Source organism: Pseudoalteromonas sp. SG43-7, from assembly GCF_014164295.1.
GTDB lineage: Bacteria > Pseudomonadota > Gammaproteobacteria > Enterobacterales > Alteromonadaceae > Pseudoalteromonas > Pseudoalteromonas rhizosphaerae.
In genome coordinates this window covers 1-50,979 of record NZ_JACJEY010000031.1, presented here as the reverse complement: position 1 = coordinate 50,979, position 50,979 = coordinate 1, and the positions used below count along the sequence as shown (strand labels likewise).

At 40.3% G+C, this 50,979-nt stretch carries 50 protein-coding genes; 24 read left to right on the top strand and 26 right to left on the bottom strand.

Annotation, left to right across the window (positions count from 1 at the left end; translation table 11 throughout):
* On the bottom strand, positions 1-1,494 hold a 1,494-nt coding region (locus H5200_RS14655; RefSeq protein ID WP_404936381.1), incomplete at its 3' end, for a VolA/Pla-1 family phospholipase.
* A gap of 250 nt (positions 1,495-1,744) precedes the next feature.
* Between H5200_RS14655 and H5200_RS14650 the strand changes: the two genes are divergently transcribed.
* Positions 1,745-2,491, top strand: a complete 747-nt coding sequence (locus tag H5200_RS14650) for a YciK family oxidoreductase (RefSeq protein ID WP_182734863.1) — start codon at positions 1,745-1,747, stop codon at positions 2,489-2,491.
* A gap of 221 nt (positions 2,492-2,712) precedes the next feature.
* Here the strand turns inward: H5200_RS14650 and rluB are convergent, their stop codons facing one another.
* The 3 genes from rluB to H5200_RS14635 form a co-directional block, all read right to left on the bottom strand.
* A complete protein-coding gene (rluB, locus tag H5200_RS14645; RefSeq protein ID WP_145233749.1) occupies positions 2,713-3,582 on the bottom strand; it encodes a 23S rRNA pseudouridine(2605) synthase RluB in 870 nt (289 codons plus the stop codon).
* Positions 3,579-4,169 carry an SMC-Scp complex subunit ScpB gene (scpB, locus tag H5200_RS14640; RefSeq protein WP_149981032.1) on the bottom strand — a complete coding sequence of 197 codons (591 nt, stop codon included), beginning with the start codon at positions 4,167-4,169 and terminating at the stop codon, positions 3,579-3,581. Before scpB ends, rluB begins: the two co-directional genes overlap by 4 nt.
* Positions 4,170-4,338: 169 nt before the next feature.
* On the bottom strand, positions 4,339-4,770 hold the full coding sequence (locus tag H5200_RS14635; protein ID WP_145233745.1) for an exonuclease III: 432 nt from the start codon (positions 4,768-4,770) through the stop codon (positions 4,339-4,341).
* Between the two features lie 247 nt (positions 4,771-5,017).
* On the opposite strand from H5200_RS14635, the gene xthA reads away from it, so the two are divergent.
* Genes xthA through rlmA form a run of 3 tightly spaced genes read left to right on the top strand, consistent with a single transcriptional unit; the run spans position 5,018 to position 7,310 of the window.
* Positions 5,018-5,824, top strand: coding sequence for an exodeoxyribonuclease III (gene xthA / locus H5200_RS14630; protein WP_182734793.1), 807 nt, complete (start codon positions 5,018-5,020; stop codon positions 5,822-5,824).
* A gap of 29 nt (positions 5,825-5,853) precedes the next feature.
* Positions 5,854-6,501, top strand: a complete 648-nt coding sequence (locus tag H5200_RS14625; protein WP_182717920.1) for an energy-coupling factor ABC transporter permease — start codon at positions 5,854-5,856, stop codon at positions 6,499-6,501.
* Positions 6,498-7,310 carry a 23S rRNA (guanine(745)-N(1))-methyltransferase gene (gene rlmA, locus H5200_RS14620; protein WP_182739238.1) on the top strand — a complete coding sequence of 271 codons (813 nt, stop codon included), beginning with the start codon at positions 6,498-6,500 and terminating at the stop codon, positions 7,308-7,310. Before H5200_RS14625 ends, rlmA begins: the two co-directional genes overlap by 4 nt.
* On the opposite strand, the gene yfbV is transcribed toward rlmA, so the two are convergent.
* Positions 7,291-7,737 (bottom strand): terminus macrodomain insulation protein YfbV, encoded by a 447-nt coding sequence (yfbV, locus tag H5200_RS14615; protein WP_182761728.1) that lies wholly within the window; start codon positions 7,735-7,737, stop codon positions 7,291-7,293. The two genes, rlmA and yfbV, sit on opposite strands and share 20 nt — an antisense overlap.
* A 318-nt stretch (positions 7,738-8,055) precedes the next feature.
* On the opposite strand from yfbV, the gene H5200_RS14610 reads away from it, so the two are divergent.
* The 7 genes from H5200_RS14610 to H5200_RS14580 all read left to right on the top strand — a co-directional run bounded on the left by H5200_RS14610 (position 8,056) and on the right by H5200_RS14580 (position 14,715).
* Positions 8,056-9,267: an acetate kinase gene (locus H5200_RS14610; RefSeq protein WP_182739237.1), complete on the top strand. Its 1,212-nt coding sequence runs from the start codon at positions 8,056-8,058 to the stop codon at positions 9,265-9,267.
* A 2-nt stretch (positions 9,268-9,269) separates the two neighbouring features.
* Positions 9,270-11,420: a phosphate acetyltransferase gene (pta, locus tag H5200_RS14605; RefSeq protein ID WP_182717895.1), complete on the top strand. Its 2,151-nt coding sequence runs from the start codon at positions 9,270-9,272 to the stop codon at positions 11,418-11,420.
* Between the two features lie 224 nt (positions 11,421-11,644).
* Positions 11,645-12,043 carry an ACT domain-containing protein gene (locus tag H5200_RS14600; protein WP_145233734.1) on the top strand — a complete coding sequence of 133 codons (399 nt, stop codon included), beginning with the start codon at positions 11,645-11,647 and terminating at the stop codon, positions 12,041-12,043.
* Complete coding sequence (locus H5200_RS14595; protein WP_145233732.1) at positions 12,043-12,537, top strand: PTS glucose transporter subunit IIA; 495 nt, start codon at positions 12,043-12,045, stop codon at positions 12,535-12,537. The genes H5200_RS14600 and H5200_RS14595 overlap by 1 nt, the downstream gene beginning before the upstream one ends.
* A 5-nt stretch (positions 12,538-12,542) precedes the next feature.
* The gene (locus H5200_RS14590) at positions 12,543-12,890 is read left to right on the top strand and encodes an ArsC family reductase (RefSeq protein WP_182739236.1); all 348 of its coding nucleotides are present in this window, start codon (positions 12,543-12,545) and stop codon (positions 12,888-12,890) included.
* On the top strand, positions 12,887-14,017 hold the full coding sequence (gene dapE, locus H5200_RS14585; protein WP_145233727.1) for a succinyl-diaminopimelate desuccinylase: 1,131 nt from the start codon (positions 12,887-12,889) through the stop codon (positions 14,015-14,017). Before H5200_RS14590 ends, dapE begins: the two co-directional genes overlap by 4 nt.
* Positions 14,014-14,715: a M15 family metallopeptidase gene (locus H5200_RS14580; RefSeq protein WP_182717898.1), complete on the top strand. Its 702-nt coding sequence runs from the start codon at positions 14,014-14,016 to the stop codon at positions 14,713-14,715. Before dapE ends, H5200_RS14580 begins: the two co-directional genes overlap by 4 nt.
* On the opposite strand, the gene H5200_RS14575 is transcribed toward H5200_RS14580, so the two are convergent.
* Entirely contained in the window at positions 14,696-15,577 is an 882-nt protein-coding gene (locus H5200_RS14575) for a DMT family transporter (RefSeq protein ID WP_182739235.1), read from the bottom strand. The genes H5200_RS14580 and H5200_RS14575 overlap by 20 nt on opposite strands.
* Before the next feature lie 340 nt (positions 15,578-15,917).
* On the opposite strand from H5200_RS14575, the gene H5200_RS14570 reads away from it, so the two are divergent.
* The 4 genes from H5200_RS14570 to H5200_RS14555 are packed head-to-tail and all read left to right on the top strand — an operon-like array spanning position 15,918 to position 18,851.
* Entirely contained in the window at positions 15,918-17,282 is a 1,365-nt protein-coding gene (locus tag H5200_RS14570; protein ID WP_182761727.1) for a tetratricopeptide repeat protein, read from the top strand.
* A gap of 8 nt (positions 17,283-17,290) precedes the next feature.
* Positions 17,291-17,716 (top strand): YcfL family protein, encoded by a 426-nt coding sequence (locus tag H5200_RS14565; RefSeq protein ID WP_145233718.1) that lies wholly within the window; start codon positions 17,291-17,293, stop codon positions 17,714-17,716.
* Between the two features lie 11 nt (positions 17,717-17,727).
* The gene (lpoB, locus tag H5200_RS14560; protein WP_182761726.1) at positions 17,728-18,363 is read left to right on the top strand and encodes a penicillin-binding protein activator LpoB; all 636 of its coding nucleotides are present in this window, start codon (positions 17,728-17,730) and stop codon (positions 18,361-18,363) included.
* 20 nt (positions 18,364-18,383) lie between these two features.
* Positions 18,384-18,851, top strand: coding sequence for a glycine zipper 2TM domain-containing protein (locus H5200_RS14555; protein ID WP_149981188.1), 468 nt, complete (start codon positions 18,384-18,386; stop codon positions 18,849-18,851).
* Positions 18,852-18,922: 71 nt separating this feature from the next.
* Here H5200_RS14555 and H5200_RS14550 read toward each other — a convergent pair whose 3' ends face one another.
* Positions 18,923-20,140: a pyridoxal phosphate-dependent aminotransferase gene (locus H5200_RS14550; RefSeq protein ID WP_145233714.1), complete on the bottom strand. Its 1,218-nt coding sequence runs from the start codon at positions 20,138-20,140 to the stop codon at positions 18,923-18,925.
* A gap of 106 nt (positions 20,141-20,246) precedes the next feature.
* Positions 20,247-20,591 (bottom strand): Hpt domain-containing protein, encoded by a 345-nt coding sequence (locus tag H5200_RS14545; RefSeq protein WP_145233710.1) that lies wholly within the window; start codon positions 20,589-20,591, stop codon positions 20,247-20,249.
* Between the two features lie 150 nt (positions 20,592-20,741).
* Between H5200_RS14545 and H5200_RS14540 the strand changes: the two genes are divergently transcribed.
* Together H5200_RS14540 and H5200_RS14535 are read left to right on the top strand one after the other, a co-directional pair.
* Positions 20,742-21,347 carry a tRNA-uridine aminocarboxypropyltransferase gene (locus H5200_RS14540; protein WP_182739233.1) on the top strand — a complete coding sequence of 202 codons (606 nt, stop codon included), beginning with the start codon at positions 20,742-20,744 and terminating at the stop codon, positions 21,345-21,347.
* On the top strand, positions 21,344-22,123 hold the full coding sequence (locus H5200_RS14535; protein ID WP_182717904.1) for a CLCA_X family protein: 780 nt from the start codon (positions 21,344-21,346) through the stop codon (positions 22,121-22,123). The genes H5200_RS14540 and H5200_RS14535 overlap by 4 nt, the downstream gene beginning before the upstream one ends.
* Here the strand turns inward: H5200_RS14535 and H5200_RS24365 are convergent.
* The 3 genes from H5200_RS24365 to apbC form a co-directional block, all read right to left on the bottom strand.
* On the bottom strand, positions 22,074-24,593 hold the full coding sequence (locus H5200_RS24365; RefSeq protein ID WP_182761725.1) for a bifunctional diguanylate cyclase/phosphodiesterase: 2,520 nt from the start codon (positions 24,591-24,593) through the stop codon (positions 22,074-22,076). The two genes, H5200_RS14535 and H5200_RS24365, sit on opposite strands and share 50 nt — an antisense overlap.
* Before the next feature lie 217 nt (positions 24,594-24,810).
* The gene (gene dcd, locus H5200_RS14525) at positions 24,811-25,398 is read right to left on the bottom strand and encodes a dCTP deaminase (protein ID WP_145233702.1); all 588 of its coding nucleotides are present in this window, start codon (positions 25,396-25,398) and stop codon (positions 24,811-24,813) included.
* Positions 25,399-25,401: 3 nt separating this feature from the next.
* Positions 25,402-26,481: an iron-sulfur cluster carrier protein ApbC gene (apbC, locus tag H5200_RS14520; RefSeq protein WP_182761724.1), complete on the bottom strand. Its 1,080-nt coding sequence runs from the start codon at positions 26,479-26,481 to the stop codon at positions 25,402-25,404.
* Between the two features lie 176 nt (positions 26,482-26,657).
* Between apbC and metG the strand changes: the two genes are divergently transcribed.
* Positions 26,658-28,682 carry a methionine--tRNA ligase gene (gene metG, locus H5200_RS14515; RefSeq protein WP_149981018.1) on the top strand — a complete coding sequence of 675 codons (2,025 nt, stop codon included), beginning with the start codon at positions 26,658-26,660 and terminating at the stop codon, positions 28,680-28,682.
* 133 nt (positions 28,683-28,815) lie between these two features.
* Here metG and H5200_RS14510 read toward each other — a convergent pair whose 3' ends face one another.
* From H5200_RS14510 to lepB, 3 genes are all read right to left on the bottom strand, one after another.
* Positions 28,816-29,205, bottom strand: a complete 390-nt coding sequence (locus tag H5200_RS14510) for a hypothetical protein (RefSeq protein WP_182761723.1) — start codon at positions 29,203-29,205, stop codon at positions 28,816-28,818.
* 115 nt (positions 29,206-29,320) lie between these two features.
* Positions 29,321-29,749 (bottom strand): hypothetical protein, encoded by a 429-nt coding sequence (locus H5200_RS14505; RefSeq protein ID WP_182717908.1) that lies wholly within the window; start codon positions 29,747-29,749, stop codon positions 29,321-29,323.
* Positions 29,750-30,096: 347 nt separating this feature from the next.
* Complete coding sequence (gene lepB / locus H5200_RS14500) at positions 30,097-30,747, bottom strand: signal peptidase I (RefSeq protein WP_182717909.1); 651 nt, start codon at positions 30,745-30,747, stop codon at positions 30,097-30,099.
* Between the two features lie 163 nt (positions 30,748-30,910).
* On the opposite strand from lepB, the gene H5200_RS14495 reads away from it, so the two are divergent.
* Positions 30,911-31,636, top strand: a complete 726-nt coding sequence (locus H5200_RS14495; protein ID WP_257325865.1) for a flagellar brake protein — start codon at positions 30,911-30,913, stop codon at positions 31,634-31,636.
* 54 nt (positions 31,637-31,690) lie between these two features.
* Here the strand turns inward: H5200_RS14495 and H5200_RS14490 are convergent, their stop codons facing one another.
* The 4 genes from H5200_RS14490 to aceK all read right to left on the bottom strand — a co-directional run bounded on the left by H5200_RS14490 (position 31,691) and on the right by aceK (position 35,254).
* The gene (locus tag H5200_RS14490; protein ID WP_149981015.1) at positions 31,691-31,945 is read right to left on the bottom strand and encodes a DUF2999 family protein; all 255 of its coding nucleotides are present in this window, start codon (positions 31,943-31,945) and stop codon (positions 31,691-31,693) included.
* A 62-nt stretch (positions 31,946-32,007) separates the two neighbouring features.
* Positions 32,008-32,970 (bottom strand): zinc-binding dehydrogenase, encoded by a 963-nt coding sequence (locus H5200_RS14485; RefSeq protein ID WP_182717911.1) that lies wholly within the window; start codon positions 32,968-32,970, stop codon positions 32,008-32,010.
* Positions 32,971-32,991: 21 nt separating this feature from the next.
* Positions 32,992-33,384, bottom strand: coding sequence for a hypothetical protein (locus tag H5200_RS14480; RefSeq protein WP_182717912.1), 393 nt, complete (start codon positions 33,382-33,384; stop codon positions 32,992-32,994).
* Between the two features lie 82 nt (positions 33,385-33,466).
* Positions 33,467-35,254 (bottom strand): bifunctional isocitrate dehydrogenase kinase/phosphatase, encoded by a 1,788-nt coding sequence (aceK, locus tag H5200_RS14475; RefSeq protein ID WP_182761722.1) that lies wholly within the window; start codon positions 35,252-35,254, stop codon positions 33,467-33,469.
* Between the two features lie 104 nt (positions 35,255-35,358).
* On the opposite strand from aceK, the gene H5200_RS14470 reads away from it, so the two are divergent.
* Together H5200_RS14470 and H5200_RS14465 are read left to right on the top strand one after the other, a co-directional pair.
* Entirely contained in the window at positions 35,359-36,306 is a 948-nt protein-coding gene (locus H5200_RS14470) for a LysR family transcriptional regulator (protein ID WP_145233680.1), read from the top strand.
* Positions 36,307-36,455: 149 nt separating this feature from the next.
* Positions 36,456-36,905: a hypothetical protein gene (locus H5200_RS14465; protein WP_149981184.1), complete on the top strand. Its 450-nt coding sequence runs from the start codon at positions 36,456-36,458 to the stop codon at positions 36,903-36,905.
* A 1-nt stretch (position 36,906) separates the two neighbouring features.
* On the opposite strand, the gene icd is transcribed toward H5200_RS14465, so the two are convergent.
* Positions 36,907-38,166 (bottom strand): NADP-dependent isocitrate dehydrogenase, encoded by a 1,260-nt coding sequence (gene icd / locus H5200_RS14460; protein ID WP_182761721.1) that lies wholly within the window; start codon positions 38,164-38,166, stop codon positions 36,907-36,909.
* A gap of 167 nt (positions 38,167-38,333) precedes the next feature.
* Between icd and H5200_RS14455 the strand changes: the two genes are divergently transcribed.
* Positions 38,334-39,146 carry a hypothetical protein gene (locus H5200_RS14455; RefSeq protein ID WP_182761720.1) on the top strand — a complete coding sequence of 271 codons (813 nt, stop codon included), beginning with the start codon at positions 38,334-38,336 and terminating at the stop codon, positions 39,144-39,146.
* Here the strand turns inward: H5200_RS14455 and H5200_RS14450 are convergent.
* The 5 genes from H5200_RS14450 to H5200_RS14430 form a co-directional block, all read right to left on the bottom strand.
* Positions 39,135-41,837: a 7TM diverse intracellular signaling domain-containing protein gene (locus H5200_RS14450; RefSeq protein ID WP_149981010.1), complete on the bottom strand. Its 2,703-nt coding sequence runs from the start codon at positions 41,835-41,837 to the stop codon at positions 39,135-39,137. The genes H5200_RS14455 and H5200_RS14450 overlap by 12 nt on opposite strands.
* Before the next feature lie 30 nt (positions 41,838-41,867).
* Positions 41,868-44,138, bottom strand: a complete 2,271-nt coding sequence (locus tag H5200_RS14445) for a TonB-dependent receptor (protein ID WP_182761719.1) — start codon at positions 44,136-44,138, stop codon at positions 41,868-41,870.
* Positions 44,139-44,244: 106 nt separating this feature from the next.
* Positions 44,245-46,491 carry an NAD(P)-binding protein gene (locus H5200_RS14440; RefSeq protein ID WP_182717917.1) on the bottom strand — a complete coding sequence of 749 codons (2,247 nt, stop codon included), beginning with the start codon at positions 46,489-46,491 and terminating at the stop codon, positions 44,245-44,247.
* Between the two features lie 9 nt (positions 46,492-46,500).
* On the bottom strand, positions 46,501-47,457 hold the full coding sequence (locus H5200_RS14435) for an acetoacetate decarboxylase family protein (RefSeq protein WP_182717918.1): 957 nt from the start codon (positions 47,455-47,457) through the stop codon (positions 46,501-46,503).
* Between the two features lie 68 nt (positions 47,458-47,525).
* Positions 47,526-48,077 carry a dienelactone hydrolase family protein gene (locus tag H5200_RS14430; protein ID WP_149981006.1) on the bottom strand — a complete coding sequence of 184 codons (552 nt, stop codon included), beginning with the start codon at positions 48,075-48,077 and terminating at the stop codon, positions 47,526-47,528.
* 449 nt (positions 48,078-48,526) lie between these two features.
* On the opposite strand from H5200_RS14430, the gene H5200_RS14425 reads away from it, so the two are divergent.
* Together H5200_RS14425 and H5200_RS14420 are read left to right on the top strand one after the other, a co-directional pair.
* Positions 48,527-48,670: a hypothetical protein gene (locus H5200_RS14425; RefSeq protein WP_182717921.1), complete on the top strand. Its 144-nt coding sequence runs from the start codon at positions 48,527-48,529 to the stop codon at positions 48,668-48,670.
* 126 nt (positions 48,671-48,796) lie between these two features.
* On the top strand, positions 48,797-49,684 hold the full coding sequence (locus H5200_RS14420; protein ID WP_182717919.1) for a TIGR02285 family protein: 888 nt from the start codon (positions 48,797-48,799) through the stop codon (positions 49,682-49,684).
* 19 nt (positions 49,685-49,703) lie between these two features.
* On the opposite strand, the gene H5200_RS14415 is transcribed toward H5200_RS14420, so the two are convergent.
* Positions 49,704-50,282: a YceI family protein gene (locus tag H5200_RS14415; RefSeq protein WP_145233661.1), complete on the bottom strand. Its 579-nt coding sequence runs from the start codon at positions 50,280-50,282 to the stop codon at positions 49,704-49,706.
* Positions 50,283-50,285: 3 nt separating this feature from the next.
* A complete protein-coding gene (locus H5200_RS14410) occupies positions 50,286-50,840 on the bottom strand; it encodes a cytochrome b (protein ID WP_149981004.1) in 555 nt (184 codons plus the stop codon).
* Positions 50,841-50,979 lie beyond the last annotated feature (139 nt).

Here is a 50,979-nt window from a genome sequence, read left to right as displayed (position 1 = left end):
ACCATCGTCATCCACGTCAATGCCACGCTCACCATGCACAGGGTGATCTATGGCAACCGTTGCAAAACCTTGAATCGCTAAACTAGCCGTTAACGCCAGCATGTGCTCTTTTTTTGAAGTAATGCCATGTTGCATAATAACAACAGGCCAACCACCCGCTGGCATTTCAAGTGCCGGCATACCAGTTTGTGTCCTGATAGCGTTTATCACAGGCAGAATAGGTTTTGTTATCTGTACAGGCACTTCTTGCAGGCTTTGCATTTTAGGGAGCGGGTTATATTTCGTTAAGTGACGAGTAATGTCAATTTTTGGGTAATCGTGTAGCTTTCCTTCACTTAAACCTTGGCAGAGCTGCTCATATGGACCAATACCAAACATTGTTGGATCAATTTCATCTTCTTTTCCTGCGTCGCGCAGTGCTTGATCCGCTGCTTGCTGATTAAGTACGGCAACAGGGCTTGAACACATGCCTTGCCAGTATGTATCAGCCAACTTTGAAATTTCTTTCCCTTCTGGTTGAGATAAATACATAGCCAGTGTCACACTGCCTCTTTGGTACTGCACCCCATTAAATGCTGGTGACACATTAGTTATGTCAGGATCACTAAGAAGCACTTCAGCTACTGTCAGCATATCCTGCTCTGGTATTTGTACCTGTGGTTTTGGCAAAGCTGGATTTTGTAAGCTCGCTGCTAGCAATTTTTTAATAGTACCAAGCACTGGACCTACAGATTGAATGGTCATCGCTGCTGAATATATAATCTCATCTTTAGTGATCGTGCCGCCTGAAATAAGTACATTTTCATAGCTATTTACCACGCCCTGCAGCGCGAGTTGCGATTCAGTTACTAATGGGGCTTCCTGTTTTACTAATCCGTAGGTTGAAGATGGCTGGATTGAACGCCCTAATGAGTCTTTAAGCTCAGTCGTCAGCACATTAATATACGAGCTGCCAGCTTTAAACGGTTTTAATGGAATAATAGCAACCGCATTGCCACTTGCTTTAGTGATGAAATCAACGCCAAAGGTTAATTCACCTAATAATTTACATCCTGCTCCAGCGGGTACCGCTGCGCAATCTGCATCTGTTAAACTAGCGCCCATAACAACTTCAAAAATACGCACAGCTCCCGGCGCACCAGCCGAACTTTCATCAAGGCTCACATTCGCAGGAAAGGTAAGATCTACTTTATAGGGAACTTGGCTAGACCAGCCATCAAGTGCACCTAGTGCCAGTGACGGGTTAGCATAGGCGCTTCTTGGCACTGATGCACCATTAGCACTCAACTCACCGGGAATATTTATAGTGCCATCTTTTGTACCACTCATTAATAAATCATTTGGTACTGAAATAACCCCATTTGCGGGATCAAACTTCACTGTAGCTGATGGAATAACTGGTGGTGTATCATTTTTAACATCTTCTAACGTTTCACCGCCGCCGCAACCAGCTAGAGCAGCTGTAATTGCAAGTGAGAGTAGCATTTTTTTCATATTGTTTGCTCCGCACGTAATCTTTTTTTTATGTGTGTTGATAAATAAGTGTAGCTAATTTTGTTACTAATTCTTTTAAGTTTTCGCGTAATATTTAGTTAAAATAATGTAATTAGGTTATTAATAAGACATTAGACCAGTTAAAGTTAACGTAAAGTTTCAAATTTCGCCACCTTATTTTGCAATAAATTCGATAACTTGGTGTTTTGCTATGTTAAAATCAATCAAATTGATTTTTTGGACCTTTATTATGCAAACCTATAAAGCGGCTGATAATGCCCTACAAGACAAAGTGATCTTAGTAACTGGTGCAGGTGACGGCATTGGCCGAGTGGCTGCAATAACTTATGCCAAACATGGCGCAACGGTTATATTATTGGGTAAAACCACCAGCAAACTGGAAGCGGTATACGATGAAATCATTGCCGTTGGCGGGCCAAAACCTGCGATTGTACCGATGGATTTAAAAGGTGCAAGCAAACAAAACTTTCGTGATTTAGGCGCTACCATTGAACAGCAATTTGGTAAACTAGATGGCTTGCTCAATAATGCAGGAATAATTGGCTCACTGGGTCCACTTGAGCATTTTTGTTCATCAACGTTTGATAACATCATGAAAGTGAATGTTACCGCTCAAGCGATGATCACAAAATATATGTTTCCAGTTTTACGTAAATCTCCAAGTGCTTCAATTATTTTCACCTCTTCTGGGGTTGGTCGCCAAGGCCGTGAGTTTTGGGGCGCGTATGCCATTTCAAAATTTGCAGTTGAAGGAATGATGCAAACATGGGCATGTGAAGTAGGTAAAACGAATATCCGGATAAATTGTATTAATCCCGGCGCCACCCACACAGCTATGCGTGCCAGTGTCTATCCAGGCGAAGATCGCGATAAACTAGCCTGCCCTGAAGACTTAATGCCAACTTATTTATACTTAATGAGTGATGATTCAAAAGACGTCAATGGTCAATCATTAGACGCGCAAACAAAAAAATAATACCAGTCGTGTTAAGTTACTGACCATTTATAGCGACAGATAAATACAGTGATAACAAGGCAGGAATTTTGACATGTATTGCTCTACATAAAAAATCCCTAACGCAATTAGCACTTTATTTAGCCTGCTAGAATGGTTAAATATTTAAGTCGATTGGTATAAACCAAGTACTAAACATAAAAAAGCCGCTAATTAGCGGCTTTTTTAATGCAAGGCAGATATTAACGGCGTTTAGTTTGTTTAACGCGATTATTATGTTTTTTGACTGCTTTACGAATTTGATTAATTTTAGCGCGTTTATCTTTGCGTTTTTCAGGCATAACAGATAATTTTGTTTGCGTTTCACGGCCAAGCTTAACTGTTTTACGTAAGTAATTTACAGTCTCTAAATCTAGCTCAGCCCAACCACCTTGTGGTAGACGTTTATCGAGCTCTAACTTACCATAACGAATACGAATAAGACGAGAAACCTCAACGTCTTGAGACTGCCATAAACGACGAACTTCACGGTTACGCCCTTCTGTCAGCGTTACATTATACCAGCGGTTAATACCTTCGCCGCCCAGTGGTTTAATAGTAAGAAATTTTGCCATACCATCTTCAAGCTCAACCCCTTTGGTTAAATTTTTGATAGTTTCTGCTGTTACTTCACCAAATACACGTGCTGAATATTCACGCTCTACTTCGTAACTTGGGTGCATTAAGCGGTTAGCAAGCTCACCATCATTGGTGAACAACATTAAACCTGCGGTATTTATATCTAAACGACCAACAGCAATCCAACGTTCACCATCAACGCGCGGCAGGCGGTCAAATACTGTTCTACGTCCTTCAGGATCTTTACGTGTACATAACTCACCTTCAGGTTTGTTATACATAACAACGCGACAGATACGTTCAGCTTTTTCTTCAATTTTTACCGTATGGCCATCAACACGGATCTGGTCGGTTTCTTCAACACGATCACCCAGCTTTGCTACTTTACCATTAACACTGACACGATTTGCATCAATGTATTTTTCCATCTCACGTCGCGAACCTACGCCCGCTCTTGCTAAGACTTTTTGTAACTTTTCACCTTGTATACTCATTCGGATAGTTCTCTCACAGAAGGATCACTCAATAACTGGTCAATTTTACTTTGCTGCTGTTTTGGCAGTGGCGGTAAGTTATCTAAACCTGTTAACGAAAAATAATCTAAAAATTGTTTGGTTGTGGCATATAAAGCGGGCCTACCTGGCACCTCTTTATGACCAACAACATGTATCCACTCACGCTCGAGCAGACTTTTAATAATAGTTGAGCCTACGGTCACTCCACGTACTTGCTCTATCTCGCCCCGAGTTATCGGCTGACGATAAGCAATAAGCGAAAGAGTTTCTAATAGTGCACGGGAATATTTAGGCGCCCGTTCTTGCCAAAGGTTATTTAACCAAGGGGCTAAGCTGGCACACGCCTGAAATCTAAATCCACTACCGACTTCAACTAAGCGAATACCACGGGTTTGATAATGAATTTGGATCTGTTCAATCGCGAGGTTAATACGTGTCATAGACACACTTAACTCAGTTAATACGGTGTCTTTTAAATGCCGTTTACTGACTGGTTTTCCCGCAACAAAAATCGCCGCTTCAATGATCTCAACAAGCTGCTCATCACTGATTCGTTTCGTAGCCATTTTCGTAGCAGATTTTGTCACCATAGGCACCAAGACGTTGCGGTATATTCAGCGCGCTATTATGCCAGATCAATGCAAAGGTTGGAAAAGTTATTCTATAAAAATGTAAAATAGCAGCGATTAAAGCGCTGCTATTTTAGATAAACGAGCTAGTGCGTTACATTTTTAATCAAATTGTCGCACCTTGATATCGTTTCACAAACTCAGTAACCACTTCACCATTACAGATCAATGAGTTTAAGTTTGCTATTTTTTCTTTCACTGGAGCCAAACCTTGCTTCAAGGCAGTAATACATAGCTGTGTTTCTGCCTGTGAGTTTTTAGCAAACACTTCAATTACTTTTTCTTGGCGAACTTTATCATCCACTTTTTTTGCAATATCACGAATATCATCACCATTACACAAAATACTTTTTGAATAACGTGATAAATACACCCCGTGCTGGGCTGCAACTTTGCGTGCTGCAGTAAATCCTTCGTTAGCACTGATTGAGCATAATTTAGATTCAATTTTATGATCAGCATTATAATAATGTGCTGCACTGGCAGTCTCAGAGAAAGCAGTCGCTGCGACGAATAATGCTAATAATTGTAGTTTCATGATTTACCTTTAAGTGGAGTTATATTGTGAGCAATTTTTGCGCATTATATAGACCGAAGTTTACAAATCAACCGAATTATTTATTTAATTTTTTATTTAAAAAAGCGTTAACAATGTTTAATCAAAATTCATACTTTGTTCAACAATTGAGCGGCTTATTATTATAAATAAGCGCATGTACCATACGCTAATTGATGGTAGAATTTGCCATAATCTGCAAAAGATAACTCTAATTAAAGGTCAAGCCATGAAAGTAATTTCATTTAACATTAACGGGCTGAGAGCTCGTCTGCACCAATTACAAGCAATCATAGATAAACATCAGCCTGATATAATCGGCTTACAAGAAATAAAAGTACATGATGAAGCTTTCCCACTCGAAGATGTTCAAAATATGGGTTACCACGTTTATTTTCATGGTCAAAAAGCACATTATGGCGTAGCTATGTTATGCAAAACTGAACCTAAGTCTGTGGTTAAAGGATTCGCAACCGATACTGATGAATCACAAAAGCGCATGATCAGCGTCACTGTTAGCCAAGAAAATGGCCGTGATCTAACCGTAATGAATGGCTATTTTCCACAAGGCGATAACATTACTCATGAAACAAAATTTCCGTATAAGCGACAGTTCTACCGTGATCTAATGACTCACTTACAAAGCCACCACAGTAACGACGAGGATGTCATTGTCATGGGCGACATCAATATTTCTCCTACTGATCTTGATATTGGCATTGGTGAGGTTAATCGCAAGCGTTGGTTAAAAACTGGCAAATGTTCATTCCAGCCTGAAGAACGTCAATGGCTTGCAACCTTGCTAGATTGGGGCTTTACAGACACCTTCCGTGAACTTCACCCAGACACAAGCGAACAGTACTCTTGGTTTGATTATCGCTCTCGAGGCTTTGATGATAATCGTGGTCTACGCATTGACGTTATCCTAGCGACTCCAACTTTGGCTGCTCGTTGTATTGAAGCGGGAATTGACTATGAATTACGTGGTATTGAAAAGCCATCAGATCATGCGCCAATATGGTCAACCTTTAGTTAACGCTAATGGATAAGCTAACGACAATCCCGATAATAAGCATTGAACTTCAGGCAATTGCTTGGCTTGTTATCGGCAGTGTTTTTTGGTCGAGTGTCAATAAATCACACTACCAACATTTAATAACCACGCCAGCCCGTCAAACAGGCCTATTTGTCTGTGCGTTAGCATTTGCCTTATTGTGGCGAATTAAAGCCGGCATATTACCCGGTCTTGAACTGCATATTTTAGGTGTAACTGCCATAACGCTTATTTTAGGCTGGCGCTTTGCATTATTGAGCGCCACCCTAGCAAGTCTGCTATTAACGGCTTTCAACCAAATAAGCATTGCGCAATTACCTATCCACTTATTGTTAACCGCTTACTTACCCATTTTAGTCAGTTATGGGGTATTTATACTGTGTTATAACCTATTACCACGGCATTTTTTCATTTACATTTTTGTATGTACTTTTATTTGCGCCGCTTTCATCGCCTGCTTTAAGATTATCACCATTAGCTTATTTTATTATTTAACCGGCAATTACAATTGGTTTGAATTAAGTGAAAACTATCTCTATTTATGTGTCATTATTTGCTTTCCTGAAGCGATGTTAAACGGCATGGCCATTACCCTATTGATCACCTATCGCCCACATTGGGTAAAAACATTTTATGATAAGGATTACCTAGATCCATGAGTCTCGATTACCAATGCCCGCTCTGCCAACAATCGCTTGAGTTACATGCCAAAGTGCTAAAATGTATTAACAACCATAGCTTTGATACTGCAAAAGAAGGCTATGTGAATTTATTACCTGTGCAACAAAAGAACTCTAAGCAACCTGGCGATAATCTTGACATGGTACAAGCAAGGCGTGCTTTTTTAACCACTGGGCACTACCAGTTTTTACAACATGCCGTTGCACAGCGAGTTGCTCTGCAAGCACCACAACAGGTAATTGATTTAGGGTGCGGGGAAGGTTTTTATACTCATGCGATTGCCAATGCATGTACTGCACACGTTTATGGCGTCGATATATCAAAATCAGCGGTTAAATATGCTGCAAAGCGATACAGTAATTGTAATTTTAGCGTTGCATCAATCAGCCAAGCTCCATTTAATGATGGCTCAGCAGATGTATTAGTGAGTATTTTTGCCCCATTATTTGATGCTGAATTGGCTCGATTAGCAAAACCAGACGCTATATTGGTAGTTGCAAGCCCTGGCCCTTGGCATTTAAAAGAACTCAAGCACTATATTTACCGAGACGTCAATGCGCATACACCGATTGCTGCGCCTGTAGGGTTTGAGCTTATAGAGCAAACATTATTAGAACAACAGATAAGCTTGCCATTTAAAGATGTGAAGAACTTGATCACCATGACTCCCTTTGCTTGGAAGTTTCGTCCTGAACATTGGCAACAACTAGAACAACAAGGTGAGCAAGTCGTCACCCTGTCATTTTATGTTAGTCAATTTAAACGTGTTACAGATTCTCTCGGGTAAACGCGCGGTCCATTTTATCAAACATATCATTGAGTAAATGGGCCAACTCTGCATAACGTGGTTTATCTTTAGGGACATGCCCTTGGTAGCCATTGGCTACCATTTTTGTATGAAGCTCTTTATACCAATACTCCATCGCAGGCTCAAGTACAGTATCTGCACGCTTGCCTAACCACAGCAATCCCTGTAGCGGTAGAGATAAAAAAAACAACGCGATAGCGACTGCTTGAGGTAAAAAACTGCTGCCTAAATAATTAATTTGCATAAATAAAGTGAGCATTGCCAAAATCGGCATTACTGTAATTGCCAGCTCGGTGGCTTTGATCACTCTAAACTCCGTGAATAGAGGCGCTAATTCTTTACGCATAGGCCATTTTTTTGCATATTCACGACCAGTTTGGACTTGTGACATCACACTTTTTTGCATCATGACTCCTAGGTGTCGCTGGTATATTTATTAATGTTACCGCAATGAGTGTATCATATTCACGGTAACATTCCTGTGTAAAATCCCTTCCACCTTTTTCGTCCAAAACGTGTTTTTGATCATGGTTTAAACTTACCTTAAAACAATTAATGAGTTAAAATAAGCGCACGTTAAGTCAACTAGACTTTAGTATAGTCATTACAGATATCCATAGCAATTTATCGACCAATGACTCTTTTACTTTAATCACTATGCTCGAGTACTTGGTTATATAACAACTAAGCTTAATGCGCAATTGTCAAAAAATGGGATCCTGTTATGTCTTCGCAATCATCACCTCAACATGTTCTTGTACTGAACTGTGGAAGTTCGAGTTTAAAATTCGCTATTTTAGATGCCACCACATCTGAAGAAATCATTTCAGGTCTTGCTGAACGCCTAGGCTCATCGTCGCCATCTGTGAAATACAAGTACCTTGGCAAAAAACAACTGATTGAACTTGCGCCTAATCAAGCTCACAGTGCAGCAATCGATACCTTAGTTAGCCTTATCAACGAACACCATTTAGCTGAAAACCTTATTGCAGTAGGTCATCGCGTGGTTCACGGCGGCGAGCACTTTACTAAATCGGTACTGATTGACGACGATGTAATTAAAGGAATCACTCAAGCCGCTACGCTTGCGCCATTACATGGGCACGCTAATTTATTAGGCATTGCTGCGGCGCAAGCATCATTCAAGGGACTACCGCAAGTAGCAGTGTTTGATACCGCGTTTCATCAAACCATGGGCAATGTTGCCTATTTATATGCCCTCCCTTATAAACTTTATACTGATTATGGTGTTAGACGTTACGGCTTTCATGGTACCAGCCATTATTATGTTTCAGGTCAAACAGCAGTCCTTTTAAACCAGCCTATTGAGCAAAGTAATTTTATCAGCGCTCACTTAGGTAATGGCTGCTCTGTGTGTGCTATTAAAAATGGCAAAAGTGTTGATACCAGCATGGGCTTAACTCCACTAGAAGGCTTAATGATGGGCACCCGCAGCGGAGATATTGATCCTGGTTTATTTAACTTTTTAACCACCCAACTTAACTACGATGCACAACAAATTGATGACTTATTAAACCAACAAAGTGGCTTACTGGGTATCAGTGAACTTTCTAATGACTGTCGTACAATAGAAGAAGCTGCTGTTGCCGGAAATGAAAAAGCCATTTTAGCATTGGAGATGTTTTGTTATCGTTTAGCAAAACAAATAGCCGCATTTATGGTGCCATTGCAACGCCTTGATGCGTTAATTTTTACCGGTGGTATTGGGGAAAACTCCGATATTATTCGTGATAAAGTAATAACACAGCTGAGCTATCTTGGCCTTGATTGCGACAGTGCAGCTAACCTTGCAGCCCGATTTGGCACACAAGGTGTTATCAGCAGTAATAATGCAAAAACAAAAGCAGTAGTAATGCCAACAAATGAAGAGTGGATCATTGCTCTTGATGCCGCCTCAATTGCACAGGAGTTATAATTATGGCACGTCGAATTATGCTAGTACCTATCTCTACTGGGGTTGGTTTAACATCGGTCTCAGTCGGGTTAGTGCGTGCATTAGAACAAAAAGCGGTCAAAGTTAATTTTTTCAAGCCCATAGCCCAGCCTCGCTCAGGTGAAACGGGCCCTGAAAAATCAACACAAATTGTCACCCAAGGTTCGCCTATTACACCACCTACTCCCTTTGCACTAAATTATGCAGAGCAAATGATCGGGGATGGTAAAGGTGATGATTTACTTGAAGAAATTGTTGAGCGCTTTGAAAATGCCATAGGCAACGATGTGGTCGCAATTATCGAAGGTATGGTCCCTACTCGCCGCCAACCTTATGCAGGTAGAGTAAACCGCGAAATAGCACAAACTCTCGGCGCTGACATTGTGTTTGTGCTCACTCCTGGTAATGACAGTAACGATCAAATTGAAGACCGCCTAGAAATTGCAGCCGGGTATTATGGCAGTGTTGACCATGCCCGCGTATTAGGCTGTATTTTTAATAAAGTAAATGCACCACTGGATGATGAAGGCAGAGCACGCGCCGATCTCGTGGAAGCACATAAACCCGACGAGCTTGACAATGAGCTCAATCGCTTAGCATCTTTACCTATTTTTAGAAAACATCCGTTTATGTTACTTGGCTCGATCCCATGGGATTTTGAGCTGGTTGCGCCGCGCGTTAAAGATTTATGTTCGTATTTAAAAGCTGACGTGATCAACGAAGGTGATATGGCTCATCGTCGTCTTCGCCGCGTAACATTTTGTGCCAGAACAGTGTCAAATATCTTAAATCATTTCACCCCAGGCGCACTGCTGGTGACCCCAGGCGATCGTTCAGATGTGTTAGTTGCGGCCTGTTTATCAGCCATGAATGGCACTAAATTAGGAGCTATCTTATTAACTGGTGGTTTTAAACCTGAGCCACGGATCATGACCTTGTGCGAACAAGCGATGGCCACCGGCCTGCCAATCCTCAGTACAGATGCTGACACCTGGCGTACTTCATTGCTACTGCATAACTTTAATATGGAAGTACCGTGCGATGACGTACAACGAATTGATAAAGTAAAGCATCATAATGCCAGCCATATTGATTCTGACTGGTTAGATACGCTTGCTAAAAGTGTCGGCAAAACTCGTAAAATGTCACCTCCAGCATTTCGTTATTTACTCACGGATAAAGCCCGCCAAGCGGCAAAAACTATAGTGTTACCTGAAGGCAATGAGCCTCGCACAATAAAAGCCGCCGCTATTTGCGGTCAACGTGGTATTGCGAAGACCATTCTATTGGGCGATCGAGAAGAAATTGAACGTATCGCTATACAACAAGGTGTTGAGCTAAACGAAAATGTAACCATTATCGAACCTCATGATGTGATCAACGACTATGTTGCGCCTATGGTTGAAATTCGTAAAAGCAAAGGCCTGACTGAAGTGGTTGCCCTTGAACAGCTCCAAGACAACGTTGTGCTTGGCACTATGATGTTAGAGCGTGGTCAAGTTGATGGTCTGGTTTCGGGTGCAGTAAATACAACTGCCAACACCATTCGTCCGCCGCTGCAATTAATAAAAACCGCACCAGGGTCATCATTAGTCTCGTCGGTGTTTTTTATGTTGCTGCCTGATCAAGTACTGGTATACGGAGATTGTGCTATTAATCCTGATCCAACCGCTGAGCAATTAGCCGATATTGCCATTCAATCCGCAGACTCAGCCGCCGCATTTGGTATTGAGCCACGAGTAGCGATGATAAGCTACAGCACCGGCACATCAGGCACTGGGGCTGATGTAGAAAAAGTCCGTCTGGCAACAAAGTTAGCGCAACAAAAGCGCCCTGATCTGATCATCGATGGTCCATTACAATATGATGCAGCGATTATGGAAAATGTCGCACTTAAAAAAGCACCAAATAGTCCAGTGGCTGGTAAAGCGACGGTGTTTATATTTCCAGACTTAAATACCGGGAATACCACTTATAAAGCGGTGCAACGAAGTGCTGATTTGATAAGTATCGGCCCAATGTTGCAAGGTATGCGCAAACCCGTCAATGACTTAAGCCGCGGTGCTTTGGTTGATGATATTGTCTATACCATTGCGCTTACTGCCATTCAAGCGGCACAAGCCGAAAATATTTAATACCATGGGTAAAGTGATTGCGTGGTGATCACTTTACCCTGAGCATTTCTTTAGCTAATAATAATTATAAATAAAATAAATAACTTAGCGTTGTTATACCTCCCTATTCCCAACCTTATCCACAGAAATTGTGGACAACATTGCTCTTTTATTTAAGTAAGATAATCTATACTATTGATCAGTATACACAGATGGGAAGTCTCACAATTAAAAAAGGGGTAGCAATGTCTAAGCAAACGTTACAACTGCATAGTACGGCCTTTACCATTCATAGCCTTGATGTTGATAGCGAGATCCCCGCTGCTTTATTCAAACAATCAATGTTTATTATCGCCAAAACCAACGATGAGTTATCTATTGTTTGCCCTAGCCAGTTCGCCATTGAAAGCCTTGATGCTGAGCACGATTGGCGCGCGTTAGAAGTGATCGGTCCACTTGGTTTTTCATTAACCGGAATAATGGCAAATATTTCTGGAGTTTTAGCCAGAGCAAATATCTCTATTTTTGCTATTTCAACCTACGACACCGATTACGTTTTAGTAAAACAACAGCGTATTAAAGATGCCATCAGCGCGTTAAAAAAAGATGGCTATCAGTTCCTCAATGAGCCCAAATTAACATAATGAAATACACGGATATTAGTTATTTACCACAACGTCAGTTAGCGGCTAACAGCATTGCAATTTGTAGCCCTTTTAGTGGTAAAGTTGCCCCATTAAGCGAGCACCCAGAACCCTTCTTTAGCTACGGCACACTTGGCCCAGGGATTATGGTTGCCCTGAGCAATCATAAAATATTAGCGCCCTTTGATGGTACATTAATGCAAGTAAAAAATGCCGGTACTGAATTTATTTTACAAGCCAACAATGGCTTAAAAGTACTTCTAAATTTATATTTAGACCAACAGCAACACATTAAACACACTCATATAGCCCAACTCAACGGCAGTAAAATAACCAAAGGGCAACGGCTCGCTTATTTTGATCTTAGAGATCTCAATAGCCCCTTACTTGCCAGCCTTATTTTACTTAACGGGCATCAACTTAAACCAATACATTATTCTTTATCTCAGGTTACAGCTGGGGTAGATACTCTTTTAACACTAACTAAGAAGTAATTAATATGACGACTCTTTACGGCATTAGTAACTGCGACACTATAAAAAAAGCCAAAAAATATTTAACCGATAACAACATTGACTTTAATTTTCATGATTACCGTAAAGACGGCATAAGCCTTGATATGATCACTGAGTTTGCAACGCACATCGACTGGCAAGATCTGGTCAATAAACGTGGCACAACCTATCGCCAATTATCAGATGAGCAAAAACAGAACCTTGATAAAGACACTGCCTTGACAATTTTGGTAGCACAACCGGCAATGATCAAGCGCCCAGTGCTTATTCACAACAACAGCTATCATTTAGGTTTTAAATCAGCGCAATACGATGAGATTTTTGCATCATGAATCATCCCGTCATCGAACTTGCGCAAGCCTTAATACAGCGTCGCTCAGTCACCCCCGAAGATGCAGATTGCCAAACTATAATGAATGAGCGATTGGCACAGCTTGGTTTTAATATTGAATCACTGTTTTTTACTGACACCCAAAATACATGGGCGCGAAAAGGCGACAGTTCACCGCACTTTTGCTTTGCAGGTCACACTGATGTAGTACCAACTGGACCAGAAAAGAACTGGCAGCACCCGCCTTTCTCTGGCTTTCTAGCCGATGGCATGTTGCATGGCCGTGGTGCGGCTGATATGAAAGGCTCTTTAGCTGCCATGGTGGTAGCAACCGAGCGATTTGTAACTAAACACCCCGATCATAAAGGCTCAATTTCTTTTTTAATTACCTCTGATGAAGAAGGCCCTTTTATCAACGGCACCACGCGAGTAATCGATACGCTGGAGGCCCGAGGTGAAAAAATAGATATGTGTTTGGTTGGCGAGCCTTCATCGCGTGATGTACTGGGTGATGTCGTTAAAAATGGCCGCCGAGGCTCACTGACTGGCTTTTTAACTGTTAAAGGCATACAAGGTCATGTGGCTTATCCGCAACTTGCTCTAAACCCGATTCATATTGCAGCGCCAATGCTTGCCCAGTTGAGTCAAACGGTATGGGACAACGGCAATGAATTTTTCCCTGCTACTAGTTTTCAGATTTCAAATATTAATGGCGGTACGGGAGCTGGCAATGTGATCCCAGGCGAGCTTGAAGTGCAATTTAATTTTCGCTTTAGTACCGAAGTAACTCATCAGCAACTCCAGCAACGAGTTAACGACATTCTGGCTGAATATGATTTTGCATACGAGCTGAGTTGGATTGTTAACGGTCAGCCATTTATCACCGAAGGCGGCCCGCTTATTGATGCGACGGTTGCAGCCATCAAATCAATAACTGGCTTAAATACCGCACTTGAAACCACTGGCGGTACTTCAGATGGACGTTTTATAGCACAAACCGGCGCTAAGGTTATTGAACTTGGACCACGTAACGACACCATTCATAAAGTGAATGAGTGCGTTAATTGTGATGATCTCATTGCACTTGCTGATATTTACGAGCAAATTCTAGAGCAACTTTTAACATGATCCCTGCTAAGCTCACATCGCAACAGTTGGCTGAGTGTGCCTGTGGTAAAGACGAGCTACTGCTTGTTGATTATCAAGCTCATAAACTGCATAAAGACATTATTGATGACTTTATGCAGTTGCAAAATGCAGCTCGCGATGCAGGCTTTGCACTGACTATTGCATCAAGCTTTCGTAACTTTGAACGTCAAGCATTGATTTGGAATGCTAAATTTAATGGTCATCGACCTGTGCTCAATAAGCAGCAACAGCCAGTTGATTTAGCCTCCATGACAGACATTGAAAAATGCCATGCCATTATGCTTTATTCAGCCCTACCGGGAAGCAGTCGCCATCACTTTGGTACTGATCTGGATATTTTTGACAAAGCCAGTGTTTCTGATGACTATCAGCTGCAGTTAGAGCCGCACGAATACCAAGACAATGGCCCTTTTGCAGCGCTGACCAAGTGGCTTGATAGTCATATAGAAAAGTATGGCTTTTATCGCCCTTATCAACATGATTTAGGCGGCGTTGCGCCTGAACCTTGGCATATTAGCCACATAGTGCAATCTGACATTTTACTACAACATCAGAGTTTAACCGTATTAGCTGATACTATAAATAACAGTCAGCTTGCCGGCAAAGCTGCTATTTTGGCGAATTTGCCGCAACTGTATCAGCGTTACGTGCTCAATGTCAGCCCTGCGGTTGTTTAGCCAGTAAAAAAACCAGCACAGCGCCAAGAATAACTGCGCTGGCAATAACAAACTGAATGCTTAGTTCTTCCGCTAAAAATAACATCCCTGCCAGTGCAGCTATCACTGGCACACAAAGCTGAACCACTGCGGCTTGACTGCTTTTTAATAAGGGTACGGCAACATACCAAACACTATAGCCAATACCCGACGCAAGAGCACCAGATGCACATGCAAGCACGATCCCCTGCCAACTGATCCCCGATAAATAACCAAAACCCACGATCAACAATATCGGTAATGCAAATAAACTACGCACAAAATTAAACGTTGTGGTTTTCAGTGGGGATAGGCACACTTTTCCGCGAATACTGTATATCCCCCACGCAATACCGCTAATAGTCATTAATAATGCAGGGCTCATTGACGGCATCGTTGCCGATGGCAGCATTAAATACACAAAACCAAGGACAGCGATAATAAATGCACACCACTGTACAGTTGTGAGTCGCTCCTTGTTGAAAATCCCCCAGCCAATCATAGTCAATTGAACAGCAGAAAATAAAATCAACGCGCCAGTTCCAGTGTCCAATTCTACATAGGCAATTGAAAAACATAACGCATAAACCAGTAAGCTAACACTGCTGCGCCAACTACCACGTTCATGCTCTGCATTATTAAGATTGTTATCTTCCCTAGCTAAAGACTCTGTTGGTACTGCTTGTATAAGGAAAATAAATCCTAAACACAATGCGCCACTGAATAGCCGCAAAGCTGTGAAATTCCATGGATCAATGTAATTTTGTGCTAATGCCATACGACATAAAAGAGAATTAGCTGCAAATGCCACTAGGGCGAGTACCGTAAACAATGTTGCTTTCAAAGTGATCCTTAGTTTTAATCTTGCTAAGCATTAAACCCTATGAGGTGAGTTATTCTATCGTTTAGTAGTCGGCAACCACTCGATCCATTAATTAATCAACATAATAAGAAAATCAGCTACCTGTTTGCCTGAAGTATCTATTTATACAGGATTGCCATAATAGCGCAAAGCTTACCTATTGTTTTGATCATTCGAATGTATCGTGCAACAACTCAGTGACCAATGATCGCGTAACTATTTCTTATAAACACGGTGATTGCTACGCTTTTTTACATTGTTTAACATCTTCTCTGGATTAGATTATGCTAATCTGTATTAACGCTTATAAAAGGAGTGCCATGTGCAACGCAGTGTTATTTTTGGCTTTTGTGTCATGCTAAGTGGATGCAGCACCATTGGGTTTAGTGATCTGTTTTCAGATTACGCTACCCAAATGACGCCTGTACGCCAAGCTATTAAGACCAACAATATCGACCAAGCCCAACAGCTTTTGCCGACTAATGGGCAGTCACATAGTAACTACTTGCTCAATCAATTAGAGCAGGCCCGTTTAAGCAATTTAAATAATCAAAATGAGGCTGCAAGACCACAGTACGAAGCGGTATATCAGCAAATGGAAATAAAACGCCAAGCAGCAAAAATACAAGTAAGCGCAGGGCTTGAACAAAGTAACGCCCTTTTAACCAATGATTCAGTCATTAGCTATACGCCAGCGGCTTATGAAATGAGTATGCTGCACAGTTACCAAGCACTTAATTATATATATCAACATAATATCGAAGGCGCATTAGTCGAAGTTCGCCGTGCAAATAAAGTACAAACAGATGCGTTAACGGCTAATCAAGACGACATAGACGCTAGCGTAAAAGCAGCACAAAAACATTACCCAAGTATGGATGAGGTGATCAAAAACGTAAAAAATGGCTATCAAAATGCGTTTACATTTTATCTGTCAGGTTTGCTCTATCAAAGTAATAAGCAATACGATGATGCATATATAGATTATAAAAAGGCATTAGAGATCAACCCTGAAAACACCTATTTGCAGCAGGTTGTGCTGCAATTAGCAAAACAGCAAGGGTTTGATCAAGATTTTTCCGAGTATAAAAAACGCTTTGCTGAATTACCAAAACAAGTCGCCAACAGCGGTGACGTTGTGGTCTTGATCGAACAAGGTTTAGTGCCAGAAAAAGATGAATTTGTGTTGCGTCTGCCTATTTATACATCCGGTGGTGATGCCCGTTTTTATAGCTTAGCGATGCCCGTTTATAAAGATAGAGCTTATATACCAGCGGTTAGTGATATTAGTATCGGAACACAGATTTTACCTTTGAGTCCATTGGTAAGAATAGAAGCGTTAGCGGCTAAAACACTTGAAGAGCAAACACCTGCAAGAGTATCGAGGCAAATCCTGCGGTTAGTCGCTAAAGAAAAAGTACGGGCAGAGCTGGCTAGAAGTGGCGGCGATGTGGGTAATATACTCGCTAATCTATACAACCTAGCCTCTGAGCAAGCAGATACCCGCAGTTGGTTAACTTTACCTAATCAAATAAGTGTTGCGCGCACCCAGTTAACAGCAGGAGACCATGTTTTAAAACTTGCCAATCAGAAAGACATAAACTTTACGGTTAGTAAGCAAGGGTTAACCTTGATTTATCTAACCTCTATTAACAACTATTTTAATTCCCATGTAGTGCAACTTTAGGAGCTATCATGAAATATTTAGTGCCATTATTAACGGTCTGTCTACTTGCTGCCTGTACCAGTAGACCGACTACATCAGGTATAAGTGTTGAACAAGCTTCAGCGCAATACCAACAACAGCTAAAAGTCGATAATCCTGCACTAGGTAAAAAGCTGGCCATTAGTGATGTAAAAACTCGCCAAACGAATCAATTAACTGATGTTGTTGTCACACTTTCGAGTCAGTATAAAAAATCACAATATTTACAGTATCAATTTACCTGGTATGACGGCGATGGTTTTGTGATCAAAGGCAATCATTCTCCTTGGCAATCATTGACTTTATTTGGTTTTGCTAACGTGCAACTGCCAGGCCTTGCACCTACATCTGATGCGGTTACATTTTCATTAGCGGTACGCGAAGTATCGACACAAGCACAAGAATTTAAAGATTAAAGGACACCATTATGAATACAGTAAACACAACTAAAAAACCAACGCTTAAAACAATCTCGGGTTTTGCGTTGTTAGGTTTGAGTGCGCTTGCCCTCAGTGGCTGTGCCAATAAAGCCGTAGTCAGCTACGGAGACGCACAAGCTGTAGAAACAACTGATATTAACTTCGGTTCAACTGACTTACAAAAAGTCGCCAGCCAAATGACGGATTCACTGCTGGCATCACCTGTGGTCGGCACATTAACAGCTAATACTCGACCAATCGTATTTGTTGAACGTATAAAAAACAAAACCAGTGAACACATTGATACTGAATCAATTACCGATTCAATTTCAACACAATTATTGCGCAGTGGTAAATTTCGTTTTGTTGATATGGGCCGCGTAGAAGCCGCTCGAGAACAATTGAGCTTTCAAAATGATGATGCCCTAGTAGACCCAACTAAAGCTATTGCATTTGGCCAACAAGTTGGCGCGCAGTATATGCTTTATGGCAACCTGTCGAGCATCGTAAAATCGAATGCCGATAAAGCCGACGTATACTATAAATTCACAATGCGCTTAATGGATTTAAAAAGTGGCTTAGTAGAATGGGCGGACGAAACAGAAATTCGTAAAACCCGCGAAAAATCATCCTTTGGCTGGTAATTCAGCTGAGGAGGTAAATGATGAATAAACTCATACTTGGGCTGTGTACAGCCCTGCTCATCAGTAATCCAAGCTTTGCCGCATACGAACGCAATAAAGCCGTTCCTGTCCAGCAAGTACTATTTGGCAGTGTTCAATCTGTACGTAATATTACCGAGCAAGAACTTGTTCAAGACAAAAATAGTGGCTGGAAAACCTTTGGCGGTGCATTACTTGGTGGCGTTATTGGTAACCAATTTGGCGGCGGCAGTGGTCGCACCGCAGCGACTATTCTAGGCTCGGTCATCGGTGGCAGTGTGGCGAACAACAGGCAACAAAGCAGCCATTATAATCAATACCACTTAGTCGAGTTAATGATCAAAGTTGAAAACGGTGAACAATTTATGGTGGTACAAGACAAAGACAATCAAATGATATTTAGAACTGGCGACAGCGTGCGCTTAGTGTATTTATCAGATAATACAGTCCGCGTTGATAAAGCCTATTAAGCTATTACATTAAACTAAAAAGCGAGCAGTATTAATGCTCGCTTTTTAGTATTTATAACTTTATTACTACGTTAACTTTGTCTGTAATCGCTAAAAAAGCGTTGCATCTTACTCATCGCAGTCGTTAAATCATCTTTGTTAGGTAAAAATACCAATCTGAAATGATCTGGATTTGGCCAGTTAAATGCTCTTCCGTGAACCAGTAAGATCTTTTCTGCTTTGAGTAAATCTAAAATCATTTTTTCATCATTTTTGATATTAAAACGCTCAGTATCTACTTTGGCAAATGCGTACAATGCTCCTTTTGGTTTTGCACACGAAATACCTTCTATCGCATTTAAACCACGCCATGCAATATCACGTTGTTCGTATAAACGCCCACCGGGATTTATTAAATCATCAATCGACTGTACGCCACCTAATGCTTGCTGGATCGCATATTGTGCCGGCACATTGGCACATAAACGCATAGAGGCTAAAATATCTAAACCTTTACGTAAATCATCCATCAATGCAGTACGGCCACTTAATACCATCCAGCCCATACGCAAACCCGCTGCGCGATAGGTTTTTGCTAAGCCATTAAAAGTAATTATCGGCACATCATCACACAGTGCACCAATGGAGCTGTGCGTGATCCCATCGTATAAAATCTTCTCATAGATTTCATCACTCAATAACAATAATTTATGTTCACGTGCAATATCAATTAACTGCTGTAAAAGTGCGTCGTCGTATACTGCACCCGTCGGATTATTAGGGTTGATCAGCACTAATGCTTTAGTTTTTGACGTGATTTTACTGCGAATATCAGCAATATCAGGGAACCAATCTTGCTCTTCATCACATAGGTAATGGACTGGATTACCACCCGCAAGTTTGACTGAAGCGGTCCACAATGGATAATCAGGTGCTGGGATCAACACCTCATCATCATTATTCAGCAAAGCTTGGGTCGTCATTTGAATTAATTCACTGACCCCATTACCAATATAAATATTATCGACGTCTAGGTTATATAAACCACGTTGTTGGTAGTGCTGATAAATAGCCACACGGGCTGAGTAGAGGCCTTTGGAGTCACAATAACCTTGGGCTGAATACAAGTTACGAATAATATCGCGGTGCATATCTTCAGGCATATCAAACCCAAATGCCGCAGGATTACCAATATTCAATTTTAAAACTTTTTGGCCTTCATCTTCCATTTTGCGAGCCTGAACTAACACCGGCCCACGAATGTCATAACAAACGCCTTGTAATTTATGACTCTTTTTAATTTCTGACATTTTTACCTCTACTAGTGGAACAGCTAGATTAACCTAGTAGAGGGGCTAAATACCAGTGGATTTAATACCTCAAAACTGAAATAAATTCACGTCTGGGTATAGCTAACTAACGGCTTTGTAACCAATCAGTTAACTTAGCGGCTGATCCGGCAACTTGGTTGTCAAGCTGCTGAGCTGCCGCAAGCGCCTGAGAAACATCATTATTATTTAAACTTTGTTCAATTTCTCTGGCCACCTGAGATAGACTGCTGGCACCAAACTGCGCGGCATTTGATTTTAAACTATGAGCATGGCGACTTGCGACTTGGATATCACTATGTATTGTAGCCAATACTTCAGAGCCTAATCGTTCAAATTCAGCACAACAAAAAGTCAGCGTATCGCTAAATTGCTCGCCTAATAACGATTCCATACTTTCCAATGCGCTTTCATCAATGACTATTGTATTCATTATTCATCCTTTTGTATTTAGCAACACTAAACCAGTAACTTATACTATTTTTATACTTTATCGTTCTATAGAAAAAAAACCAACTAATTGTCTCATTAAGCGTATAATTAGCGGGTTTTTCAACTTATTGCTACTAAACAAGATTCTTTTATGTCCCGTTCTTTGTGTGTTAATTGTAAATTTAGTCTACAAACGTGTCTTTGTGAAGATTTGTCGGTACTGGAAAATAAACTCAAAGTTATAATTTTGCAGCATCCTAGCGAAGTAAAGATCACTAAAAACACCGCCCGTTTACTCACATTGTGCCTAACGCAATACGACATCATGGTAGGAGAAACGCAGGCTGATTTTGCACAACTAAACACACTACCCGTTGCCACAACTGCATTACTCTACCCTGATGATAATGCCATCTTACTGGATGATGAAAGTACCGCAGCACCACAATTTAAAAGCCGGTTAAGTCATCTAATTGTAATCGATGGCACCTGGAAAAAAGCATTTAAGATCATGCAACTTACCCCAGCCCTTGCGGCTTTTAAAAAGGTCAGCTTTACGACGATCCCACAAAACCGATATCGTATTCGCAAAGCTCCCCGTGCAGATAGCCTCTCCACATTAGAAGCGGTTGCACATAGTTTAGCCTTGATTGAACATATTAACCCTGAGCCTTTATATCAGGCACTGGAAGCGCTCAACAGCAAACAAACCCAGTTTATGCCTGAGCATGTTAAAGCGCGTTATCAAGCCAAATGAGTGCCAGCAATCGCTTAAAGCGCGGGTTTTACCGCCAAGGACCGGATTACCGATTTGATGACCAAGTTGACTTTAGTGATATCCGCGATACATTTGGTTTTCGTACTATGGTGGTGGGTAAATGGGTCACCAAAGAAGAACGCTTTATTAGTGCTAATTTAATTTACGACGCACTAGCCGATTTAGCGCAAATACTGCAAGTGCCGCCAAAGACCATTGGTCTGAGGGGGAAACTCAATTTTGCTTTTGGCCATGGCGGGCAACAACACGTCCAAGCACATTATAATAGCCGTACTCGTACCCTTGCGCTGGCAAAAAATGCAGGCGGTGGCGCGCTGGCGCATGAATGGTTTCATGCGTTTGATCATCACATAACTAAACACATATTTCCCCAGCATTCGCCACAGCATTTTGCCTCTAAACTTTGGCTGGAGCACACGATTGGGCAAAGTCACCCACTAAACTTAGCATTAAATAAGTTTTACCAAGGGGTATTTCTAGAACCAACCGGTCAACACGCTAATCAGTATGTATTAGATTGTATAGAATTTGATAAACGCCATCAGCAGTTTTATATGAGTATGCCTGAAGAGTTAGCTGCACGTAGTTTTGAAGCTTGTATTGCTTGTAATGAGCAGATCGTTAATCACTTTTTAGTCTCTGGGCTCAATAACTCAGCGCTAATTTACCCTAAGCGCGATAGCTTAAAAATTTGTAATAACGCGCTCAATGATTATTTTTCCCAATTAGGTCAACTACTTTTTCAAGATCATTGACAAATACGGTGGTGGTTTCAAGATTTTCTTCAAGCCACTGCATGTAATCGTCAAACGGTAATGGCCGTGAAAAAAAGTATCCCTGACCAACTTCACAGCCATAGCTTTGTAATTTAGCCATACTTTGGCTATCTTCTATCCCTTCAGCCACTACGTATGAACCCAGTGATTTGGCAATATCACAGGTAGCACGACAAATTGTTTGATCATTTTTAGAGTATTCAATATTCATTACAAATTGCTTATCTATTTTTATTTCATCAAAGCCCATTTTGCTCAAATACGCGAGTGACGAATACCCCGTGCCAAAGTCATCAATTGCTATTTTAACGCCAATTAAACGGTAATCATTCAGGGCATTTTTTATATCAACCCCCTCAAAGAGTGTTGCCGATTCCGTTAGTTCTAACATTACATTAGCCGGGTTGAGTTGATGCTCATTCAACAACGTTATAAATAACACGGGTAAATCTTTACGCAGCAAATCTTTAGCCGAAATATTGATAGATACAATATGCTCAGGCAATAATACAATCATTTTCTTTTGATATTGCAGTGCTTGCGTAATAACCCATTCGGTTAAATCTGAAATTATCCCTGATGATTCAGCAATAGGGATAAATAAATCAGGGGGAACATTACCCAATTGTGGATGCTCCCAACGTAATAAAGCTTCCGCGCCGTACACTTTACCGGTGTTTAGATATATCTGTGGTTGAAAAAATAAACTAAGCTGATCGCATTCAATGGCTTCTTTTAGAGCTGATGCAATCGCAATGCGCCGTTGCGATAACGTCACATTCTCTATATTAAACATATGCCAGCGTTCACCATGAAGGGGTTTAACCGCCAGTGCTTGCAGCCCTCGCTGGACTAGTTGTAATGAGGTACTGGCATGTAAGGGATAATTTGCTACACCAATTTCAACTTTATCAATTAAGTGAATGCGTTGATGAGTGAGACCCTCAGCAAAAACGCTATTGATCACACATACAAACTGCTCTACTTGGCTTAATTCTAACTTGCCGACTATTACAACCCCATAGGTGCTGTCATCTAACCTGGCAATACAACGGCTATGCTGAAGATTAGCTTCAACACACAGCACATTCATTGACGCTAATTGCTGGGCTAATTTGCCCATGGTTAATTTTATCTGCTCATTTACATGCTCATAGCCAAAATTTGCCCGAGCATTAATCAGTACAGCAGGCCTAAATAACAGTAAAGAATGCTCTGTTGATAATTTCACCTGACTATCAAGACGCTCTATTAGTAACTGTTTATTAGGTAATTTTGTATCGTCGTCGTGAGTGAGGCTGTAGCTATATTGCATAACACACTTACGCTCGTGAATGAGTAACACCATCACAAAAGTAATTACATTTAGCACCAGTAACATATCATTAAGTTGCTGTATCTGTGCACCTGCCACCAGCGTTGCTTGCCAACATAAAGTTTGTAAAACCACTGCAAACCAGACCAGTACAAACTTAAATTGCATCGCTTTTTTGGTATTACTAAGCCAATAAAAAAATAAATAACTCAGCACCACCAACATAGAACCCAAACACACGGTCACTACAGCAAACTGCACTGATTGCTTCATAAAACAGCTAAATAGTGCTGCAACACAAAATAAGCTTATATAAACTGTTAACTTATCTTGTCGAGCGTTTAAATGATTTTGCGACTGTAAATAATGAATAAAGTAAAAGTTGACCACCCCTAAGGCTATAACTTGAAATGAAAACTGTAACTTTGTGTACCATAAAGACGCAAATTCAATATTAAAGTAATTCAACACCCCTTTTGCTATTAAAAACTCACTTAATACACACACTAGGTAAGCAAGTAAATAAAGCGATTTTGCTTGATGAGATAAACCGTATACAGTGCCAACAACGGCAAGACACAGCAGTAATAGCCCCGTAATTAAAAAGAAATTTCGCAGTTTCTTGTTTATCAAATTGGCAAATTCATTACCAGTTGCAAGGCCAATGCTCAGCCTGTCATCTTCACTATGGCGAGCGTAAATTACAGCCCAACGAGCCTCATCTTTAGGTAACAGTGCGTGTGGCAGTACTTTATCAACATAACGGTATGCATCATTTTTTACTTCAACTAACGGGTTGAAACTCTCATCAAGAATATAAAAATTAAGCTGCGCTAAATGGGAATTGTCTGCATAAATCACCTCAACTTTTGATTGCGACCGTTTATTTAAATCAACAATAAACCAATAACCTTGCTCTGCCTTGATACGAACATGTGATAAATCTGTTTTTGAATCGGTAGTGACAACTTGTTCTAGTAAGGGTTTGGTAGTTTGAAAGGGCGTATTTGCTGGCACTAACCAGCCACTGGCAGACACTTCATCAGCCATCACAGACGCTGTAGCAGTAATGCTTAACAGTATTAAAAAAATCTTTATACAATATGCTCGCGCTAATATGCTTGCCTGATCCACTGTCACTCCATGCGCATTGAATAAATAGTAAATTATAAAAAGATAATTAAAGTATGGAGGTATTAAATGAAATAGCCAGTAAATAACCTGAACCGTGGATAATATATCAATAAAATGCTTAAGCAGTTTTTATGGTAGTAAAATCGAGTGAGTGTATTTCCAAGCAATAAAAAAGGCCTATCAAGTGATAAGCCTTTATTTTAAAAATGTATTTTAATTAGTTACTATCATCACTAATACGACTTGCAACTGCGCTGGTTTGATCTTTATATTTGGCATCTTTGCGTGTATTGTACGGGTTTTCAGCAGGACCTGACATGGTCTCAAAGCTCATAGCGCCGATTTTCATCATAGGTCGTAATGCCAACGGCAATTTACCGGAGTTATAAAACTCTAACACGATATTACCAGACCAACCGGGATCAATCCGATGGGCCGTCACATGCACCATTAAACCTAGACGTGCCAAAGATGAACGGCCGTCAAGCCAGCCAACGATATCTGCCGGCAACGTGACTTTTTCATAGGTCATCGCAAGGGCTAATTCACCTGGGTGTAAAAAGAATGCATCGCCCTCTTTTAACACGATTTCATCGCTCATTATTGATTCCATTGCTTTATTAAGCTGATCTTTTGGACCACTTAAATCAACATAAGCTGCTGTATGATCTTGAAATACACGAAACTTATTACCTAAACGTAAATCTGCCGTTACCCCAGAAATCATTTCATCGGTCGGACTTGGCTCAATAATAATACGCTGTTGGGCAATATATTCTTTAATATGGGTATCTGATAATCTCATTAGTTAATCATCCGTAATCACAATTGCGACTGAATTATGATGGGGTTGTTGATAGTAAAGCATACTGGCAATCAGCCGCGCAGCGTCAGCATAAGTTTCACTCACCGCAGCCTGATTATCCATGGCGATTAATTTGCCTTGCTCTGAGTATTCGCGAATATCAATCGCCAAAGGAATTTGCGACAACACTGGCACACCATGACGCTGAGCTAATTTTATTGCGCCATCCTTACCAAATACATGGTTTGGTTCGCCGCAGTGTGAGCACAAAAAATGACTCATATTTTCAATCAAGCCCAATACTGGCACATTCACTTTATTAAACATGGCAATGCCTTTTTGCGCATCAGCAAGTGCTAAATCTTGCGGAGTCGTCACAATCACCGTGCCACTGGCAGGTACTTTCTGACTCATAGTAAGTTGAATATCCCCAGTTCCTGGTGGCATATCTACAATCAGGTAATCAAGCTCACCCCATGCAGTTTCATTTAACAGTTGCGTTAATGCGCCCGACGCCATCGGTCCGCGCCAAACAGTGGCATCATCACTAGGCACTAAAAAGCCAATTGATTGTGCTTTGATGCCATTAGCGTCAAATGGTAGCAATTGCTTGTCATTTTTAGCCGTGGGTGTTGCTCCTTCAAGGCCTAGCAACATTGGAATAGACGGGCCATAAATATCCGCATCTAAAATCCCCACTTTCGCGCCTTCAGCTTTGAGTGCGCCCGCTAAATTTACCGCGGTGGTTGATTTACCCACACCACCTTTACCTGATGCAATCAACACAATATGTTTTATCGCTTTGAACTTACATGCTTCAGTCAGCTCAATGCTTGCGTTAATTGTCACTGCTTGATTAAGTTGTTGGCTTACAAACGCTGCTACCTTTGGCATTTCAGATAACGCAGCAAATGGCAGCGTTAAATGAAGCAATATTGATTTATCAGTTTTTGATTCAATGCTTTTAATGAATTTTTCATCAATGCCGACAGCAAAAGCGGCACTGCGATACCCTGCTAAGGCAGTAAGAATCGGTTGTTTTTGCACCGATTTAGAGGAGAATAGTTTCGACAATCCAAACATAACAATAAAATAGTGTTTCTTTGATGAAAATTGCCTCGGAATTATGTAACATTCAGGGCATTAACACCAGTCAATTAATGAAAATCGGCCAACCACGAAGGTGTTTCCTTTAGGTTTGCTGATAATATTATGATTTTCATCCGTTCCTTAACAGGAACCGTCAATTCGGAATGATTATGGCACAGCGAAAGATCCTCATTACCAGTGCATTACCTTATGCCAACGGCCCAACACATTTAGGCCATTTATTGGAATATATTCAGACTGATATCTGGTCACGTTTTCAAAAACTACAAGGCCACGAAGCTTATTATGTTTGCGCCGACGATGCCCATGGCACGCCAATTATGCTCAATGCACAAAAGCAAGGGATCACGCCGGAAGAAATGGTAAAAAATGTCAGCATTGAACGTCAACGTGACTTTGCAGACTTCAATATTAAATTTGATAACTACCACAGCACCCACAGCCAAGAAAACAAAGAATTCAGCGAGCTTATTTATAATCGCTTAAACGATGCCGGTCATATCAAAAAGCATACTATTTCACAGTTATTTGACCCTGAAAAAGGCATTTTCTTACCCGATCGCTTTGTAACTGGTACGTGCCCAACTTGTAAGTCTGAAGACCAAAATGGCGACAGCTGTGACGCATGTGGCGCAACATATAGCCCAACAGAGCTTATCAACCCGCGCTCTGTGATGTCAGGTGCTGAGCCAGTACTTAAAGACTCTGAGCATTACTTTTTTGACCTGCCAGCATTTGAAGGCATGTTAAAAGAGTGGCTTCACTCCGGCACTATTCAGCAAGAAATGGCTAACAAACTAGACGAATGGTTTGCCGATGGCCTGCAACAGTGGGATATCAGCCGCGATGCGCCCTACTTTGGCTTTGAAATCCCTGGTGCGCCTGGTAAATATTTTTATGTCTGGCTTGATGCGCCAATTGGTTACATGGCCAGCTTTAAAAACTTATGCGACAAACAAGGCATCGACTTTGATGCATTTTGGCAAGAAGGCTCTGACGCTGAGCTTTACCACTTTATCGGTAAAGATATTATCTACTTTCACAGCTTATTTTGGCCAGCAATGCTTGAAGGCGCAAAATTCAGAAAGCCAACCAATGTATTCGCGCATGGTTTTGTAACGGTTAATGGCGCTAAAATGTCTAAATCGAAAGGCACGTTTATTAAAGCGCGTACATATTTAGACAACCTCGACCCTGAGTTTTTACGTTATTACTACGCTGCTAAACTTAACAGCGGCATCACCGATCTTGACTTAAACTTAGAAGACTTTGCACTACGTGTAAATTCAGACTTAGTTGGTAAAGTGGTTAACATTGCCAGCCGTTGCGCCGGTTTTATTACTAAAAAGTTTGACGGTAAATTAAGTGACACTGTCATGGAGCCGCAATTATTAGCTGAATTCCAAGCAGCTACCGATACCGTTGCTCAGCACTATGAAAACCGTGATTATAGCCGTGCTATTCGTGAAATAATGGCGCTTGCTGATAAAGCAAACCAATTTATTGATACCTCAGCACCATGGGTATTAATCAAAGACGAAACGAAACAAGAACAAGCTCACCAAGTATGTTCGCTTGGGCTTAACTTATTCCGCGTGCTAATGACTTACTTAAAACCAGTATTACCGGGTATGGCGGCAAACGTAGAAGACTTCTTAAATGATGATCTATCTTGGCAAGGCGCGCAAACTGCGCTTGTTAGCCACCCGATCAATAAATTTAAACCGTTAATGCAACGTGTAGAAATGGATAAAGTAAATAAAATGGTCGAAGAATCAAAAGAAAGCTTACTCGCTGCAAAAGACAAAATCGATCCAAACAGCCCTTTGGCAAAAGAGCCTATTGCAGCTGAAATCGAATTTGACGATTTTGCCAAAGTAGATTTACGTGTAGCTAAAATAGCCAAAGCAGAGCACGTTGAAGGCGCTGATAAGCTACTTAAACTAACGCTCGACTTAGGCGGCGAAACACGCCAAGTATTTGCTGGTATTAAATCAGCTTATGCGCCAGAAGATATTGAAGGCAAACTAACGGTTATGGTTGCCAACCTGAAGCCACGTAAGATGCGCTTTGGCATGTCAGAAGGCATGGTACTAGCAGCAGGCCCTGGCGGTAAAGAAATCTATATTTTAAACCCAGACGACGGCTCAGAGCCAGGTATGCGTGTAATGTAATTCGACTTTAACTAGTTAACACTAAAAAGCCGTTGTTTTAAACAACGGCTTTTTTAATTGCCACAACAAATTGTTTTTCCAGCACATAAAATTGTAGGTGCTGAAGTTAGCGACCTGCGGCTACCCGGTTAACTTAAAGTTTGGATGACCATAGCCAAATCATATAATTGGTAAAAGAAAAAATTATAAGTGGCATACCGAAAAACATTAGACCAAAATAAGGCCCTGTTAGTGCTGATATTAAGTAGTAACCTACACCTTTAAAAGGCTCACCTGAAATTAACTCAAATATACTTCTTAAAAAGCTCGATAAATACAGAGCTAGAAAGCCCATGCCCAAACCTAAAAGCTGTACTTGGTACTTTTTGGTTTGTCTGTGAGTTATTGGAGCAAAGTAATAGCCAACTATAAACCCTGAAAGTGCGCAAAAGCTACCGACGAGATCTGTGCCCAGCCAAATGAATAGTGGCCAACTGGCGAAAGATAAGATGACTGCATATTTCAGCCTTTCAGAATCTCTCAATATGGGCACCATGTTTAGTTAAGTTAACACGCGCATAAATTGCGGAAAATGCTTGGCTATAATTAGCGAAGAATGAGCGCCAGCCAAGCGTTTGAAGTCATTTCTGATGCGTTTATTATACCTTCTTTATCGGTAATTCACTTATTTTATAGACTCGAAAAGGTCCCATACAAAAAGTGATTAAGCCATCATTTTTCTTCGGAGCTCGGTAATTCACAGTAATATAAGCCTCATTTATCGTATCAGTCTTAATTGTAAAGGTTGATACTTTATAATCAGCTAGCTCATGATTGCTTTCAAAAGCATGTGGTTCAGAAATAATTGTAGGAACATACAAGGTTACCCTATCAATTTCACCTAGAGAGATTACAGCTCTTACAGCCTCAGCAACACCATAATTAACAGGGTAATAAACCGTTATTTCTGATAAATCAGCGAAATTATCTTGAGTTATAAACGCCGCTACTTTCTTTATTTCGCTTTTTTTATCACAAGAAAAAGTTGATATTGAAGTAAATAAAAATAACAAAACTAAAAGTTTCACTGAGCTTCCTTGAAGGTATAACAATTTTATCTACGACATTTATCTTTTTACAAACAGAAAAATATCCATATATTATAATGCATTTATCTTAGCTATCAAACAGATACCTGTAAACAACTAGTTAACTTCACCTCATTTTTTACAAATGCAGCAATATACAAAAATGCTAGAGATCAGTAATATCTGACAAAATCATAAACACTATTTTTATATACAGTTTATTGTTAGGTGAGAGTCAACAACGCTAAATTTAATCGCTAAGCTATTTTAAGTTTTAGCGCTGTTATTTTTTGCACTACTATCTTTTATCAGTGCTATCCTTTACCAGACTATAACAGCGCTTACTATTACTGTAATTCTTTTAGAAGCCTGTTTTTACGTGGTAAATAATAGTCATCGTAATCCAGTGAAACTATCACCCGCTTTGCCCTTCCGAGCAATTCAGCTCTTGGTACTAAGCCTATTACTCGTGAATCAGCACTGTTATCACGGTTATCCCCCATTGCTAAATACATATCTGTAGGGATGATAAGTGGATCAAAATTTTGCATATAAGAGCGCTGCTTAGCGAGTTTTACGGTATGTTTTATGCCATGCAAATTCTCTATTTCCACTCGGTTTATGGCGGTTTCAGCTACAGTTTCGTAATTAAGCTTTTCACCATTAATAACAAGTTGATTATTAACTAAAGCAACAGTGTCGCCCGGTACACCTATTACTCTTTTTATTAGGCGATTTTGTGCAGCAACAGAATCAAATACAATAATATCACCGGCCTGTGGCTCGGCTAGTTTAACCAGCGAAATTTTAGTAAAAGGCACTCGTAGGTCATACGCCATTTTATCTGTCAATATACGGTCGCCCTCAACAATGGTTGGCTGCATTGAACCTGTGGGTACTTCGTACCAGTCAGCCACTGCACTTCTAAAAACACACATCAGCGAGATAAATACGATTAACGAGCGGTTATTTTTCCATATTTTATAAAGGTATTTCACAGTTTTGTTCCATAAGTTAGTATGTTATTTAATAGACAAAGCAGATATTTATCAGTTCAATCAACTTTGTAACAAGGCGTGTATTACTTTTATTAATTAAGGCTTATAAACTAATACCAGTCGTTTTTCGTAGTGATTTTTTAGTTCTTTTGATGGATACTATTTGGAAACAAATAATAATAACTACGTATATATGGAAATTACACAAGACAGACCAGCGCAAGCTAGCAAAGCTAAGTTTTGCTTAGACTTACTGCCAGGTAAATTAATCGACATTCAGTTCACCAACCCATTAAGTGTCAGATTTAAACTCTCTTTAGTTGGCTATGAAGCTGGTAAGTATTTAATTTTAAAGTACCCTGTCCAAGCAAAAAAAAGCCAATATGCTGATGTGTTAAAAGAAGGCAATGGCGCAATTGTACGCTATATAGTCGAAGGTGAACGTGGGGAGTGCGTCGCTTTTTCGACCACTATATTAGCTATTTCTTTTCGACCAGAAAAATTACTTTACCTTGCTTACCCTAAGAATATTGAGAGTAGGCAACTGCGTGAAGTCAGCCGTTTACAAACCCATATACCAGCAAAGATTAGCATTAATAAATCGCATACTTATGACAGTGAAAATCTATTGCAAGGTTTGATCATCGATATTTCACCGACTGGTTGTCGCTTTACTGTGCATGTTAATTCAGGGTTTTTAGCGCTTAAAAAACGCCCCGTGTTTGTGCATGTTCTATCGCCTATCGACAACAGTGCCGTGGTGATCAGTGCGCATGTGCGCAACAATCAAATGCAGGGAGATCGTTTAAGTGTGGGCATCGAGTTTGCCGCACATGAACAACAAAAAATGCAAAACTTATTGGCCGCTTACACGATAGACATTGCTTAATAATTGCATGCTTAACAAATGAGAGTAACTAAATGTACTCTCATTGATAGCTCGTTATTGGTTTTTCAACTGCTGCTTAGCTTTTTCAAGCTCACCTTCACCAATACCAAGTGAATCAGCGGCTTCTTTGATTAAATGAGGCTGAGTCATTACCAAGCCCATTAGTGCTTGTAACTTCTCTGGTGGAATACCGAGTTGCTGCACAAGTGCCATTGCCATCATTGGGTTTTGAGTAAATGCTTGAAAAAGTTCGTGTACTTTTTCATCGCTAACATTGTGCTCTTTTAATGTTGCTATAATTGGGTTCATGTTTTTGCCTTAAATCGCTTTATAGTTGCCCATAGTTATATGGGCAAATATTGGTTTTTAAACTACTGAACTAATAATACAACTTTTCCGGCATTTTCGTTTCGTTCAAGAATCGCGTGTGCCTCACCAGCGTCTTGCCAAGGCAACGTTTTATAAATATTAAAATCAAACTGTTGATTTGCTATATCGTCATAAAATTTTGCTACAAACTCATCGCGTAGTTGGCGTTTAAACGCTTGACTGCGATTGCGCAGTGTTGAGCCATGAAACGAAATACGCTTTTGTAACAAGAGTGCAAAATCTACTTCTGCGAAGCGACCATCTAAAAATGCCAGCATAATTATTTGGCAATCCATTGCAGCGATTGCTGCATTTTTACTTAAATAGCGCCCAGATACCGGATCAACAATCACGTTCGCCGTTAAACCATGGTTTTGCATGTAAGCAACAAAATCGTCGGTTTTGTAGTTGATTACATGATCGGCACCAAGCGCTTTGGCATGTTCGCACTTTTCATCGCTACCTGCGGTAATAACAACCGTTGCCCCAATACGTTTAGCCATTTGTATAGCTGCCCCACCCACGCCACTTGCGCCTGCATGGATCAGTGCTGTTTGCCCTGCTTGTAACTTACCAAGTTGAAATAACGCACCAAACGCGGTTAAATATACTTCGCTGATCGCTGCACCTTGCGCCATAGTTAAATCACTTGGTAAAGCCATTAATTGTGCGGCATCGACCGCCACATATTCGCTATATGCACCGCCTGCACACAAAGTAAATACCGCTTTATTAAGCCAGCTTTGATCAACCTCGGTGCCAAGCTCAATCACAGTGCCTGCGCATTCAAGCCCTAGAATGGGGCTGTCGCCCTGTGGCGCTGGATACTTACCTTGACGTTGCATACAATCAGCGCGGTTCACGCCGATAGCAGCAACTTTAATTAACACTTCATTAGTTTTTAATTGCGGTTTAGCGGTGTCGCTTAATGTTAAATGCTGATCTTGATGAGAAATAAATTGCATTGCAGCTCCTGAATTGATGAGTTAATCGATTTTACGCCACACTTCGGCTTCAACTAACTTACCATTTTCTGTTAAAGAATGATGCCACAAATCTCCTTCAATTTTGTAATCAAAAGCCATGGTTTTGCCAAGCAACGATTCAATGTTACCGTAAACAAAAGTCTCTACAAATTGTTGGTTTTTTAAGGTGTACTGCCCGCCACCTGCATAATGAAACTGGCCATTTTTTTGGGTGATGTAATTAAAATGAGTGGCGGTTATTAGTTTAACTGAGGTCAACTCTGGTGCTTTGGCAGTCACATAACCTTGTTCAACTGCATATTTCCCTTCCACAAACTCCCAACTACCTAATAGCGGGTTAGCTAAAACCAGCGGTGAGGTGATGAGTAAACTTGCTAATAATAGAGATTTCATGATTTTCCTTGGATTTTGTTTTATGAAACTTTACCTTTTTACACGCCCAAAATTAATCAGACTTATGGGTAATAACCCCCGGCTAAAATCGCCAACTTTGTTTGTATGGATACACATCAGCCAATTGCCCAGCATTGATATCAGCTTGGCACTGCAGCCAAAAATCAGGACTAAATAAGTCTTGATGTTGCTGGCAAAAATGACTAAATGCTTGCTGATCAGCACTAAAAAACACTTTAAACTGACTCGGGAATACATCATTTTCGGCAACATCAAAATAGCTTTCGCTGCTTAGTTCATCAAAACTATTTTCACTGCTCGGTAAGTTTCTAAAGTTACAATCCGTTAATGGGCAAATTTCATCATAATCATAAAATACCACGCGCCCCCAACGGGTCACACCAAAGTTTTTCATCAACATATCACCGGGGAAAATATTAGCCCCAGCTAACTCTTTGATCGCCTTGCCGTAATCAAGCATTACATTATTCAATTGTTTATCGTCACATTGATTGATGTATAAATTAAGTGGTGTCATTTTGCGCTCAACGTATACATGCTTAAGCACTAAGGCTTTATTTGCAATAGCCATACTTGAGCCGATACTCGCTCGCATATGGGTAAGCAATTCATCGCTAAAACGATTTAAATCAAATGCTAAATAGCGAAATTCATGGGTGTCGACTAAACGGCCGACTCTATCCGCTTGTTTTACAAAGTCGTATTTTGCCATCACCTGTGCTTTGGTTGATGTTTTAGGCGCGCTAAATTTATCTTTTATTACCTTATAAACATAATCTGAGCCAGCAGTGGTAAATACTAGCATCACCATGCCTGGCGTGCCGGGGGCAATAATGTACTTATCATCTATGGGACTATTGTTGGTGGTGTCGACCTTATAGCGATAAAACTCTGTTTTGGCATGTTTAATAAAGCCAATGGCATTGAATAATTCAAATCGTTGCTTATGTGGCATTAGCACTGATAAGTAATCTACATAGCGCGCGGGTTGGTCGGTATCAACCATAAAGTAGGTGCGAGCAAAGCCGAATAATAAACTCAGTTGATCTGCGCCCATCATCACCGCATCAAGCTTTAAACCGCTTTGGGTATGTAAAATAGCGACAGCAAAGGGCATGTTATCGCCATTTTTAGCAATGCAACGACCTATTAAGTAGCAGGCTTTATTTCTAAAAAACAGTGAATTAGCGTATTCAATATAGCCATCGTTTAAATTCATCAGCTCATACACTTGACGACATTGCTGCTGCGCACCTAACGCCAAAGTACGCTGCAAAATATCAACATCATGAGCTAAATCTGTAAATCCAACCCGAAAAGCTTGTCGATAAATAAGTTGCTCCACCGCCTGGCTAAAGCCATTTTGCAATGAAATACGACTTACTAAATTATCAAATGGCCGAGATTTAGCGCGGTATTTGGCTTTTAAAACAAATAAATGCACGGTGCGTATTTTTTTATCATCCCAAATCGAGCCAAAAGTTGAATTAAAAAATGTATGCGCAATCGGTTGGTTTTCATGATCTTGCACCATTTGGCCATAAATATGCTTTGCCTGCTGCCACAGTCGCGGATCGTTGAGCTCTTTAAATGCAATGACTCGCACCGCTTCACTAACATTTTTAACTTTCCTTTCATATACTTGTAAACGCTCACGCATTGCCGATTGTACATTTTGCCATTGCCGTTGCTCAAAACGACTTTGTGCACCTAAGGTAATATTTAAAAACTCAGCAAACATCGCTTCAAAGCCTGCGAATACGGCACGCGCTAATTTGGTCGCAATGACTTGCTCAATTGCGTTGTTAGTTTGAGTCGATAACGTATTTGCTGTTTTTAGCTCTAGCATATTTCTATCACTTATGATGACTATGTCTATTTAGTGGTTTACACACCTTAGCAAGCACGCTTTAATTTAGATAATTAATACAGCGAATGAATAAGATTGATCAAATGAATATAAGAAATGTCGATCTCAACTTGCTTGTGTACTTAAATGTACTGATAGATGAGCGAAATGTCTCGAAAGCGGCAAATAAATTAGCATTAACCCAACCTGCAATGAGTAATGCACTAAAACGTTTACGTGATTTATTTGACGATCCGCTCCTAGTTCGTGCCGCAGGCTCTATGACTCCTACTGCAAAAGCGCTGAGTTTAAAACCTGAAATAGAAGCGCTGTTAAAAATGGCTGAGGCAATAACCCAACCCAGTGATATGTTTGATCCAACCACTGGCGAACTCACCTTTAGAATTATGGCGAATGATTATTTAGAATCAACGCTAGTCGCGCCTTTTATTACCCAGCAACTCAATAAACATCCAGGACTTAATTTTGATGTGCTTAGCCCCAGCGATGTTAGCCTGCAAGATATGGAAAAGGGCAGCATTGACTTAGCCATCAATCGCTTCAACGGCCTACCACGGTCTTTTCATCAGGCCAGTGTCTGGCGCGATAACTATTGCTGTTTAATGCATCCAGCTAACCCATACTTAAAACAGCCTGATCTAGAGCAATACTTAGCGTCAGAGCATATTTGGGTAAATCGTGCAGGCTGGGGGGCTGAAGCTGCCGTCACGAATAAATCAGGTAGCCAAAAGCTGGGATGGGTAGACGAAGCTCTTTGGCAGCTTGAACAAACCCGTCATATTCGGGTGTTTACTCGTCATTACATGGTGGCAAGTTTGCTATGCCAATCGCCACAACTGATCGCCACTCTACCAAGACGACAAGCAATGCTGCTAACTAAACATACCGAGTTAGTGATTAGTCCTGTGCCGTTTCAAATTGTCCCAATTGAAGTAAAAATGCTGTGGAGCCCATTACTGCATCATGCCAGCCCACACCAATGGTTACGCCGCGAACTGCAAGCGTTTGCTAATACGATTGCTGATCGCTAGAAAGCTCTAATTAAAATGGAGCTCTCTAGTTATTATTGATTAAATCAATATCAGTTATTGAAAACAACAATTTCATAAATAGTGTGCTTAGGGCTACAGTGAAGTCATACCAAATGAGTTAACCACTAACACTGAGAGACAACATTATGATGCAAACTACAGCAAGCTTCACCCAACAAGACGGATTATTTATCGACGGCCATTTACATGCGTTCATCGAACAACAACTTTGTAAGCAAACCACCCTTGAGTGTAATGATGTTTACCAAGCATTGGCGACTCTGGTTGATGAATTTGGCTGTCAATGTCGTAAAAACAAACATTTTGACAATGACAGTTTAGATGTACAAACGTTATTGCATGCGTATCAAGTTGAGCATAATCACCCGCATTGTCATGTTGATGCACAAACAACAACTGCGGTATTAGATGAATATTGCTGTCAGGTGCCAGCTATTATTGTTGTTGCTTTAATGGATACATTAAGCGGTACACCAAGCGATGAACACAATGCAAAAGCAATTTATCAACGTGCTGCAACACTGACTAATCGCCCTTGCATGTATCGTGCAAAGCTCTACAACGCCAATGCAGCGTAGCTCATGAAACTTTTAAACGCTCGATTATCCTTTGTGTAAAATCACTGCAACTGAGGATGGTCGAGTTTTGCTGCTCTGCCTGTAAATCAAAGGTCACTTCACCGGCTATAAATGTCTGTTGCAAAGCCAGCTCTATACTGTTGGCCGCTTCGTGCCAATTCATAAACCGTAGCATCATCACCGCACTTAAAATACTACTGGTAGGATTTGCACTATTTTGTCCAGCAATACGCTCAAACGTGCCATGAGTTGGTTCAAAAAAAGCCACTTCATTATTTAAATTTGCTGTGGGCATAATACCAATACCACCCACTTGTGCAGTCAACATATCTGCTAGATAATCGCCATTTTGGTTGGTTGTTACCACTACATCAAATTGCTCAGGATTCATTAACGCTTGCTGGAGCATGTTATCTGCAATCACTTCTTTAATAACTAACGGTGCCAAGCCCTCACGTGGTATTTCTAGCCAACGGCCATTACTGTGTGGTATTGCTGAGAACTCAGTTTGCGCCACGGCAAACCCCCAACGCTTAAACGCACCATCAGTAAATTTAAGTACATTGCCTTTATGCACAACCGTTACCGAGTCACTATTTTGTTCAAGCGCATACGCTATTGCATAGCGCACTAGCCGCTCTGACCCTTCTTTAGAAATATTTTTAATGCCAATACCACATTGTTGATCAAAGCGCAGACGGGTTACGCCCATTTCTTGGCATAAAAAATCCAGCATTTTTTCGGCTTCGACACTGCCAGCTTGCCATTCAATTCCAGAGTACACATCTTCAGAGCTATCGCGGATCACAACAATATTGGTATTTTCAGGTTTTTTTAACGGTGACGGTAATGCGCAATAGCCTTTAATCGGCCGCATATTTACAAATAAATCCATTTCATGACGAAGAGCAACATTGAGTGAACGAAAACCTCCGCCAATCGGCGTGGTTAAAGGCCCTTTAATCGCTATTTTAAATTGCCGAACCGCATGAATCGTCTCTTGCGGAAACCAATCCCCATCATATAGCTGCGCAGCTTTTTCACCGTTAAAGACTTCCATCCAGTGAATTTTTCGCACTCCTTGATAACATAACTGCACAGCATGGTTCACAATGTCACGCATACAAGGGGAGATATCCTGCCCTACTCCATCACCATCAATATAAGCAATGATCGGCTGCGCCGGAATATGCCACACGCCTTTATTATCAATGCTAATTTGTTCACCCTGAGGTGGGATTTCAATGTGTTGATAACCCATAACCTGCCATATTTTTATTATAAAATATCATATAAACATTAAACCATGGTTGGCAGTGAGTGTCGTGGTTTTAGCATCTATACTTATCATTCAACAATAAAATAGTGAACGGATTTTATGCTTTACTCGGTCTTTTGTGAGCAATTAAAAACCATTAAGTACCAGATATGAAACTGTTTAATCGAATTTTATTCGTTACTTGTTTAGCGAGTACATCTGTTTTCGCAGCCCAGCTTGATCCTCAAGGATTAACCGAGCTGTCAAAAAGCAAGCAGCAGATAATACTGCAATGGCTGAATTTTAGTCTTGAGCAAACTCAGGCAACTTTAGGCCCACTGCCATACTCTAATTTACCCATTTATTTACACCCTCGGTATATTGCATTTGAACCCGTGCCTTGGGGAAGTGTGCGCCGTGGTGATCCAGGTGGCATAGAGTTACATTTTGATCGCTTTGCCAGTTTTACACAATTACGCGATGACTGGACCCTCTACCATGAAATGGCACACCTTTACTTACCGTTACTACCCTATTCGGGCTTCTGGTTAAGTGAAGGATTTGCAACCTATATGCAAAATATAATAATGCGTGATAGTAAAGTGATCACTAGGAAGCAATTTATACAACGACTATCTGCAGGGCTTGAACGCGGACGTCAGCAAACTCGAACAAAGCAACAGCCATTAAGTGAACTTGCCGACGATATGTGGCAACAAGGTGCACAACAAAGAGTTTATTGGAGTGGTAGCGCATTTTTTATTGAAGCAGAGCTGGCTTTACAGCAACAAGGACAAAGCTTGACACAATTAATAAAACGCTATCGCGAGTGTTGTTATAGCTCAAAAACAACAGCAAAAAAACTGATCACAACATTTGATCAGCTTTCACGCAGCGCCATTTTTTCAACCTTATATGCCCGTTATACACAGCGTACTGATTTTCCGGACATTACCCGTGAGCAGCTTATTTTACTGAGGTGAGTGACATAAAATATCATCAATTTCATCAAACACTTGATAAACTAAATGGCTATCTAACATCACGCTATCGGCTTTAAGGGCTTTGTCTAACTTGATTGCATGTTGGTACAATGTTTCGCACTCAAACATTCCAGCAGTTCCTTTTAGCATATGAACACTTTGTGCAAACCCTGTCATATCGCCATCTGTATATTGCTTGGTTATTGTTTCTCGCTGCTTTTTAAGCCCTTCTATGTACACCTGTTTAAGCACCTCAAATTCATGCTCTGGCAATTTTACATCTTCAAGCATTTCGATATCTAAATAACTAGCAATTTTATGACTAAATTCACTGCGGTCAATTGGTTTGCCTATATGATCAATAAACCCTTGTTTTAGATAGCGATCAACTTCATGCTTCATAGTATTTGCTGTAAGGGCAACAATGGGTGTCGTTAATCCTGTTGCCTGCATAATATGAATCGCTTGTTCACCATCCATTACTGGCATTTGAATATCTAATAAAATCAAATCAAATTGATGATCTAGGGTCGCTTGCACTGCATCTTTGCCATTTTCTACCGCAGTAACCGTTAACCCCATTCGCTCTAAAATACGTTTGATCAGTTCACGGTTTTCAGGATGATCTTCCGCTACCAGCACTTCACCCACGAGATTTCGCTGATCTTGACTTGGCAGCTCTTTTTCTTTGCTTATAGAGATCTCATCAAAACTATTGATCCAACGCACTCGTTCAGGCATATATAGCGCGATATTGAGGCTAAACTCACTGCCACTGCCAACATGGGAATGAGCGGTGATATTACCATCTAACTTTTCGGCTAAACTTTTTGAAATATTTAAACCGAGTCCTGTACCGCCATATTTACGTGAGATCGATGAGTCAGCCTGATAAAACGGCGTGAACAAGTCTTGTTGCTCAGCCTCAGTCATCCCAATGCCGGTGTCTTTAACTTTAATGATAAGCTGCTCTTTAGTGCAACTCACCACTAATTGAATATGCCCTACCGTGGTAAATTTTAATGCATTAGCTGTTAAGTTTAACAATATTTGTCGTAATCGGGTTGGATCAGAAATAATCCAATCAGGCAGTGGGAATTGGTAATCAACTTTAAATTTAAGACCTTTATCACGAATTTGTTTGCCTAATAGCGATTCTATATGCGCAATGGTTGCAAATAAGTCAGTCTCGACTAAATCAATTTCAAGGCGATTGGCCTCAATTTTTGACATATCAAGTATGTCGTTTATGAGTCCTAAAACATGGCGGCTGTTTTGTAAAATAACCCGAATACCATGATTTCGTTCGTGAGGCTTAATATCGCCTAAAATAATACCATCTGCGTAGCCTATAATAGAGGTCATTGGCGTACGTATTTCATGACTCATATTTGCTAAAAAACGGCTCTTAGCTTCACTGGCATCAGTGAGTTCTGACGCCAATTGTTGTAACTCCTGCGTACGCAATTGCACTTTTTGCTCGAGGTTTTTAGTAAGCTCAACATTCTCATCATGTAAAATACTAAATTTATTTGCCACTGCAAACGCGAGTAACATCGCATCTAAGGCGGTGCCAATCAAACCTAATAGGTACAAATCGATTGCAATCGGCGTCAGTACACCTAAATTAGTTAAATTTCCCACCATATTAGGAATTGCCATCGCTAGGTAAGCAAAGACAAAGTATCGCGCGGGTTTAAAACCACTCATCCAACTGCGAACCCCTATGTACATGCCTAAGCATAAGGTGCACCCCGTTACTATTGTTGCCCAAATAAACCCAAAACCTGGCCACATAGCAGCGAAAGGCAAACCTGCGGTTGCCACCACAGCTAATATAATTGATGCTTTGGCTAATTGTGGAAAACTGTCTTTTAGCTTAAGCAAATTATTGAAAAATAATATGTTAGTTAATGGTATTAAAACAAACCCTAGCCAATGAAAATGGGCATTATAAAAACCAAATAGTTGATCTGGAATATGGAAAAACTGGCTCCAGGCAAATACCCAGCATGCTGTAAATAAGGCGTAATAAAGGTGGGTTACATCCCGTGCGCCAAAATATATTAATAAGTTATACAAACCCAGCGCAATGCCTACTCCAAAGCACAACATCATCACCATATTTTCGATGGTGACCTGGGTAAAGAAGTCTGCATAGGGTTTTAATACCAGTTTAGGAGGAGTGTAAAAGTAGTCACTTTCATACTTGGTGATCAAAAAGTAACGCTTGCCTGGTGTAAGGGCTATTTTATTGCCGTAATGAAAAGCAAATTCGTTTTTTTCAATCCCCCCTGTTACGTAACGCGCGGCCTCAGATGTGGGATCGGCCATATCATATACACGTGTTTCAATACGCGATACTAAGGTGTTGTAAGGGAACAACACTAATTCAGCTAGCTGAGTCTGATTTTCAAGTTCGACAACTAACCAATAACTTCCGCCATAATATGTGGTACTTGTTTGTGGTTTTTTATTGTCAAGCCACGTCGCAATCTGAGTACTGTTATCAGGAAACCCTTCATAACTTGCCGCTAATAAGGTACCAACTTGAAACAAATTTATATCTTGTTGTTGCTCTGTATAAACAAACACATCCGCTGACTGTGTTGCTCGCACTTCGCAGACATATATTGTTAGCAAGCCTAAAAAGACTACATAGCAAAAACCTTGTATTGCTTTTAACAGCATACAATACGCCTCAGTTTAATGACAAAAAGATTAGAACTGATAACTAATATCCAAACCATAGCGACGACCTTCCCCTTTAAAATCTTCCAACATGCCAAGGAAAGAGCTCAAATCAAACTTCAAATTACTGTACTCACTGGCAAATAAATTTTTCCCCCACAGTACAAAACCTAGGTTATCTAATTGATAACGAATATTACCATTGACTAAACTGTAACCATCTTGCATAGCATACGGATTTTGGTTTTGATCAAAATAATAGTCTGATTGATAATCCACTAGTAATTGTGTTGTTAAGGGATTACCAGCAAGCTCTAAACGATATTCTACGCCTGCACTCACATTCCACTTTGATGTAAATGGCAGCCGATTATGAGTCAAACTGTTACCCAAAGGATCAACAAATTCTTCAAATTCCGCATGGGGAATGTAACCCATCGCAAAACGCATTGAAAGTGCTTTAGTCGCTTGATAATCGAGTTCAGCTTCAAGGCCATAGATCACTGAATCACCAACGTTTTCTAATAATTGCACGGGTGGCTTTTGTGGTGAGTCTGATGGTTGGTTCATAAACACTTGCTGATCATTATAATCATAATAAAAAGCAGCCCAATTAAACCGCACACCTTGCTCAGGCCACCATGATTTAGTACCAATTTCATGCGCATTGAGACGCTCTTTGCCATAGTCAGCTAATTCGGCTTGCTCAGGGGAAGATAAAAACCCGCCATTATAACCCCCACTTTTAATCCCATTTGCAAAACGGTAATAGCCATGGGTTGTATCGTTAATAAGGTAGTTCACAGCAAACTGACCAGAAAAACCATTATCGGATTGCTCGCCTTGCACATGATAAAATGGCACTAAAATCCCTGCTAAATCACTCGGATCAACTACCATATTTAATTGTGCCACTGAGTCATAATCAAGTGACTCATAGGAATAACGTAGTCCAACACTTAGCAACCAATCTGAATTAAGTTGATAGTCTAACTGGCTGAAAGCGGCAATATTTTGCGTGTCAATTTGGTTATCATAGAAGAAGGTTGCGGTTAAGTCGGTGGCTAATATACCGCGATAATCTCTTAAAATATCGTTAATATTATCTTGTTTGATTGATTCATCTGCGTAATATAAACCACTGGTTAAAGTATGTTTGTTCCATTGCGTTTGCAAGCGTAACTCTTGGCTAAATAAGTGAGTATCTAAACCTAGATTTCCTTCGCATAATCGCGCTGGTGAGCCATCACAATTAAATGCATGATCGCGCTCTAATTGGTTATAACTACTAATCGAAATAATTTCGTTAAACTCATTTAATTGCCAATTAATATGTGCACTAAACCCTTTACCATCCGTTTTATGCGGAGAATCGTTATTCACTTTAACCGTGTAAAAGTCGTCACTGGCATCATTGAAGCCAAAGTTATCATAGCAATTTGTCGAACCAGCTTCGCTAGGACTACATAACTGACCTGTTAATGGATCCGCCACTACACCGATATTACCGACAGGCTGCACAATACCCTGCCAATCTTCGAGGTGCGCTTGTAACAATACCTGTACAGTATCAAAATCACTTAATAGTGATAACCGTGCATTGGTTTGTTGCATTCCAGCGGTAGGTGATTGTGCAAAAGTATTGCTGGTTGAATAGTCATAGTCTTGATGATTTAAAGCAACACGAAACGCGCTATTATCACTTAATTGATTGTTATACATAGCATCAAAACTAAACGCGTTATTATTTGCTATACCCACTGTTAAATACCCCGACTCGTTAAATTCAGGACGTTTAGTGCGAATTAAAATTGCTCCGCCAGTTGAATTGCGGCCAAATAAAGTCCCCTGCGGACCACGCAAAATATCCACTTGCTCAATATCAAAGAAGTTAACGATCTGATTACTTGCAGATCCTACGGCAATGTCGTCTACATAAATAGCCACAGGCGAGGTGTTCGCCGTATTGTAGTCAACTAAACCAACCCCTCGGATATTTACCGCCGGTGGCGTGCCTTCAGCCGCATTTTGGCTGATTTTTAAATTAGGCGCGAATACCGATAACTCTGTTGAATCTTTATAATGTTGGTTTTTAAGGCTGTCACCTTTAACCTGACTAATGGCAATACTAACATCTTCTATTGCCTGCGCGCGTTTTTGGGCGAACACCTCAATGACTTCGAGGCTTTGGCTAGAGCCACTCGAATCATCATTTTTTGCCTGTGCAGCCACAGCAAAAACGAGGCTCGACGAGCACAGCAGCAATATATGATTTGAAAAAGGATAACGTTGGCTTTTCATTAGATGGTGAACCTTAATACCGACAATGTAAAGATATTGTAATTATTTACGATTATAGACTAATTTATTGATTAAAGTCGCCAAGTTATCCATTAATTAGCTAGTTTTACTGCGCTTCAAAGGCATTTTCACCACTGATCTGCTGCGGATACCCACACAGTGCTCGTGCTGTTTGCATTCCAGCCATAACCGCCGCTTCAACACAGCCTGCATTAACACCTGTTTTGATCCAATCGCCGGTAATAAATAAATTACTAAATTGCGTGCCATCAGTTGCTAAACGATATTGACTGGAACCTGAAACCGACAGCACATAACGCTCACTTGGATCAACATTCACTCGCCAGTACTGTTGATCTAAGCGCGCTGATTCTGGCACGTCATGCTGTGTATATAAAATAGACCAATCAAAGTCATTATCGTTATAAGCTAACGGCCATAATGGCTGCATATTAGTTGTTAATAGTTGTGTTAAGTTAGTTTTTACTTGTGCTTTTGCCCGTGCAGGGAAACCATGATCACTCTGTGGTGGGTACTCTTGACAAGGAAATGCACTACAAAAATAGGCAATATTCTGCGGACTATTGCTTGCAGGCCACTGCTCTTTATCAATTAAGTTTTGCATTGCAGCCCAAGTATCAAACGGTTCGCTAAAACCACTCAAAATAGGCCCTTCTTCACTTGGCGGCATATACTGCCAACCTAACTGTTGATCTGTTTTATTTAACCAAATCTGACTGGCTTGTGTTGCTACCGAAAGAACATTTTTAGCCTGAGCAGCAAAGTTGTCGTCTATTGCTAATAATTGTGGGCAAACATGCTCTAATGAAGCAACTGAGACCCCAAGGATCAGCCGGTCAAAATCATCTTTAAACTGCAGTGTTTTAGTTGGTAGTTGTGCGCCAAAATGTGCTTGGTAACAGCTGGGCCAATCACTCCAAAATGATTCTAAATTAATATTATTCTGCTTTAGTAACAGGGCCTGCTCGTGGTTTATCTGCTGATAAAGAGGCTCACTTGGCCAGCAAGCTAAGTTTTTCACATCAATTAATGGCTGATACTCTGATGAGTTATTTAAACTCACTTGCTGTTGTAATAACACAGAAGCAACACAGTTTTGGCCACTTTCATCAATCCCAGGTGTAAGTTGCTGTAGTTGATGGAAGAATTCAAAGTTGACGCCTCTTTGTTTTAATAATTCATACAATGGCGCAAAAATAACATCGCCCATTCCCGCCTGCATTTTCCACATTACCCCACCGCGATAACACAATGCGATTCTAAGCATGGCAAGTGCAGCAACTCCAGCTTCTACATTTGGTTTTTTAAAATCACCTTGTGGGTAGGCAAACACTAAATCATAAAAACCACGCACGGGCGAAGAATCGACACTGTATTGTTTATTCGCACCATTTTTTAATAACCATTGACGAAAATCATACTTGTTAATGACCCCAAAACCATCGCGATAAACTTTATCTTTAATCAATCCAACCAGCATCGCTATCGCTAAATCGGCACAAATATAAATACGCCTCAACTCTGCATTGTCATCCAGTAACTCGGTTAACTCTTGGTTAATCCAGCGTTTTAGTTTTCTGACAATATACCAAATCACTAAACTATCTTTCTTCTCAGAAATTTGTGGCTGCAGTGTGTTGTTACTTTGCACAAAGCTATTTAATTTATCGACAAGTAAGCTAGGTGTTGAAGTGATTTCTTGATTGAGATTTTGTATATCGTTGGTAAACGTTTGCCATGCCTCACTGCCATCAGAAACCAAGGTCTGAATTTGTTGATGAAAATGGCGTAGTAGGTATCTATCTCGTGGTTTTTTTGTCGTTAATTGTGTGCTCTTAGCTTGGACTCTGGCGGCCAGTTCAAATTGTGGTATCCATTTTTTTAGCCATGCAAGGGTCATTTTTACAAAGTCCCACACGGTAATATCTAAACTCCCATTCGCTGGATTGCCAGGTAAAACAGGAAACTCTATAGGCCACGTTTGCCACTGTTCATCAATGTGCTCCTCAAGGGCAATAAAACTATGCGGTTTAAGTGCTTGTTGCCAGGTACTCAGTGCACTCGTTGGCGGACGCTGTAGCTTGTCGTATACAGTTTCAATGGTTTTAAAACTATTAACATAGGCACCAAACCAGACATGTAAACCATGCTCTTCTATGCGCTGCCCCATAACAGCATTACGGCCACTGGCTCCTTTTCCTCCTAAACGCCAACCTTGTTGGTACACTGTAATATGTCTTTTTTGCTGCCAATTAGGTTGTTCAGTTAGGTATAAAGCAGCCGTCATTGCGGCAACCCCCCCCCCTATAATAACTATTTTTTCTTGCTCCATAATGGATCCTTACTTAGGGAGTATTTGTGTAGCTTGAAGTTGGTCAAAATCCATCTTGATATAAAACGGCAAATACACAGCTTGCGCTCCTAGCTGTAAACCGAACATTTGCGCTAAAGGAAAACTATCTAGTTGCTGTAAATGTAGCTGATAAGCACCACTGAGTAGCTTAAATTGATGGATTTTCTTTATTTCTGAAGGAGAGTGCATAACCGCTTGAAAAACAGCCTTATCGCCTTGCCCGTCAGGTAATTGCTTAAATAGTATTTGATCCATCTGTGGATTCACAAAACCCTGTAACAGCTGCTTTAATAGCGAAAAATCAATACCAATATGATCCCCATCAAACAAATTGGCGACATGCTCGCCAAAGTCCTCTAATACAGATAATAAGCCATCGCTTTGCGTCTTGACGTTTTTGGTGACTGAAAATAAATGCTGTGATTGTAATTTTGACGTTGGCGAAAAATGCTTAAAACAATCCAATGAAACTGAAAAGTCGGTTATATCACTTACCGAACTGGGCATCTGGTAATCACATAAATATTTATTGTAACCCCATGTTTCTCTGCCGTTTATTAATGCATAAACATTATTTACGCAAATAAACGCCGGATACCAATAAAGATGAGTAATATCTTCATCATTGCCTTGCTTTTCTACCTTTGCAACTGGTAACCAAATAATAATATCAGTCTCTTGCATCCAACCGTGCTCACTAAAAGGCGGCGTTAATGAGGCAATTTTTTCTATGTCGGTAAAGGTTAATAATGCATATTCGCCTATGCCTTTAAAATATAACTCATCCGTTGCAACAATATTAAGCGTTGTATCGATATACTGTTGAACTTTATCCTGATCTATTTTTGCAAAAAAACCATACATATTTGCATTAGTCATTCGACATGGTGGCTTTGCAACAGGGTTTGATAAAAAGTGACTATAAGGAGGTAGTTGTACGGTCATGATTTATAATTATTTTATTGGATAAAAAATAAGTATAGCCAAGATTTTTTACAAGATAGTAATTTCAGTTAATTATTTTCAGTGAGCAAGTATTGGCTATATTGTTGATAACCAAAGCTATCGAAGCCTTTTGACAAGGGATTCATAAACCCATGACCGTAGTCTGCACGCTGGCATTGCACTTTGATTTGCTGCTCTAAACAAGCGAGCACAGGATGAATATCAAAGTGCACTTCTTGCTTCGCAAAAATAAACTCGCAGGCCACGCTGGCAGACAAATCTAAATAATGACGAACTTGATTTGGATAAAATGCCACTAATCTTTTTATCTGTGAATTTTTCACAGTTGCTTGGCTTCGCCACGCAGCGGCTCCACCAGCACTAAAACCGATTACCGTAGTTGGTTTAGTTACTCTACTAAGAATGGTATTAAGCTTGTTGAAATAGTTATCGTGACCACACTCAGTGATAAATAAATCATACTGTAATTGCTCATCAATCACTGGCTGCAATTGCCCATCGTACGGATCGACAATTATGCTTTTAGCGTTAAATTGCCGTGCAAAGTGACTCAAATGAGCGGTTTTACCAAAAATATCACTAACGATAATGTATTCCATAGCCAAATCTTATTATTTACAGTTAAATTACCGCACAACAGTTAAAATACCGCTAAACGCCTTTTTCAGATTAGCTAATTAAAATACAGCAGTTAAAATACAATGGCTAGAATAAAGTTAAAATAATGCTTGCGTAAATAAAATTACTGGGGTAGATTGTCCTCTTGGTCCTAAAAAAGCCTCGCGGTTAACCTCTTTACCCTGATCCAGTAATCCCCGCAAAACGTATATTATAGAGCTAAGTTATTGTACGGCGAGAACCCCAATTCAGACTACGGCATATTTTTAAATAGTCGCATAAATGTCATAAAGATCGTCAACACTGTAATGAAGCTAAACACAACACGGTCTATCTAATTGTGCTTTGAAAGCTAATAAAGAAATTAGCGCACATTAAAGATAACAAGAAAAAAGTGAGTTTTATTATGTCTTATAGTTACAACGGATCTATGATCCAAATCGCACATCCAGTGCAATCAATTTCAGTAAATAAACAACGTGTTATTTTTTCTGATACACAAGGTTTAAAAAATACCTTATTTACAAAAGCAAGTGACGCACGTCAATTTGTTAAATGGTTAAAAGCCAATTAATCGATACTGATTTGCTTCCTCGCAATTTAAATGACGCCAGCTAATGCTGGCGTTTTGCTTTTTTTAAGCTAACTATTTAACAGCTGCTACACTTAGTATATTAATAATTTATCTGTGGTTGAATTAATGCATTATGCCTTTCGTTATGCTTTTTTATCATTGTTAATTAGCACTCCTTTGCATGCTAAAACAATTGATTGGATAGTCACTGACTTTGCCCCTTATTATATTTTTAACGATCAATACGCAGGAACAGGCCGCGATGAAGGTGTTATCGCCTTATTAGAACAACAGCTTCCTAGCTATACATTCAACCGTACTATTTTTCCATCAAGTCGCACAATACAGGAGCTGTCTAACCCAAATCATACTTACTGCATGCTCTCGCTATACCAAAGCCCGCACCGCAAACAACACATCAGCTTTAGTGAACAGACTTCGACGGTTGGCTTATCGCCTTCTATTGCTATTCACCAAGAGCTTGTGCAACATCTCAAGCTTGAAACAAGTACACCTGCATCATTGAAAACCCTACTCAATCAATACCAACTTGCACTGGGGATTTCTATGAGCCGATCATACGGTAATGCTATTGATGCAGTAATTAATAATAGTGCCGACGCATCGATAATTATTCGACCTGGTCGCGATACCCTTGCCAGTTTGACTTACATGTTAAAGAAAAAGCGCATTGATATTTTATTGGGCTACCCAAGCGAGCATTACTATTTAGCAAAATCGATGGGGTTTGAAGATCAGTTAATGCAATTGCCTCTGACTGAAGCTCCCGATCTGAGTTATGGCTATATTGGCTGTACTAATACCGAGCAAGGTATCGCGCAAGTTGAAGTGCTTAATGCAGCACTGAAAGAAATAAAACAACAACCAGCCTACCACGAAGTGTTATTACGTTGGTTACCAGATAATTTAAAACCGTTACTAGAGCAACGTTACAAGCAAACAAAAACGCCCCAACTGAGTGAGGCGTTTATCAATATTAGCATATTTATTTAACCTGAATTCAGGTTAGGTTTTACTTACGCACACCTTCAATATACAAACCAATATCAACATGTGTAGATGCAGGACCTAGGTTGTAATCAATACCAAAATCAGCAAGCTTTAAACTGGTTTCACCTTCAAAGCCAACTCGGTAACCACCCCATGGATCTTTACCTTCACCAATTTTATCGATTTCAAAGGTAATCGTTTTTGTTACACCATGAAGGGTAAACTCACCTGTTACATCAGCTTCATCACCCTCTTCATCAAACTTAATTGACGTACTTTTGAAGGTCGCTGTTGGAAACTTATCAACATTTAAAAACTCTTTACCACGTAAATGCTTATCACGTTCAGCATGGTTCGAATCGATACTTTTAGTATCAATATTAACCATGATCTGTGATGCGTCTGGGTTAGCTGCATCGTAGCTAAAGCCGCCGTCAAAAGTATTAAAACGACCGTGTAACCAGCTATAACCTAAATGCTTAATTTTAAAGTTTACAAATGCATGGGCACCTTGAGTGTCAATAACATAATCTGCAGCGTGTGCAGTATTAGCACCAAACAATGTTGCTGCTACTGCAGCTGAAAGTAATATTTTTTTCATTTATTAATCATCCTTTTGTGGTTTTATCATTCTAACTAAGGTTTTATCTTTATCGATAAAGTGATGTTTTAACGCCCCAAGAGCATGTAAAACCACTAATCCTATGAGGCTACACGCCACATAGTAGTGAACTTTACCTGCAATATCTGCTTGATTAGCTACTGAAAAATCAATTGCGGGAATACTAAATAAGGTAAACACCTCAATTGCACGACCATCCGCAGTAGAAATCAAATACCCTGAAATCACAATGACGCTAAGCAGTAGATATAAAAATATATGTACTGTATGCGCTACATTATTTAACGCTTTACTGCTGCCCGCTACTGGCTCAGGCTGCGTGCCCAATGCACGCCAAGCAAATCTAAAAATTAATAAAGCAACTAAGGTGATCCCTACGCTTTTATGTAAATCCAAAGAACCTTTATACCAACTATCGTAATAAGTAAGTTCAACCATGTACAAGCCAAGACCAAATAAGCCAATCACCATTACCGCCATTAACCAATGTAATAAAATGGCAACCACACCGTACGAAGATTTTGTATTTTTAAGCATGTGTTATTAATTCCATTATCGAATGACATCAGAATAGCGCGTACCTAGATAGAAGAAAATAGCTAATAACAAACAAGTTATGTGCGTATATGCACAAGTAAGATTAAATTTAGCAAGTTAGCAAGTTAGCAAGTTAGCA

Excerpts from the sequence above, each read along its gene's own strand:
- H5200_RS14650 (WP_182734863.1), top strand. The coding sequence starts at position 1,745 with ATGCAAACCTATAAAGCGGCTGATAATGCCCTACAAGACAAAGTGATC.
- rluB (WP_145233749.1), bottom strand. The coding sequence starts at position 3,582 with ATGAGTATACAAGGTGAAAAGTTACAAAAAGTCTTAGCAAGAGCGGGC.
- scpB (WP_149981032.1), bottom strand. The coding sequence starts at position 4,169 with ATGGCTACGAAACGAATCAGTGATGAGCAGCTTGTTGAGATCATTGAA.
- H5200_RS14635 (WP_145233745.1), bottom strand. The coding sequence starts at position 4,770 with ATGAAACTACAATTATTAGCATTATTCGTCGCAGCGACTGCTTTCTCT.
- xthA (WP_182734793.1), top strand. The coding sequence starts at position 5,018 with ATGAAAGTAATTTCATTTAACATTAACGGGCTGAGAGCTCGTCTGCAC.
- rlmA (WP_182739238.1), top strand. The coding sequence starts at position 6,498 with ATGAGTCTCGATTACCAATGCCCGCTCTGCCAACAATCGCTTGAGTTA.
- yfbV (WP_182761728.1), bottom strand. The coding sequence starts at position 7,737 with ATGCAAAAAAGTGTGATGTCACAAGTCCAAACTGGTCGTGAATATGCA.
- H5200_RS14610 (WP_182739237.1), top strand. The coding sequence starts at position 8,056 with ATGTCTTCGCAATCATCACCTCAACATGTTCTTGTACTGAACTGTGGA.
- pta (WP_182717895.1), top strand. The coding sequence starts at position 9,270 with ATGGCACGTCGAATTATGCTAGTACCTATCTCTACTGGGGTTGGTTTA.
- H5200_RS14600 (WP_145233734.1), top strand. The coding sequence starts at position 11,645 with ATGTCTAAGCAAACGTTACAACTGCATAGTACGGCCTTTACCATTCAT.
- H5200_RS14595 (WP_145233732.1), top strand. The coding sequence starts at position 12,043 with ATGAAATACACGGATATTAGTTATTTACCACAACGTCAGTTAGCGGCT.
- H5200_RS14590 (WP_182739236.1), top strand. The coding sequence starts at position 12,543 with ATGACGACTCTTTACGGCATTAGTAACTGCGACACTATAAAAAAAGCC.
- dapE (WP_145233727.1), top strand. The coding sequence starts at position 12,887 with ATGAATCATCCCGTCATCGAACTTGCGCAAGCCTTAATACAGCGTCGC.
- H5200_RS14580 (WP_182717898.1), top strand. The coding sequence starts at position 14,014 with ATGATCCCTGCTAAGCTCACATCGCAACAGTTGGCTGAGTGTGCCTGT.
- H5200_RS14565 (WP_145233718.1), top strand. The coding sequence starts at position 17,291 with ATGAAATATTTAGTGCCATTATTAACGGTCTGTCTACTTGCTGCCTGT.
- lpoB (WP_182761726.1), top strand. The coding sequence starts at position 17,728 with ATGAATACAGTAAACACAACTAAAAAACCAACGCTTAAAACAATCTCG.
- H5200_RS14555 (WP_149981188.1), top strand. The coding sequence starts at position 18,384 with ATGAATAAACTCATACTTGGGCTGTGTACAGCCCTGCTCATCAGTAAT.
- H5200_RS14550 (WP_145233714.1), bottom strand. The coding sequence starts at position 20,140 with ATGTCAGAAATTAAAAAGAGTCATAAATTACAAGGCGTTTGTTATGAC.
- H5200_RS14545 (WP_145233710.1), bottom strand. The coding sequence starts at position 20,591 with ATGAATACAATAGTCATTGATGAAAGCGCATTGGAAAGTATGGAATCG.
- H5200_RS14540 (WP_182739233.1), top strand. The coding sequence starts at position 20,742 with ATGTCCCGTTCTTTGTGTGTTAATTGTAAATTTAGTCTACAAACGTGT.
- H5200_RS14535 (WP_182717904.1), top strand. The coding sequence starts at position 21,344 with ATGAGTGCCAGCAATCGCTTAAAGCGCGGGTTTTACCGCCAAGGACCG.
- dcd (WP_145233702.1), bottom strand. The coding sequence starts at position 25,398 with ATGAGATTATCAGATACCCATATTAAAGAATATATTGCCCAACAGCGT.
- apbC (WP_182761724.1), bottom strand. The coding sequence starts at position 26,481 with ATGTTTGGATTGTCGAAACTATTCTCCTCTAAATCGGTGCAAAAACAA.
- metG (WP_149981018.1), top strand. The coding sequence starts at position 26,658 with ATGGCACAGCGAAAGATCCTCATTACCAGTGCATTACCTTATGCCAAC.
- H5200_RS14490 (WP_149981015.1), bottom strand. The coding sequence starts at position 31,945 with ATGAACCCAATTATAGCAACATTAAAAGAGCACAATGTTAGCGATGAA.
- H5200_RS14485 (WP_182717911.1), bottom strand. The coding sequence starts at position 32,970 with ATGCAATTTATTTCTCATCAAGATCAGCATTTAACATTAAGCGACACC.
- H5200_RS14480 (WP_182717912.1), bottom strand. The coding sequence starts at position 33,384 with ATGAAATCTCTATTATTAGCAAGTTTACTCATCACCTCACCGCTGGTT.
- aceK (WP_182761722.1), bottom strand. The coding sequence starts at position 35,254 with ATGCTAGAGCTAAAAACAGCAAATACGTTATCGACTCAAACTAACAAC.
- H5200_RS14470 (WP_145233680.1), top strand. The coding sequence starts at position 35,359 with ATGAATATAAGAAATGTCGATCTCAACTTGCTTGTGTACTTAAATGTA.
- H5200_RS14465 (WP_149981184.1), top strand. The coding sequence starts at position 36,456 with ATGCAAACTACAGCAAGCTTCACCCAACAAGACGGATTATTTATCGAC.
- icd (WP_182761721.1), bottom strand. The coding sequence starts at position 38,166 with ATGGGTTATCAACACATTGAAATCCCACCTCAGGGTGAACAAATTAGC.
- H5200_RS14455 (WP_182761720.1), top strand. The coding sequence starts at position 38,334 with ATGAAACTGTTTAATCGAATTTTATTCGTTACTTGTTTAGCGAGTACA.
- H5200_RS14450 (WP_149981010.1), bottom strand. The coding sequence starts at position 41,837 with ATGCTGTTAAAAGCAATACAAGGTTTTTGCTATGTAGTCTTTTTAGGC.
- H5200_RS14445 (WP_182761719.1), bottom strand. The coding sequence starts at position 44,138 with ATGAAAAGCCAACGTTATCCTTTTTCAAATCATATATTGCTGCTGTGC.
- H5200_RS14440 (WP_182717917.1), bottom strand. The coding sequence starts at position 46,491 with ATGGAGCAAGAAAAAATAGTTATTATAGGGGGGGGGGTTGCCGCAATG.
- H5200_RS14435 (WP_182717918.1), bottom strand. The coding sequence starts at position 47,457 with ATGACCGTACAACTACCTCCTTATAGTCACTTTTTATCAAACCCTGTT.
- H5200_RS14430 (WP_149981006.1), bottom strand. The coding sequence starts at position 48,077 with ATGGAATACATTATCGTTAGTGATATTTTTGGTAAAACCGCTCATTTG.
- H5200_RS14425 (WP_182717921.1), top strand. The coding sequence starts at position 48,527 with ATGATCCAAATCGCACATCCAGTGCAATCAATTTCAGTAAATAAACAA.
- H5200_RS14420 (WP_182717919.1), top strand. The coding sequence starts at position 48,797 with ATGCATTATGCCTTTCGTTATGCTTTTTTATCATTGTTAATTAGCACT.
- H5200_RS14415 (WP_145233661.1), bottom strand. The coding sequence starts at position 50,282 with ATGAAAAAAATATTACTTTCAGCTGCAGTAGCAGCAACATTGTTTGGT.
- H5200_RS14410 (WP_149981004.1), bottom strand. The coding sequence starts at position 50,840 with ATGCTTAAAAATACAAAATCTTCGTACGGTGTGGTTGCCATTTTATTA.